Source organism: Sphingomonas aestuarii (assembly GCF_054457155.1).
Genome location: NZ_JBTKVV010000004.1, coordinates 224,236 through 279,900, shown reverse-complemented (window position 1 = coordinate 279,900; position 55,665 = coordinate 224,236). Strand labels below are relative to the sequence as shown.

The 55,665-nt window shown below is 61.9% G+C and carries 55 protein-coding genes and 2 pseudogenes (2 of these 57 cut by a window edge); 29 read left to right on the top strand and 28 right to left on the bottom strand.

What is annotated here, in order from left to right:
* The 3 genes from ACX0GZ_RS09665 to ACX0GZ_RS09655 all read left to right on the top strand — a co-directional run.
* On the top strand, positions 1-1,013 hold the 3' portion of the coding sequence (locus tag ACX0GZ_RS09665) for a PfkB family carbohydrate kinase (RefSeq protein ID WP_458815815.1). The gene continues 178 nt to the left of window position 1, outside the view; only the last 1,013 of its 1,191 coding nucleotides appear in the window; its start codon lies beyond the left edge, outside the window; its stop codon occupies positions 1,011-1,013.
* Complete coding sequence (locus ACX0GZ_RS09660; RefSeq protein WP_458815813.1) at positions 1,010-1,603, top strand: 7-cyano-7-deazaguanine synthase; 594 nt, start codon at positions 1,010-1,012, stop codon at positions 1,601-1,603. The genes ACX0GZ_RS09665 and ACX0GZ_RS09660 overlap by 4 nt, the downstream gene beginning before the upstream one ends.
* Positions 1,604-2,273: 670 nt before the next feature.
* Complete coding sequence (locus ACX0GZ_RS09655) at positions 2,274-3,467, top strand: DUF3644 domain-containing protein (protein WP_458815811.1); 1,194 nt, start codon at positions 2,274-2,276, stop codon at positions 3,465-3,467.
* Between the two features lie 68 nt (positions 3,468-3,535).
* On the opposite strand, the pseudogene ACX0GZ_RS09650 reads toward ACX0GZ_RS09655, so the two are convergent.
* From ACX0GZ_RS09650 to ACX0GZ_RS09620, 7 genes and pseudogenes are all read right to left on the bottom strand, one after another.
* A pseudogene (locus tag ACX0GZ_RS09650) lies at positions 3,536-3,846 on the bottom strand (heavy metal translocating P-type ATPase); the annotation flags it as partial.
* The gene (locus ACX0GZ_RS09645) at positions 3,842-4,447 is read right to left on the bottom strand and encodes a cation transporter (RefSeq protein WP_458815809.1); all 606 of its coding nucleotides are present in this window, start codon (positions 4,445-4,447) and stop codon (positions 3,842-3,844) included. The pseudogene ACX0GZ_RS09650 and the gene ACX0GZ_RS09645, both read right to left, overlap by 5 nt.
* Positions 4,448-4,518: 71 nt before the next feature.
* Positions 4,519-7,752, bottom strand: a complete 3,234-nt coding sequence (locus ACX0GZ_RS09640; protein ID WP_458815807.1) for an efflux RND transporter permease subunit — start codon at positions 7,750-7,752, stop codon at positions 4,519-4,521.
* Between the two features lie 4 nt (positions 7,753-7,756).
* Positions 7,757-8,917 carry an efflux RND transporter periplasmic adaptor subunit gene (locus ACX0GZ_RS09635; protein WP_458815805.1) on the bottom strand — a complete coding sequence of 387 codons (1,161 nt, stop codon included), beginning with the start codon at positions 8,915-8,917 and terminating at the stop codon, positions 7,757-7,759.
* On the bottom strand, positions 8,914-10,191 hold the full coding sequence (locus ACX0GZ_RS09630) for a TolC family protein (RefSeq protein ID WP_458815803.1): 1,278 nt from the start codon (positions 10,189-10,191) through the stop codon (positions 8,914-8,916). The genes ACX0GZ_RS09635 and ACX0GZ_RS09630 overlap by 4 nt, the downstream gene beginning before the upstream one ends.
* A gap of 60 nt (positions 10,192-10,251) precedes the next feature.
* Positions 10,252-10,608 (bottom strand): hypothetical protein, encoded by a 357-nt coding sequence (locus ACX0GZ_RS09625; RefSeq protein ID WP_458815801.1) that lies wholly within the window; start codon positions 10,606-10,608, stop codon positions 10,252-10,254.
* Between the two features lie 32 nt (positions 10,609-10,640).
* Positions 10,641-11,291 carry a cation transporter gene (locus ACX0GZ_RS09620; protein ID WP_458815799.1) on the bottom strand — a complete coding sequence of 217 codons (651 nt, stop codon included), beginning with the start codon at positions 11,289-11,291 and terminating at the stop codon, positions 10,641-10,643.
* Positions 11,292-11,384: 93 nt separating this feature from the next.
* Between ACX0GZ_RS09620 and ACX0GZ_RS09615 the strand changes: the two genes are divergently transcribed.
* From ACX0GZ_RS09615 to ACX0GZ_RS09605, 3 genes are all read left to right on the top strand, one after another.
* Complete coding sequence (locus tag ACX0GZ_RS09615; RefSeq protein ID WP_458815797.1) at positions 11,385-11,795, top strand: MerR family transcriptional regulator; 411 nt, start codon at positions 11,385-11,387, stop codon at positions 11,793-11,795.
* Between the two features lie 570 nt (positions 11,796-12,365).
* Positions 12,366-12,812, top strand: coding sequence for a YqaA family protein (locus ACX0GZ_RS09610; RefSeq protein WP_458815795.1), 447 nt, complete (start codon positions 12,366-12,368; stop codon positions 12,810-12,812).
* A 90-nt stretch (positions 12,813-12,902) separates the two neighbouring features.
* Positions 12,903-13,391, top strand: a complete 489-nt coding sequence (locus tag ACX0GZ_RS09605) for a nuclear transport factor 2 family protein (protein ID WP_458815793.1) — start codon at positions 12,903-12,905, stop codon at positions 13,389-13,391.
* 29 nt (positions 13,392-13,420) lie between these two features.
* On the opposite strand, the gene cueR is transcribed toward ACX0GZ_RS09605, so the two are convergent.
* From cueR to copC, 5 genes are read right to left on the bottom strand one after another with little or no spacing between them, the layout of a single operon-like run.
* Positions 13,421-13,810 (bottom strand): Cu(I)-responsive transcriptional regulator, encoded by a 390-nt coding sequence (cueR, locus tag ACX0GZ_RS09600; protein WP_458815791.1) that lies wholly within the window; start codon positions 13,808-13,810, stop codon positions 13,421-13,423.
* Positions 13,807-16,167, bottom strand: a complete 2,361-nt coding sequence (locus ACX0GZ_RS09595) for a heavy metal translocating P-type ATPase (RefSeq protein ID WP_458815789.1) — start codon at positions 16,165-16,167, stop codon at positions 13,807-13,809. The genes cueR and ACX0GZ_RS09595 overlap by 4 nt, the downstream gene beginning before the upstream one ends.
* Positions 16,168-16,216: 49 nt before the next feature.
* Entirely contained in the window at positions 16,217-16,630 is a 414-nt protein-coding gene (locus ACX0GZ_RS09590; RefSeq protein WP_458815787.1) for a DUF305 domain-containing protein, read from the bottom strand.
* A 58-nt stretch (positions 16,631-16,688) separates the two neighbouring features.
* Entirely contained in the window at positions 16,689-17,576 is an 888-nt protein-coding gene (copD, locus tag ACX0GZ_RS09585) for a copper homeostasis membrane protein CopD (RefSeq protein WP_458816191.1), read from the bottom strand.
* Entirely contained in the window at positions 17,576-18,367 is a 792-nt protein-coding gene (gene copC, locus ACX0GZ_RS09580) for a copper homeostasis periplasmic binding protein CopC (protein ID WP_458815785.1), read from the bottom strand. The genes copD and copC overlap by 1 nt, the downstream gene beginning before the upstream one ends.
* Here copC and ACX0GZ_RS09575 point away from each other — a divergent pair.
* Positions 18,358-18,795: a periplasmic heavy metal sensor gene (locus ACX0GZ_RS09575; RefSeq protein WP_458815783.1), complete on the top strand. Its 438-nt coding sequence runs from the start codon at positions 18,358-18,360 to the stop codon at positions 18,793-18,795. The genes copC and ACX0GZ_RS09575 overlap by 10 nt on opposite strands.
* A complete protein-coding gene (locus ACX0GZ_RS09570) occupies positions 18,792-19,352 on the top strand; it encodes an RNA polymerase sigma factor (RefSeq protein WP_458815781.1) in 561 nt (186 codons plus the stop codon). The genes ACX0GZ_RS09575 and ACX0GZ_RS09570 overlap by 4 nt, the downstream gene beginning before the upstream one ends.
* A 153-nt stretch (positions 19,353-19,505) precedes the next feature.
* Here the strand turns inward: ACX0GZ_RS09570 and ACX0GZ_RS09565 are convergent, their stop codons facing one another.
* Both ACX0GZ_RS09565 and ACX0GZ_RS09560 read right to left on the bottom strand, forming a co-directional pair.
* Positions 19,506-19,976, bottom strand: coding sequence for a YybH family protein (locus ACX0GZ_RS09565; RefSeq protein WP_458815779.1), 471 nt, complete (start codon positions 19,974-19,976; stop codon positions 19,506-19,508).
* Positions 19,977-20,190: 214 nt separating this feature from the next.
* Complete coding sequence (locus ACX0GZ_RS09560) at positions 20,191-20,850, bottom strand: DUF2231 domain-containing protein (protein ID WP_458815777.1); 660 nt, start codon at positions 20,848-20,850, stop codon at positions 20,191-20,193.
* A gap of 290 nt (positions 20,851-21,140) precedes the next feature.
* Between ACX0GZ_RS09560 and ACX0GZ_RS09555 the strand changes: the two genes are divergently transcribed.
* From ACX0GZ_RS09555 to ACX0GZ_RS09535, 5 genes are all read left to right on the top strand, one after another.
* Complete coding sequence (locus ACX0GZ_RS09555; protein ID WP_458815775.1) at positions 21,141-22,376, top strand: acyltransferase family protein; 1,236 nt, start codon at positions 21,141-21,143, stop codon at positions 22,374-22,376.
* 93 nt (positions 22,377-22,469) lie between these two features.
* Positions 22,470-24,338, top strand: a complete 1,869-nt coding sequence (locus ACX0GZ_RS09550) for a copper resistance system multicopper oxidase (RefSeq protein WP_458816189.1) — start codon at positions 22,470-22,472, stop codon at positions 24,336-24,338.
* Positions 24,335-25,567, top strand: a complete 1,233-nt coding sequence (locus tag ACX0GZ_RS09545; protein ID WP_458815773.1) for a copper resistance protein B — start codon at positions 24,335-24,337, stop codon at positions 25,565-25,567. The genes ACX0GZ_RS09550 and ACX0GZ_RS09545 overlap by 4 nt, the downstream gene beginning before the upstream one ends.
* Before the next feature lie 31 nt (positions 25,568-25,598).
* On the top strand, positions 25,599-26,039 hold the full coding sequence (locus ACX0GZ_RS09540) for a DUF305 domain-containing protein (protein ID WP_458815771.1): 441 nt from the start codon (positions 25,599-25,601) through the stop codon (positions 26,037-26,039).
* A gap of 21 nt (positions 26,040-26,060) precedes the next feature.
* Entirely contained in the window at positions 26,061-26,501 is a 441-nt protein-coding gene (locus ACX0GZ_RS09535) for a DUF411 domain-containing protein (RefSeq protein ID WP_458815769.1), read from the top strand.
* Positions 26,502-26,556: 55 nt separating this feature from the next.
* On the opposite strand, the gene ACX0GZ_RS09530 is transcribed toward ACX0GZ_RS09535, so the two are convergent.
* Positions 26,557-26,769 (bottom strand): hypothetical protein, encoded by a 213-nt coding sequence (locus ACX0GZ_RS09530; RefSeq protein ID WP_458815767.1) that lies wholly within the window; start codon positions 26,767-26,769, stop codon positions 26,557-26,559.
* Positions 26,770-27,451: 682 nt separating this feature from the next.
* On the opposite strand from ACX0GZ_RS09530, the gene ACX0GZ_RS09525 reads away from it, so the two are divergent.
* The 5 genes and pseudogenes from ACX0GZ_RS09525 to ACX0GZ_RS09505 all read left to right on the top strand — a co-directional run bounded on the left by ACX0GZ_RS09525 (position 27,452) and on the right by ACX0GZ_RS09505 (position 33,884).
* On the top strand, positions 27,452-28,291 hold the full coding sequence (locus ACX0GZ_RS09525) for a TnsA endonuclease N-terminal domain-containing protein (protein WP_458815765.1): 840 nt from the start codon (positions 27,452-27,454) through the stop codon (positions 28,289-28,291).
* A gap of 92 nt (positions 28,292-28,383) precedes the next feature.
* Positions 28,384-30,465, top strand: a complete 2,082-nt coding sequence (locus ACX0GZ_RS09520) for a Mu transposase C-terminal domain-containing protein (protein WP_458815763.1) — start codon at positions 28,384-28,386, stop codon at positions 30,463-30,465.
* Positions 30,462-32,132 (top strand): ATP-binding protein, encoded by a 1,671-nt coding sequence (locus ACX0GZ_RS09515; RefSeq protein WP_458815761.1) that lies wholly within the window; start codon positions 30,462-30,464, stop codon positions 32,130-32,132. The genes ACX0GZ_RS09520 and ACX0GZ_RS09515 overlap by 4 nt, the downstream gene beginning before the upstream one ends.
* Before the next feature lie 6 nt (positions 32,133-32,138).
* Positions 32,139-32,615: pseudogene (locus ACX0GZ_RS09510) on the top strand (TniQ family protein); the annotation flags it as partial.
* Between the two features lie 15 nt (positions 32,616-32,630).
* Complete coding sequence (locus ACX0GZ_RS09505) at positions 32,631-33,884, top strand: TnsD family Tn7-like transposition protein (protein WP_458816187.1); 1,254 nt, start codon at positions 32,631-32,633, stop codon at positions 33,882-33,884.
* 102 nt (positions 33,885-33,986) lie between these two features.
* Here ACX0GZ_RS09505 and glmS read toward each other — a convergent pair whose 3' ends face one another.
* The 7 genes from glmS to ACX0GZ_RS09470 all read right to left on the bottom strand — a co-directional run bounded on the left by glmS (position 33,987) and on the right by ACX0GZ_RS09470 (position 40,113).
* A complete protein-coding gene (gene glmS / locus ACX0GZ_RS09500; protein ID WP_458815759.1) occupies positions 33,987-35,810 on the bottom strand; it encodes a glutamine--fructose-6-phosphate transaminase (isomerizing) in 1,824 nt (607 codons plus the stop codon).
* Positions 35,811-35,813: 3 nt separating this feature from the next.
* Positions 35,814-37,220: a bifunctional UDP-N-acetylglucosamine diphosphorylase/glucosamine-1-phosphate N-acetyltransferase GlmU gene (gene glmU, locus ACX0GZ_RS09495; RefSeq protein ID WP_458815757.1), complete on the bottom strand. Its 1,407-nt coding sequence runs from the start codon at positions 37,218-37,220 to the stop codon at positions 35,814-35,816.
* 10 nt (positions 37,221-37,230) lie between these two features.
* Complete coding sequence (locus tag ACX0GZ_RS09490; RefSeq protein ID WP_458815755.1) at positions 37,231-38,241, bottom strand: nucleotidyltransferase domain-containing protein; 1,011 nt, start codon at positions 38,239-38,241, stop codon at positions 37,231-37,233.
* Positions 38,238-39,101, bottom strand: coding sequence for an HprK-related kinase A (locus ACX0GZ_RS09485; RefSeq protein WP_458815753.1), 864 nt, complete (start codon positions 39,099-39,101; stop codon positions 38,238-38,240). The genes ACX0GZ_RS09490 and ACX0GZ_RS09485 overlap by 4 nt, the downstream gene beginning before the upstream one ends.
* Complete coding sequence (locus ACX0GZ_RS09480) at positions 39,098-39,382, bottom strand: HPr-rel-A system PqqD family peptide chaperone (protein WP_458815751.1); 285 nt, start codon at positions 39,380-39,382, stop codon at positions 39,098-39,100. Before ACX0GZ_RS09480 ends, ACX0GZ_RS09485 begins: the two co-directional genes overlap by 4 nt.
* Before the next feature lie 234 nt (positions 39,383-39,616).
* A complete protein-coding gene (locus tag ACX0GZ_RS09475; RefSeq protein ID WP_458815750.1) occupies positions 39,617-39,889 on the bottom strand; it encodes a hypothetical protein in 273 nt (90 codons plus the stop codon).
* On the bottom strand, positions 39,886-40,113 hold the full coding sequence (locus tag ACX0GZ_RS09470) for a hypothetical protein (RefSeq protein ID WP_458815748.1): 228 nt from the start codon (positions 40,111-40,113) through the stop codon (positions 39,886-39,888). Before ACX0GZ_RS09470 ends, ACX0GZ_RS09475 begins: the two co-directional genes overlap by 4 nt.
* 263 nt (positions 40,114-40,376) lie before the next feature.
* Here ACX0GZ_RS09470 and ACX0GZ_RS09465 point away from each other — a divergent pair, with 263 nt between their 5' ends.
* Positions 40,377-40,730, top strand: coding sequence for a hypothetical protein (locus tag ACX0GZ_RS09465; RefSeq protein WP_458815746.1), 354 nt, complete (start codon positions 40,377-40,379; stop codon positions 40,728-40,730).
* Here ACX0GZ_RS09465 and ACX0GZ_RS09460 read toward each other — a convergent pair.
* On the bottom strand, positions 40,727-41,137 hold the full coding sequence (locus tag ACX0GZ_RS09460) for a hypothetical protein (RefSeq protein WP_458815744.1): 411 nt from the start codon (positions 41,135-41,137) through the stop codon (positions 40,727-40,729). The genes ACX0GZ_RS09465 and ACX0GZ_RS09460 overlap by 4 nt on opposite strands.
* 107 nt (positions 41,138-41,244) lie before the next feature.
* Between ACX0GZ_RS09460 and ACX0GZ_RS09455 the strand changes: the two genes are divergently transcribed.
* From ACX0GZ_RS09455 to ACX0GZ_RS09410, 10 genes are all read left to right on the top strand, one after another.
* Positions 41,245-42,465, top strand: coding sequence for an ATP-binding protein (locus ACX0GZ_RS09455; RefSeq protein WP_458815742.1), 1,221 nt, complete (start codon positions 41,245-41,247; stop codon positions 42,463-42,465).
* A gap of 266 nt (positions 42,466-42,731) precedes the next feature.
* Positions 42,732-43,775, top strand: a complete 1,044-nt coding sequence (locus ACX0GZ_RS09450) for a substrate-binding domain-containing protein (RefSeq protein ID WP_458815740.1) — start codon at positions 42,732-42,734, stop codon at positions 43,773-43,775.
* Between the two features lie 78 nt (positions 43,776-43,853).
* Complete coding sequence (gene pstC / locus ACX0GZ_RS09445; RefSeq protein ID WP_458815738.1) at positions 43,854-45,209, top strand: phosphate ABC transporter permease subunit PstC; 1,356 nt, start codon at positions 43,854-43,856, stop codon at positions 45,207-45,209.
* Positions 45,202-46,503 carry a phosphate ABC transporter permease PstA gene (gene pstA, locus ACX0GZ_RS09440; protein WP_458815736.1) on the top strand — a complete coding sequence of 434 codons (1,302 nt, stop codon included), beginning with the start codon at positions 45,202-45,204 and terminating at the stop codon, positions 46,501-46,503. Before pstC ends, pstA begins: the two co-directional genes overlap by 8 nt.
* Positions 46,503-47,312: a phosphate ABC transporter ATP-binding protein PstB gene (pstB, locus tag ACX0GZ_RS09435; protein ID WP_458815734.1), complete on the top strand. Its 810-nt coding sequence runs from the start codon at positions 46,503-46,505 to the stop codon at positions 47,310-47,312. Before pstA ends, pstB begins: the two co-directional genes overlap by 1 nt.
* 10 nt (positions 47,313-47,322) lie before the next feature.
* Positions 47,323-48,018, top strand: coding sequence for a phosphate signaling complex protein PhoU (phoU, locus tag ACX0GZ_RS09430; RefSeq protein WP_458815732.1), 696 nt, complete (start codon positions 47,323-47,325; stop codon positions 48,016-48,018).
* Between the two features lie 6 nt (positions 48,019-48,024).
* Positions 48,025-48,714, top strand: a complete 690-nt coding sequence (gene phoB, locus ACX0GZ_RS09425) for a phosphate regulon transcriptional regulator PhoB (RefSeq protein WP_458815730.1) — start codon at positions 48,025-48,027, stop codon at positions 48,712-48,714.
* Between the two features lie 111 nt (positions 48,715-48,825).
* A complete protein-coding gene (locus ACX0GZ_RS09420) occupies positions 48,826-49,266 on the top strand; it encodes a hypothetical protein (RefSeq protein ID WP_458815728.1) in 441 nt (146 codons plus the stop codon).
* A gap of 173 nt (positions 49,267-49,439) precedes the next feature.
* Positions 49,440-50,336: an SDR family NAD(P)-dependent oxidoreductase gene (locus ACX0GZ_RS09415; RefSeq protein WP_458815726.1), complete on the top strand. Its 897-nt coding sequence runs from the start codon at positions 49,440-49,442 to the stop codon at positions 50,334-50,336.
* A 176-nt stretch (positions 50,337-50,512) separates the two neighbouring features.
* A complete protein-coding gene (locus tag ACX0GZ_RS09410; protein WP_458815724.1) occupies positions 50,513-51,538 on the top strand; it encodes a hypothetical protein in 1,026 nt (341 codons plus the stop codon).
* A 57-nt stretch (positions 51,539-51,595) separates the two neighbouring features.
* Here the strand turns inward: ACX0GZ_RS09410 and gmk are convergent, their stop codons facing one another.
* From gmk to fumC, 5 genes are all read right to left on the bottom strand, one after another.
* Positions 51,596-52,249, bottom strand: coding sequence for a guanylate kinase (gmk, locus tag ACX0GZ_RS09405; RefSeq protein ID WP_458815722.1), 654 nt, complete (start codon positions 52,247-52,249; stop codon positions 51,596-51,598).
* Positions 52,250-52,333: 84 nt separating this feature from the next.
* Positions 52,334-52,540 (bottom strand): hypothetical protein, encoded by a 207-nt coding sequence (locus ACX0GZ_RS09400; RefSeq protein WP_458815720.1) that lies wholly within the window; start codon positions 52,538-52,540, stop codon positions 52,334-52,336.
* 94 nt (positions 52,541-52,634) lie between these two features.
* On the bottom strand, positions 52,635-54,461 hold the full coding sequence (locus tag ACX0GZ_RS09395) for a DUF885 domain-containing protein (protein ID WP_458815718.1): 1,827 nt from the start codon (positions 54,459-54,461) through the stop codon (positions 52,635-52,637).
* Between the two features lie 61 nt (positions 54,462-54,522).
* Positions 54,523-54,765: a hypothetical protein gene (locus ACX0GZ_RS09390; RefSeq protein ID WP_458815716.1), complete on the bottom strand. Its 243-nt coding sequence runs from the start codon at positions 54,763-54,765 to the stop codon at positions 54,523-54,525.
* A gap of 127 nt (positions 54,766-54,892) precedes the next feature.
* Positions 54,893-55,665, bottom strand: the 3' portion of a protein-coding gene (gene fumC, locus ACX0GZ_RS09385; protein WP_458815714.1) for a class II fumarate hydratase. Its footprint extends 616 nt past the window's final position; only the last 773 of its 1,389 coding nucleotides appear in the window; its start codon lies off the right edge, out of view; the stop codon is at positions 54,893-54,895.

The following is a 55,665-nucleotide window of genomic DNA, read 5'->3' as shown; positions in this document are numbered from 1 at the left end:
ATGGAATGGCAATTGAGGGCCCTGAGGTCGAGTTTGCCATCGGGTTCGACTATACTCACACGCTAGCGGTGCCCCGCATCACGCCGCGACCCGATGCCATTGTTCAGCAAGAAGCGGTCGTGGTCGACGACGATATCGTGCTGAGATTTGGAATGCTGGAGGGCACCGCGCGGATCAAAGCGAGACGCGCGGTCTACGATCCTCAATCGGCGTTCGATCCAAGACCATTTGGTGAGAACGGGTCTCAGGCCGACGAACTTGCGCTAATATTGAACCAGCGAGAGGCGACTTGCCTGACTGGGGAAGTCGATGCCGAGCGGGCAGCATCCGTTCTCCTATCGCGCGGCGATGCCCAAATCGTACTTGTGAAAATGGGCGGTCGCGGTGCGCTAGTGGCATCCTCTGCTGGCGCGACCCTTATCCCAGCGTATCGCAGCGCCAGCGTTTTCAAGCTGGGCTCGGGAGATGTGTTTTCAGCTGCGTTTACTAAGTTTTGGGCAGTTGAAGGGCTCGATATTGTGGAAGCCGGAGACTTTGCGTCGCGAGCGACCGCGCGCTACTGTGAAACGATGTCGCTGCCGATCTCGGCCGCAGCGGACCTTCATGAGTTAGTGCCAGCACGGGTAAGGTCGGGGCCCGGCCGTATTTACATTGCCGCGCCGTTCTTCAACCTCGCCGAACTCTGGCTCGTCGAAGAATTGCGCGATCAACTAATGGCGATGGGCGTCGAGGTCTTCTCGCCATTTCACGATGTGGGGCCAGGCAGTGCCGAACTCGTCGCGCCACAGGATCTCGCCGGCCTGGACGATTGCGACGCCGTCCTAGCGGTGCTCAACGGTGCCGATGCGGGAACGATCTTCGAGATTGGATATGCCACTGCCAAAACGATACCGGTTGTCGCCCTCGCGCAAAACATGCGTCCCGAAGATCTGAAAATGCCGGTTGGGTCCGGTTGCATCGTTGTTACCGACGTTGTGTCGGCGATTTATCAAGCAGTTTGGCAACTTCGGTGAGGTCACTGTTGCTGTCGGGCGGCGTGGACTCCGTCGCCCTAGCGTTCTGGAAGCGGCCGCAAGTCGCGATGACAATAGACTACGGGCAACGCGCGGCACTGGCTGAGGTCAACGTGTCACGACATATATGCAGCTTGCTTGAGATTGATCACGTCATCATTCGAGTGGATTGCTCATCGCTTGGATCGGGTGACATGGCTGGTCTGTCCCCTCTCCGCGACGCGCCAGTGTCCGAGTGGTGGCCCTATCGTAACCAGCTGCTGGCAACCTTGGCGGGTATGAAAGCCATAGCGATTGGCGCAACCGAGATTATGCTAGGGTCGGTGGCAACTGACGCGTCCCACATAGATGGCACCCTCCGCTTCTACGATGCGCTAAACACTTTAATGGCGATGCAGGAGGGCGCACTGACCGTCTCGGCGCCAGCGCTTGGAATGACCACCTCGGAGCTCGTGCGGACCTCCGGGATTGACCGAGGCCTACTATCGTGGGCCCATAGCTGCCATACCTCGATCCTCGCCTGCGGCAACTGTCGGGGATGTTACAAGCATCAGCAGGTGATGGGGGAGCTTTATCAAGACCCCTACTGATATAGAGCCGCAGCCTCGTCGATCGGGCGCACGCCCTGCTTACGAAGTCGAGCTTTCCGATCCGGTTGCGCTACCGACCACCGTCCACACGCCGTCCGTCAAATTCTTCGACGTGATTGCTCGGCGACGATCCGGGGCTGGCGCATCTATTACCGGCGACCAATTGAGTTCGGTTCTTTGGCATGCCAGCCAATTGCGGGAAAGGCGGTTCGATGGGCGCTTTGGCCAATGGGAAAGCCGCACAGCTCCATCCTCGGGCGGGATTCAATCTATCCACTTACTCGTTCTACCATGCGATGCATCGCAGATCGCTGGCATTTACGACAATAAAGGTCACGTTCTGGGCGGGTGCGGATGCGATCCATCCGAGGCGCTTAACCTAAATGCAAACAGCGTAACGACACTCACGCGGGCCACTGCTGGGACAACAATACAGCTCTTTGCCGACCCGACCCGTTTGGCCGCCTGCTATAAAAACTATGAGACGCTGATGTGGCGTGATGCCGGAGCCATGATAGCGACCCTTTGCTGGATCGCGGAGGCACTCGAACTCAAAGCCATACCACTAGGACGGCATGGAACAGACATAGTGAGGTCGTTTGGCCTAAAGGCCCCGGTCGTCGGAACAGGCGCGGTCCATATCGGTGCTGCGCAGGAGGACAGTTAATCTATGGCGGGGCGTAATCGTGAAGGCGCTTTGACTGCCGAGGAAAAGCCAATCGTTAAAGCGCTGCTCGGCAAGGGATGGCGGAATCAGGACATTCAAGCGCTCATCAATACGGGGCGCGAGGCGACGATCAACAGTGGCCGGATAACCGAAACCAAAAACGACCACTTGATCACCGCCGCCTCGGACGACGAGGTGGAGTTCTTTAAGATAAAAAAGAACTCATACGACCAGAAAACTGGTTTGAACCTGTATGATCATGAGCGCCTCATTCGCGCTCGTGAGGCGATGATCCTCGCCGTTCAGGTGTTCAATAGTCCAGCTATGCGCTTTAAGACCGAAGTGTTTACCATGCTGGCGAACGTTGCCTGGACGTATCTTCTACACGAACATTACGAAAGAAAGGGCGTCAAAGTCGTCGGCCGTGACGGGCGCTCGCTGCTATTAAGTCAGATCCTCGAACGACATGATTGCCCGATTTCAAAGGGGATGAAAGACAACCTGCGATCGCTCAAAATTCTTCGAGATGATGTCGAGCACAAACTGCTTGGAAGAGGCGATTCCAAATGGCTGGGCCTGTTTCAGGCTTGCTGCTTAAATTTCGATAAGGCCATGTGCGATCTATTTGGCGCAGCGCTGACCCTGTCGCACGATCTTTCATTCGCGTTGCAATTTGCGAAGCTCAATTTCGACCAGGTCACCACGCTGAACCGATATGAGATCCCTGCCGCGATCGACGCCATCGATGCTCGGTTGCGAGAAGGCATGACCGAAGCCCAAATTGCGGATCTGGAGTTCCAATTTCGCGTTGTGTACACGCTTGATGCTGTCACCAAAACGCGCGCCCACTTTCAATTCGTTCAGCCTCATTCCGCCGAAGGCAAGGACATCAGAAATGTCCTAGTCCAGCACAAACTGGCGGACCATCTTTATCCCCATCGACCGGGAGATGTGGTGAAAAAGGTAGCGGAGCGGACGGGCAAGAAGTTTACCCAGCACAACCACACACAAGCGTGGCGGAAATTCGAAGCACGTCCACGAAACGGCGCCGCCCAGCCTGAAAACACTAACCGGGACTATTGCATCTACCACGCTACCCATGGCGACTATACATTTTCGGATCAGTGGCTTCTGCTGCTGGAGGCGGAGGTACGCGATGACCAGAAGTTTGAAACCCTGAAAGCGTTCAAGCTTTAGTTGTTCAGGATACTGAAATCTCATTCCGAGCTGGGTCATCGAGTTTGCTGCAATCCGAACAGTGGAATTTATTGTGTCCGGTACCCCAACAGGCTGAGCACGTTGAACACTACCAGCAGGGTCGAGCCTTCGTGCATCGCGACCGTCGGTCCGATGCCGAGCCGCAGGATCGTCGCGGAAACCAGAAAGGCGACGCCCCCAAACTCACGATCACGTTCTGACGAATGATCGCTCTCGAGCGTCTGCTTAAGTCCACCGCGAGAGACAGGTGCGATAGATTGTCAGCTATCAGGGCGACAGCCGACCGACACCGGCACCGGATTCGTCGAGCACCTTTGGCAGAACCAACGGTATGTCGAGCTGAAGTTTCTCCGTCATGCTGGCTCCTCCTTGTTTTCGCGCGGTTCCCGTCGGGCGTCGCGCAGGATCTCGATGCCGCCTTTGGTGGCGATCACGGCCGTGGCGAAGCCCACCACCAGGTCGGGCCAGTTGGTGCCGAGCCACAGAACCAGCATGCCGGCGATCAGGATCCCGCCGTTGGAGATGAAATCGTTGAAGCTGAACGTCGTCGCGGCGCGCAGATTGACGTCGGGTTTGCGGACGCGCTGAAGCAGTCGGAGACAGATGTAGTTCACGACCGCCGCTACCGCCGACATTGCCATCATGGTGACGCCGACCGGTTCGCTTCCCTGAAGGTAGCGACGTCCGACATCGATCAGGATGCCCACCGCAAATAGCAGCAGCATCACGCCCGACGCGGTTGCCGCACGCGTTTTCCAAACAATTCCGTGGCTGAGCGCCAGCAGGCTAAGCGCATAAACGGCGGCGTCGGAAAGGTTGTCGACGCCATTTGCGATCAGCGCGCTCGAATCGCCCATAACGCCTGCGCTGAGGAAGCCTGCCCCGATCGCCAGATTGAGCAGCAGCACGATCCACAGGGTTTTGCGTTCGTCGGGCTTTGCGGTTCTATCTTGGGTCATCGGCACCCTTCTCTTAAATTGCGAGACCCGCCACGTCGGTTGGATGGCCGTCGTGGCGGGTCTGTGCGCGGTCAGGCCAACCGCGGTTCCAGGGGCGCCCTGGCCGGCTCTTCCGCTTCGATTTCGGCCATGTCCATTTCGTGCCTGCCGTACCGGGCATAGAGTGTCGGCAGCAGGAACAAGGTCAGCAACGTCGCCGAGATCAGGCCGCCGATCACCACCGTCGCCAGCGGTTTCTGCACCTCGGCCCCCGCACCGGTCGCGATCGCCATCGGCACGAAGCCCAGGCTTGCCACCAGCGCGGTCATCACCACCGGTCTCAGCCGCATCATCGCGCCCTGATACGCAGCCTCGGCACGGTGCATACCGTCGGCCATCAGCGCCTGGATCGAACTGACCATCACCAGACCGTTGAGCACCGCGATGCCGGACAAGGCGATGAAGCCCACCGCCGCCGATATCGAGAACGGCATACCGCGCAGGACCAGCGCGAGCACGCCGCCCACCAGCGCAAGTGGTACGCCGGTGAACACGATCGCCGCATCGCGCACGCTACCAAGCGCCCCGTAGAGCAACAGGATGATGAGCGCGAAGCAGGCGGGCACGACCAGCATCAGCCGCTGGGTTGCGGACTCCAGATTTTCGAACTGGCCACCCCAGTCGAGATACTGCCCCGCAGGCAGGCGAACCTGCCCGGCGATGGCGGCATCCGCATCCGCCACCACGCCCGCCACGTCGCGACCGCGGACGTTCGCCTGGACGACGACGCGCCGCTTGCCGTTCTCTCGACTGATCTGGTTCGGCCCATCGGTGACGTTGATGTCCGCAACCGATTCGAGCGGCACGAACCCGCCCTGGGGAAGCGGCACGGGCACCTGACCCAGCGTCTGGAAGTCGGCACGCTGTGCGTCCGACATCCGGATCGTGACGGCAAAGCGCCGGTCGCCTTCGAAGATCATGCCGGCATCGCGCCCGCCGATCGCGGCGGCGATGGTGTCCTGCACCGTCTGCGCGCTGACGCCCAGCCGCGACATCGCGTCGCGACGGGGTTGGATATCGAGCATGGGCAACCCTTCGGTCTGTTCGACCCGGACATCGACCGCACCTTCGGTTTCACGAAGAATTGCTGCGATCTGGTTGGCGGTGGCGTTCATCTGGTCGAAATCGTCGCCGAACACCTTGACCGCAATGTCGCCCCGAACGCCCGCGATCAGTTCGTTGAACCGCATCTGGATCGGCTGGCTGATTTCGTAGGCGGCACCGGGTATCTGTTCGATCGCTTCCTCGACCTTGGCGACCAGTTCGGCCTTGGCAAGGCTGGGGTTTTCCCACTCCGCCCTTGGCCTCATGATGATGAACGTGTCGGAGATGTTGGGCGGCATCGGGTCAGACGCGAGTTCGGCAGTACCCGTCTTGGAGAAGACGAACCGCACTTCCGGAATCTTCGCGATCACCTGCTCGATTTGGCTTTGCATCGCCTGGCTCTGATCGACGGAGGTTCCCGGAACGCGCAGCACCTGAACGGTCATGTCGCCTTCGTCGAGCTGCGGCAGAAACTCCTGCCCCAGCGTCGTGAACGCCAAAATCGCCGCCAGGAATGCGCCTATCCCCATGCCCATCGTCAGTGTGGGACGCTTCATGGCATTGCCGAGGCTCGGCTCGTACTTGCGCTTGAGCCAGGACATGATGCGTCCTTCCTTCTCCTCCACCGGCTTCGAAAGCCAGATGGCGAGCATCGCTGGCACAAAGGTCAGCGACAGGACGAACGCAAAGGCCAGCGCGAGAATAACGGTCAGGGCCATCGGCTGGAAGGTTTTGCCCTCCACGCCGGTCAGTGTGAGCATCGGCACATAGACTAGGATGATGATCGCCTGGCCGAACACGGTCGGACGGATCATCTCGCGCGACGCGCGAGCGACCGATTCAAGCCGTTCGTGCACCGTCAGGTTGCGTCCGAGATGATGTTGCCGCTCGGCGATGCGTCTCAACGTATTCTCGACGATGATGACCGCACCGTCGACGATCAGACCGAAGTCGAGCGCGCCGAGGCTCATCAGGTTTGCGGAAACCCCGCCTTGCAACATGCCGAAACTGGTCATCAGCATGGTGACCGGGATCACCAAAGCCGCGATCAGCGCCGCGCGGAAATTGCCCAGCAGCAGGAACAGAACGACGATGACGAGCAGCGCGCCTTCGGACAGGTTCTTGGCGACGGTCTTGATCGTCGAATTGACGAGCGCCGTCCGGTCGAGCACCGGTTGAACGGTGACGTCTTGCGGCAGTGATGCGTTGATCTCCACCAATCGGTCGGCGACCGCGGAGGCCACCGTGCGGCTGTTTTCGCCGATCCGCATGATCGCGGTGCCGACGACGACTTCCTTACCGTTCTCCGACGCCGAGCCATAGCGGATCGCCTGACCTAACTGGACTTGAGCCACCTGATCGAGCCGGATCGGTACGCCTTCGCGCGTCGCGATCACGGTTCCCGCCAGCTCGCCCGCGTTGCGAATGCGCGAATCCGAGCGCACCGCCAGCCCCTCGCCACCGCGATCCACGACGCCAGCGCCGACGCCGACATTGTTCGCCTCCAATGCGGTGGCGAGATCGGTCAGGTTCATGCCGATTGCCGACAATTGCTGGACGTTGGGAATGACCTGGAACTGTTTGACGTAGCCGCCGATCGAATCGACGCCCGCCAGCCCTTCGGTGTTGCGAAGCAGCGGCGAGACGATCCAGTCCTGGACCGTGCGGAGATAGGTCGCCTGATCGGCTTCTCCGACCAGCCGATCGCCTTCGGGCGTGATGTAGCTGCCATCGGGTTGCAGGCCGGGCTCGCCGGGCTTGTGGGTATCCTCCTCGCGATGTTCGAAATGGACGGTCCACATATAGACTTCGCCCAGGCCGGTCGCGATTGGCCCCATTGTGGGCGTCACGCCTTCGGGCAGGTTTTCCTCGGCGGTGCGCAACCGCTCCGCCACCTGCTGGCGGGCAAAATAGATATCGGTGGAATCGTCGAAGACCGCAGTGATCTGGGAAAACCCGTTGCGGCTGAGCGAACGGGTGTATTCGAGGCCTTGGATGCCCGAAAGCGCCGTTTCGATCGGGAAGGCAACCTGGGTTTCGACCAGTTCGGGCGACAGCGCGGGAGCGCTGATATTCACTTGAACCTGATTGTTGGTGATGTCGGGCACCGCGTCGATCGGCAGCCGACTCAAAGAGACGGCACCGATGACGGCGGCGATGAGCGTGATCAGCAGGATGAACCAGCGACGCTCGACGGAAAATGTGACGATGCGATCGATCATGGTCTTAGTGCCCGTGCTCCGCTTCGCCCTTTCCGAGCTCAGCCTTGAGGATGAAGCTGTTGGTGCCGGCGATCTGCTCGCCGCCCTTCAGTCCGGAAGTGACGACGACATTGTCGCCGCTCGGCTGACCAAGCGTGACGGACACGACCTGAAACCCTTCTTCGTTGCGCACGAAGACGCTGGGGCGACCCTCGACCGTCTGGATGGCGCGCTGTGGCACCAGCACGCTGCCGCCGCCGGTCGTCCCCGGCAGGCGGATCGAGGCGGTGACCGCCTCTCCGACCCGCCATTGGCCACTGCGATTGTCGATGACCGCGATGACGTTCACGAGCCGCGTCGTCTCGTCGAGCACCGGCGAGACGAAATCGATACGGCCAACCGAGCGACGATCGCCCGACACCACTTCGATTGTTGCGCCCGGCTGCACGCGTCCTGCATCGTTCGGCGACAGCGACAGCGTGACCGCAACCTGCGACAGGTTTGCGACGCGGAACAGCTCCGCGTCCGCGGCGACCGTCTGACCCAGTGTGACGCTGCGGGCGACGACCTGGCCGCCCAGCGGCGAGGCGACGGCGACGCGGTTGAGCGCACCGCCCCCCGCACCGGCTGCCGACAATTGCTGCTGTGCGAGACGCAGCGCGATGCGAGCCTCCTGCGCCGCCGTGCGCGCCGCAATTAGATCCTGTTCGGGCGACACTCGCTCCGCAAATAGCCGCTGTTCGCGCCCGAGATTGCTCTGCGCCAAGTTCAGCCGCGCTCGAGCGGCTTCGATTTCGGCATTGAGCTGCGCGGCCTCACGACTCTCGATCACGGCCAGCGTCTGGCCGCGCCCGATCGACTGACCGAGATTGCGAGTGAGCGATACGACACGCCCCCCGATCGCGGCCGACACGACTTGCGTGGCCTGCGGATCGCCTTCGATCGTTGCCGGAAGCGTGATCGCACCGCCGCCGCTTTGCAGCGTGCGAACAACCTCTACCCCTGCGGTCTGGATCTGTTGGGCCGTCAGGTGGATCGCGCCTTCCTCGTCGCTGTGACCGGCTTCTTCGCCGGCTTCGGCATTCTCGGCCTCGGTCGCGGCGTTTTCATCCGCCCCAGTAGAGCCACACCCCGCGAGCATCGCGGCAAGCGTCAGCGGCAGCGCCGCTTTCCAGATCGTATTCATCGAATATCCCCCAAGGTCGGCGCGGGCGTGGTGAGCCGCCGCAATCGCGCCTGTGCATTGTGATAGGCAGCCAGCGCATCGATCGCATCGGCGCGCGTATCGGCGAGCGTGCGTTCGGCATCGAGCAGATCGAGCTGGCCGAATTTGCCTTCGCGATAACCGATACGGGCGATGCGAGCGGCTTCCTGTGCCGCCGCCAATGCGGGGCCATTCGCCGCTGCGGCGGTAGTGGCGGCATTGGCCGTCTCCGCCTGCGCGCGAGCGATCGCGTCTTCGACTTCGATCACGGTCACCCGCCGTTGCGCCTCGGTACGGCTCCGCTCGGCACCTGCCTGTTGAATCGCCGCGCGTCCGTTGTTGAACACCGGCAGTGGCACCGACAGGCTGAACAGGAACGCCGCATCGCCATTCTCGAAACGCCGCGCGCCTGCGCTTACCGAAAGGTCCGGCAGCCGCTGTGAGCGTGCGAGCCGAACCCGCGCATCGGCGGTCGCCAGATCGGCGTCGGCAGCGGCAAGCGCGAGCGTGCCGCCACCACCAATCCGCGCCAGCGGCCCGATCCCGCCCGACACCCGGTCGAACCAGGCTTGGTCGAGCGGCGCCGTTACCGGCTGGCCGATGCGCTGCGCTAGGCGGAAGCGCGAAACCTCCACCTGACGCTCGGCACGTTCCAACTCGGCATCGGCGTTGACGCGCACCACGTCGGCGCGTTGCACCTCGATCGGCGATGCACGTCCCGCGCGGACCCGAACATCGGCACCACGCAACGCCTCGCCCGCGATACGCGCCTGATCGCGCGCGGTGACGAGCCGCCGTTCCGCGGCGATCGTCTCGACATAGGTTTCGGTAACCTCCAGCCGGAGATCGGCACGCAGAATCGCCGACTGAACCGCGGCGCGCGTGCTTTGCGCATCCGCGACCGCAATGCGAGCTGAACGCTTGCCCCCTAGTTCGATCGGCAACGACAAGCTGCCGGTCGTCTCCAGTGCCTGGACACCGGCATAGGGGCCAGTGCCGAACACATTCTCCGTCTCGACCGACACCGATGGGTTGGGACGGAGGCCAGCGATGGTCCGCCCAGCGGCTGCGATCCGGCTTTCCGATTCGGCCACGTCGATCGTGGGCGAAGCGCCTTCCGCAACCGCGATTGCGCGGTCGAGCGTCAGCATGGGGGCGGTGCTCGATACCCCAGGCGGCGTATCGGGTACCGTTTGCGCCTGTGCGATCGATGCGCAGGACGCGGCAGCCAGCAAGGCTGCGACGAATCTTTTCATTTTGCTTGATCCTGACGAGTCAAATCAGCCCGTCTTCAACAGACGAGCGGCTTCGATCTGTCAGGCGATAGGAGGCCGGATATCCAGGCGGATCAGGTCCAGCGGCAACCGGGTCGCGACACGCACCAGCCGGTCGCGCGTCGGCGCGACGAACAAAGGCGACGACGCCGTGAACTCTGGCAATGACGTTGCCGGGGCGTGGCAAGTGGCGTGCTGAGGGGGAGGTGATTTGCCTGCCGGCGCTTCGTCCGCGTCGCCTGCCATGTCGAGAGCCGCGCTCTCGTCGGCAGACTTGTCGGCAACGCCGCTGCACTCGATCGTCGCCATGCCAGGAAATTCGCGTGCGTGAACGGTCGACGTCGCTACCAGCGACACCGCCAGGATGCCCAACAGCAGCAAGAAGCTCCAACGCAGCATGGGACCGCCCTTACGCGAGTGCCGTGCGATTGTCATGGCGTTAATCCCGGTCCGGCCGCCTTCGCATCACGCCAGGCAGGAACCGCCTCACGCAATACGCCGATGGCGGAGCGCAGGAAGATGACGGCGATGACCATGGCAATCGCAATATCGGGCCAGACCGATCGGGTGACTCCGACCAGCGCTGCCGCCACCAATACCCCGACGTTCGACACCACGTCGTTGCGCGAACATTCGAAGGTACTCGACATGTTGATGTTGAGCGTGCGGAACCGCCATAGCAGGGCAAGGCAGAACAGGTTGGCGGCGAGCGCGAGCGCACCGACGCCCAGCATCAATCCGCTCGACGGCGGTACGCCGCTGACGATCTTGTCGGCGATCTGAGCGATGACGACCACGCCGAATGCGAGAATGATCGCGCCCTTGGCGATCGCCGCGCCCGCTTCCCAACGAGCACCGCGATGCAGCGCGTACAGGCTGAGCCCATAGATGAACGCATCGCCCAGCATGTCGATCGAGTCCGCCATCAATGCCGACGAACCCGCGATCACCCCGCCTGTGAACTCGACGAAGAACATCGCCAGATTCACGAACAATACGGTGACGAGAACGCGACGCTGATCGCCCTTCGCCGCCAGTGCGGTCAGGGTTTCGCCTTTCTTCGAACAGCAATCGTCAGCCATGGGTCCAGTCCGATTCGCATCGACAGGATTGGACCTGTGCACCCTCATGTCGCTATAGGGTCAAGCGGCAATTGTCGGAGATTGGATCGCGATATGAAGATCGGCGAATTGGCGCGCTCGACCGGGGTCAAGGTCGAGACGATCCGGTTTTACGAAGCCGAAGGCGTATTGCCGCGAGCGGCGCGGACCGACGCAAACTATCGCATCTACGATCAGACGCATCTCGACCGCCTGTCGTTCGTCAAGCGCTCGCGTGATCTAGGGTTCACGCTCGATCAGGTGCGCACGTTGCTCGGCCTGGCGGATGATGCGGCCGCGCCCTGTGCGGCGGTGGATGCGATCACCGCCACGCACATCACTGAAATCGACCGCAAGATCGCCGATTTGCAGGCGCTCCGCAGCGAATTGACGCGTCGGCTCGACCGCTGCGAAGGGGGGAGCATTTCCGACTGCCGGATCATCGAGGCGCTTGGTGACGGTTCGTCTGTGATGCGGGACGGTTGACGCGGGGACGGTTGAACGCCCGTCGCCCAACTGCGGACCTTATCGACCGCTAGAGATATCTGGCGATCCGCCGAAAATCTTCGACCACTGACACCGCGTCATTCTCGTTGCCTGGCGTCAAGCAATGGTCGATATGATCCTGGTCAAAGCGCGCTTTGCGCTACCGATCACCCCTTCGACGGCGTACATTTGTTGCGCAATTTCGGCGCATGGTCGTCCGGCTTTGCCGGAACCGCGGTTGGGTTCGTCTGCTCGGCATTACTGGTCGTGACGGTCGCGCTGCCGACGGTCAAGCGTGCAAGATATGCACGGATGGGCATTTATGAGAAAACCAGGTGCGAGCTCCGCATCTATCTGAAAACGAACCAGTTATTTCGTTTCACGGCTATGACAAGGGACGCGAGTCGATCGGCGAACAAGGCACGTTGGTCGCGACGTTCGACGACAGCCATGGCTGGTTCTGGCGGAATCGGTCGGGCGCACCGGTACCCATGACGCTCCGCACCGACGGTGCCTGCACCGCGATCAAGCGCGTAGTTTGATGGTCTGGCGGGGAGCTTCGCGATCGACATGATACTGATCGGCTATGCCGGACTGTTCGTCGCGGCATTTGTCGCCGCGAACCTGCTACCCGCCCAATCAGAACTGGTGCTCGCCGCGATGATCGCGGCTGGCCGTAACGACCTGGCGGTATTGCTGATCGTAGCGACGATCGGCAATGTTTTGGGATCGGCCGTCAACTGGGCGAGCGGTCGCTTCCTTTCGGCGCATCGCGATGCCAAGTGGTTTCCGGTGTCGGCACGCGCGCTCGACCGCGCCGAGCAATGGTTTGAAAAGTGGGGATCGTGGATCCTGTTTCTGTCGTGGGTTCCGATCGTCGCCGTGCGGGCGCTTCATCGCGATCGTCACCATTGCCAAAAGCGTGCGCTATGTCTTCGTCACGATGGCGGTACTCGGTTTCGTTTCATCCTTATCGCGCGATGCGCGACCGATGATCGATCCCGCTCCCATACCTAGCAATATCGCGATCGTCGTGAGGGGATGGCGGCTCGCTTGCGTAATGTACGCTGAAGAGCCGAAACACGGCTTGGCATGAGGGGATATTCGATGCGCTTTGGTCTCATTATTTCGGCGGCGGCTGTCGTCGCGATTTCCACGGCCCCCGCGGCGGCCCAGCTTCATCCCCCGGCATCGGCAGCTTCCGCCCAACTCGAACCCGAAGTGCGCGAGGCAGCGACGGTCGTCGATGCCTTCCACCAGGCTTTGCAGTCGGGTGACAAGGCGGCGGCGCTGGCATCGCTTGCCCCCGACGCGCTGGTCTATGAAGGCGGGCGAGCCGAGCGCGACAAGGCCGAATACGCCTCGCATCATCTGTCCGCGGACGCTGCGTTCGCCAAGGCCACAAAACGCTCGGTGACGCGCCGGGCGGGTCATGCCGCCGGCAACATGGCGTGGATCGCCTCCGAAGCGAAGACGAGTGGCACGTACAGGGATCGAGCGATCAATAGCATGTCGACCGAAACGATGGTGCTCCGTCGGACGGGCGATGCGTGGCAGATCGTTCATATCCACTGGTCTTCCGCGGATGTGAAGTAACTCGGCACAAACCGGCCCGCTCGCCCGGCTTAGCGATCAGCAAGCCCATCCAGTATCGGGCAGTCGGGTCGAATGTCTCCAGTGCAGCGTTCAGCGAGGTGGAGCAGCGTGGCCTGCATCGCGCAGAGCGCCCGTGCCTTGCGTCCGAGCTCGTCAGCGCGGGCAAGTGCCAACGCCTTCACCTCGGCGCTTTCTCGGCGGTCGTTGGCCCACAAGTCGAGCAGACTGGCGATCTCGCCGATCGGGAAGCCAAGATTGCGGGCATTGGCGATGAATCGCAATCGGTGAAGGTCAGCCCTGGAATAATCGCGATAACCACTGTCGCGCCTTTGCGGTGCGGGGATCAGGCCTATTGCCTCATAGTGTCGTATCATCCGTTGCGACACGCCGCTTGCGCGTGAGGCCTCGCCGATGTTCACAGCTTGACCCGGTTGAGACGCAGCGCGTTGGCGACGACGGTGAACGACGAGAGCGCCATCGCTGCCCCTGCGAACATCGGTGACATCAGGATGCCGAACGGCGGATAGAGCACACCCGCTGCGATCGGCACGCCGATCCCGTTGAACAGAAAAGAGAAAAACAGGTTCTGGCGCACGTTGCCCATTGTCGCGACAGCAAGCTTGCGTGCCCGCACAATGGCCGAGAGGTCACCGCTCGTGAGGGTCATGCCGGCGCTTTCGATGGCGACGTCAGTTCCCGTGCCCATGGCAAGCCCGACGTCCGCGGCAGCGAGCGCGGGCGCGTCGTTGATCCCGTCGCCAGCCATCGCCACGCGGGCACCGGCGGTCTTGAGCTCGCCCACGATCTTGGCCTTGTCTTCGGGTCGCAGGTCGGCACGAACCTCATCAAGGCCGCCGACTGCGCGAGCCACCGCTTCGGCGGTCGCCTGGTTATCGCCGGTGAGCATCACGATCTTCAAGCCTTCGGCGCGCAACGCCTCCAGCGCCTCGCGTGCATTGTCCCGGATCGGATCGGCAACAGCGAGCAGACCGGCGGGCGCGCCATCGACAGCAATGAACATCACGCCCGCGCCCGCTTCACGATGCGGAGAAGCCGCGGCTTCGAGCGCCGTCGGATCGGCGCCAACACGCCGAAGCTGGGCGGCATTACCAATGACCACCATTCTGCCATCTACCGCAGCACTGACGCCAAGACCCGTCTGGGACTCGAAATTCTCCACCCGACCGATCGCCAGTTCGCGTTCCTCCGCCGCGGTGACGATCGCGTGCGCAAGTGGATGCTCGGACTGTCCCTCGACCGCGGCGGCAAGCGCCAGGAGCGTGTCCACATCAAATTCCCCGAGCGGTTCGATGGCGACGAGTTTCGGTTTGCCCTGAGTGATCGTGCCGGTCTTGTCGATTACGAGCGTATCGACTTTTTCGAACGCTTGAAGCGCTTCGGCATTCTTGATGAGCACGCCGGCGTGCGCACCACGACCGGTCCCGACCATGATCGACATGGGTGTAGCCAGGCCAAGCGCGCACGGACAGGCGATGATTAAAACCGCGATCGCGTTCAGCAACGCATGGCCGAAGCGTGGTTCGGGACCGACGAAGTTCCAGACGATGAATGCGCCAAGCGCAATCGCCACGACCAGCGGCACGAACCAGCCAGAAATGCGATCTGCCACCGCCTGGATCGGCGCGCGGCTGCGTTGCGCTTCGGCGACCATCCGCACGATCCGGGCCAGCATCGTGTCTGACCCGACGGCGCGTGCCTCCATGATCATGCTACCCGTTCCATTGACGGTGCCGCCGGTGAGCGCATCGTCCACGGTCTTGCCTACCGGCACAGGTTCGCCGGTTAGCATCGATTCATCAACCGTTGAGCGACCTTCGACCACAACGCCGTCGACGGGGATCGCGTCGCCCGGCCGGATACGCAGCCGGTCGCCGCCAACCACTTCCCCCAGCGGCACTTCTTCGTCCGATCCATCGGCACCGACCCGCCGCGCGGTCTTGGGTGCGAGGTCCATCAGAGCACGGATGGCTCGACCGGTTGCGGCGCGCGCACGCAATTCCAGCACTTGCCCAAGCAGCACGAGCGTCACGACCACGCCCGCCGCCTCGTAATAGACCGGCACCATCCCACCGTGCATTCGGAAGGTCGGCGGAAAGAGGCCCGGCGCAAACGTCGCGACAAGACTGTAAAGGAAGGCGGCACCGACGCCGATCGCGATCAGCGTAAACATGTTGAGATGGCGCGTCCGGATCGAAGCCCAGCCGCGTTCGAAGAAGGGCTTGCCCGCCCACAGCACGATCGGCGCGGTCAGCGCTAGTTGAACCCAAGGCGATGCGGTCGAGCTAACAATTTGAAGTCCCAGCATCTCGGCGATCATCGACACGATCAACAGCGGCACCGCGAGGACCGCCGACACCCAGAAGCGCCGGGTGAAATCGACCAGTTCGGGGTTGGGTGCGTCGTCGAGCGATGGCTCCTCCGGCTCGAGCGCCATTCCACAGATTGGACAAGTGCCCGCACCCTCCTGCCGGATTTCGGGGTGCATCGGGCACGTCCAGATTGCGCCGGGCGTGGCCTTGGGTTCGGGACGCGGCGCATCGCCGAGGTAAGTCTCGGGATCGGCGACGAATTTGGTGCGGCATCCGGCGCTGCAGAAATGATAATCACTGCCATCATGCGCCGCATGATGGACCGTTTTAGTGGGATCGACGGTCATCCCGCATACGGGATCGGTTACCAACGGCGTGGAGGTAGCGGCATCCTCCATCTTGCAGCAATCGTGTCCCGAATGGCCGTTGTGGTCGGAATGGGTCATCGAGTCGTCCTCCATGACGCCTCAGATACGGTCTGACATCATGTCAGGGTCAAGGCGTCTCACTCCGAGCGGCCAACCATGCGTCGATCTGGGCGATTTCGGCACGTTGCTCACCGATTATCTTTTCCGCCAATTCGCGCGCTTCAGGATCGGTGCCGTGTTCAAGCTCGGTTTGCGCCATCGCGATGGCGGAGCCGTGATGCACCTTCATTTGGCGCATAAAGTCTTCGTCCGGTTCGCCGGTGAACGCGGGCATATTCGCCATCATGTCGTTCATCGACTGCTTATATCCTTGGGTGGCGGGCGAATCGCCTGGAGCGGGAGTCATTCCCATCGTCATCATCCCGTTTTCCGGCATCGCCATCGCAGAATTGCCTGCGCTCGCGTCACCACGCTCGCCCGAACAGGCCGTCACGAATAGCGCTGCGATAAGCGATAGCAGGATTGAGGGTCGAGCCGTCATAGTTTCCTTCTTTAAGGGTCGAACACAGAACGCACGCGACGAACGTTCGGGTGCGTTTTCAGCCAACCGGAGACATTGTGCCAAGGATCGCGACCGCCGCGAGGACGAGCACGCCAAGCAGGGTTTCCGTCAGGACGGCTACCCGCAGAAGCCGCACGGCGACTTCCTGCGTTTTTGCCCCGACCATCGCTCGGGCACCGGGGACAAATCGCCAGCGATTGAGCGCCGCCAGCCCCACCATCCCGCCGAAAAGAGCGATTTTCAGTAACAACAATTGGCCGTAATCGGTGCCGAATGATGCAAAAAATCCCTCAAATCCGACAATCGCCAGCAGATTGACTATGCCCGTGACCACGATCGCGCCCACCACGATTCCGCCGATGCCCGAAAATCGATCGAGTGTGGCAAGCGCCGACGCGAGCCCTTCGGGCGTTCGGCAATTCAACAGCAGGATGCGTGCGAACATTACCAGCGCTGCGATCCACAGCGATGCCGCCACGAGGTGAACGACATCGCTGGCGCGATGCGCGAGACCGAGGGTGGATTCCGATGCCCCCGCATGCCCGTTCCATGCTAGCGACGCGAGCGCGATGACCGCGAGCAGACCGCTCAAGGCTCGTGGCATCCGAACGATGGCCGAAATCATCAACAGGCCCAACACTGCGACCCGCACGAGATGTGACACGCCCATCGGCGTTTCCAGCGCGAGAAACCTGACCATATCGCGGTCGAGCGCGGCCATGTCGTTGCCCGTCATTGCCAGCGCGGTCGCCCCAAATTGGGCGATGGTGATGATTGCGCCAAGCGCAGCCAACCAAGCCATGATGCGCCGATCGACGACCGGTGCATATCGACCCAGTCCTCCGCCCAGCGCTAACCCCGCCAGCAGCAAAAGATCGGCATAGGCGGCGAAGCGCAGACCGATCGCCGCCCACTCGCCCATCATCAACGGATGCTGAAATTATGTTTGCCGGTGATCCGGTGCGTGTCGGCACCGACGACGACCCAGTCAGCGCGGTAAGCCCCGGCTGGCAATGGCTTGGCCGATGTCAGCACGATCGACTTGCCATCGGCAGAGATCGCGCTGGTTATGCCCGTCATCTTCATGTCGGGATGATTGGCCATCCCCGGCATACCCGTCATTGTGAGCGTAGCGTTTGAAAGCTTGGGCATCAGTCGTTCGCTGAAGTTTAGTCGAACGACGTTGGTGCGTGCCACGGTGGCATTGGCCGCGGGGGTGGCGCTGACCAGCTTGGGATGCGCGAAAGCGGCGGTTGGGGTCAGCAGCGTCGCCAAGGTGGCGATGACAGCGGCGGTCGGATTGAATTTCATCTCGATCTCCTGTGGGATGTCGCATTCTATACGCATCCCGCGCACACATCCCTCATTTGGAAATTGAGGGGCAACCTCGCGCGATGCGTAAAGGGAGTAAGGCAACAAGTGAGACCTGCCATGCATACTGATATCGACGAAGCGCTTGCCGCAATGAGGCGGCAACCATCGCATAACGGCCTTGTCGGACTGGAGGATCGCGTTCTGCGCGCAATCGAGAACCAGCCGGCGACGACGGTCGGGACTGGCATGACCCTGACGGCGGTCACGCTCGCGCTTGCGCTTGGCGTGTTCAGCAATGTCGTTCCTTCCACTAAAGCCAACGCCGCACCAAGTCTGGCACCCTTCGGTACGCCAAGCGCACTGGCACCGTCGACGCTGTTGGGCGAAGCGCGATGAGGTCACGTCGGTTCCTGCTTGTCGCGTTGCTTGCTTTTTTGGCAGCGATGGCTGGTGTGATCGTCGGTCGACAATTGGTTGAACCCGAGCCTCATCCCGGAACCGAGCTTCACGCCGTTCTACATGAACAGATGAACCTCGACGCCGATCAGGAGCGCCGCTTGCACGAACTCGAAGAAGCGTTCGCGGTTCGCCGGCGGGCACTCGAAGCCGAAATGCGCGCCGAGAACGCCATGCTTGCCGAAGCGATCGCGGCTGAACACGGCAATGGTCCGCGCGTTGCGGCAGCGATCGACGCTTCGCACCGGACCATGGGCGAGCTGCAAAAAGAAACGCTCGTCCATGTCTTTGCAATGCGCGCACTTCTCCGGCCCGATCAGGCGGCAAAGTTCGACGCTGCCGTCACGAAGGCGCTGACCGAAGACGTTCGGTGACCGAAGTTCTTGCCGACCAACCGGACGGCCAGCTTGTCGCCCTTTCGCTGGCAGGGCGACAAGTCGCCTTTGCTGAACTCGTGCGGCGCTACAAGGGCGGACTTCACCGGCTGGTTGCCCGGATCGTCGGCGACGAGGATGAGGCACTGGATGTGGTCCAGGAAACCTTCGTGGCCGCACATCAGGCATTGGCAAATTACGACGCTGCACGCCCCCTGAGCGCCTGGCTTTCGCGCATTGCCATCAATAAGGCACGGGACTGGCGCCGCCGCAAGGCTGCGCGGCGATTCATCTCGATGTTTCTACCGCTTGAGCATGTGCTTGATGCCGTCGATGAGACCCCATCTGCCGAGACCCAGACGTCAGACCGACAGGAATTGACCAACCTTTCGAGGGCTCTTGCGAAACTGCCTGCCAATCTGCGAGAAACGCTGATCTTGCGCACGGTTGAGGGATTGACCCAAGCCGAAACGGCCCAAATATTGGGCGTGAGCGAGAAGGCGGTCGAGACGCGCCTCTATCGCGCACGGCAGAAGCTGACGGCAATCCTGGCCTGAGGTTCCGGCGCTAGGTAACGGCTTGGGGTATTTAGTTCGTGATTATGGTGAATCATGGGACCGCCTTAACGCTGGACTAACAATTTCCTTCGCCGTTGCGCAGGTTGCCAATGAATTTGACGGAACCCTATCATTGGAGTCAGGCGTAATCCGTTAGCTGCCTTTCGGCCGTCGCGCGGAGTTGTGCATGCTGATAATTCGCCAGCGGCCGTCAAATTTTTTCAGAACGCTGGTCGCGACGCCAAGCCGCTCGGCGGCTTCGCCAGATTTCGGTTCGATCCGATAGCGATAGGTTTCAGTGGCGAGCGCGACCGGGCCTTCGAAGCGCACATCGACCTTGTAATCGGAGAATTTAAACGACCTGAAATGACCCAGTTCCGGACCCAAGTGATGGGAAAGGTAATTGGTGTAGCTTCCTTCGGAACCACCGGTCTCGAATATCTGCGAGTCTGTCGTGAAGAGTTCCTCCGTGCCGTTCGCATCCAGCCTCTCGATCGCCGTCTTATACTGACTGAGCACAGCTTCGACGGCCTGCCGCTCACTTGCGGGGCTCGCTTCCTGGCCGAGCGCTGCGGTAGGTATGACCGCCATGGCAGCGACCATCATCGTGTTGAGCTTAATCATTCGCTTCCCCCCTCTAGTGGCCATTATCAATTCTGGTAGATCGACGTTACGTCGGCCGTATGCAGCGCAACCACTCGAAACTGCTGCTTGGCTCCGCCCGGCAACTCCAGCATCTTTCAGGTTCGAAGCTCGCTTGCGACGAAGGCGATCGACCTGATCCAAGCGGGCACCGATCAAATCCCTTGGCACGACAATTCTAAGTAAAGCCATAACGCTAAAAAGCCAGGTGATTGATGCCGCCATGCATGAAGGTTCCACCAAGCCATCCTTGAATGGCGATGGCAAATGTCATCACTCCAAGTAAGATCCAGTACAGCCTCCGCGGCGCGTCAGTCGCCCGTTGCGCCGTAATCGATAAATAGAGCAGCACTAAACCCACGATCGCGATCGCAGTGCCGAGCCAACGATGTGCGGTTAAAATCGGGTTGCGGTCGCTAAGGTAAAGGCCACCGGCAAACCATCCCAGAGACGCGGCCGCCACCGCTCCGACCGCGCCGACAATGAGCATCACATGCGCAATCCGTCGATAATCGCGGCGACCTTTCCACAAGCCGAATAGCTCAACGCCGACGGCCCCAAGGAACATTGCGATCGGGAAATGGACAAGGAGCGAGTGCATCCGGCCCAGCCAACTGATCAAACGCTGTCCGAAACTCCCGTTCGCGGCGGCATGATCGTCCATCGCCGCGCCATGTGCGGCCGTCATATTGTCGTGAATCCCGACCGCTTCCGCCGGGACCGTAGTGGCCAAACCTTGCTGGGTGACCGGACCAGGTCCCGCGCCGAGTGCTTCATGGTTTTCGTGCGCCGCAATGGGCGCTGCGAGCATGAGGAAAGCTAAGGCTGCCCCAAATATTACAACTCGTTCCGACATAGCTCAGCTGCCTCCCTCCATCCCATACGCAGCTCGCTTGTTTTCCCCTCGCTCACGATGCCACGTGGGGATGATGTAGACGCAGTTCCACGGATGATTTGTTGTGGCGACAATTCGCGCGACCGAAGCTTGAGCGCCTCTTTCACTCGGCGATCACCCGGGGATTGACGCCGTGGCGCTAAGCCAGCGTGCTCACGCTCGCTTCGCTATCGTGTACCACCTCACGGACCCGTCTGTGTTCGGGTGCTCCCGTTTAGAGCCCGGCCCATAGCGATCCGTGAAACTCAGCCGTGCACGATTCACCATCAGCCACCGGGACGAAACACTTAAAGTTTATCCTTCATGAGGGATATGCGCCGGGGCTGCGTATCGGTCACATGGGGGACGAAGATCGCAGAGGCGGCCAGCCATCGCGAACAGGCGCATATGTCGTCATGGACGCGATGCGGTGCATACTCGCGGTCGCTGTGGCATTCGCCCATGGCTGGTATCTCCTGATCGAGGATTACGGTGAGCGCGTCTCGCTGTTTGCGTCCGCAGGCTATTTCCTCGCCGGATTTGCTCATGCCAGCGTCATCCTGTTTTTCGTTCTCAGCGGCTATTGGATCGCGAGCAGCGTCAACCGCCGGTTGGAGCAGGGCTGGCGATGGTCGAACTATCTTGTCGATCGGCTTTCGCGACTGTTGATCGTTTTGGTGCCGACATTGGTGATCGGCGGTACGCTCGATGCATTGGGATTGTATGTGCTCGAATCGACCACCCATGCCGGTGCGACCGACACCTATGTTTTGCGTACCGACGTCGACACGGCCCTCGGCTGGCAGACGCTGATTGGCAACCTCCTGTTTCTACAGGACATTATCGTTCGGCCCTACGGCACGAATGGACCGCTGTGGAGCCTTGCCTATGAATTCTGGTTCTACATTTGGTTTCCGGCGCTGCTGGTAAGCGTGCGCGCCCGGCGTCCGTCACTTTTTCTACTCACATTGGGCCTTGCCTTCGCCGCACCGGGTTTGCTTGTCGGTTTCGCATGTTGGCTGTCCGGTGCCCTTCTATTCTGGGTGACGAGCACAAATGGATGTGGCGCCTCATCGCGTCTGAGGGGTCGCGCATGGTTAGCCGCCACTGGCGCGGCGCTCGCCGCAATGCTGGTTTTTGTTCGTATGACCGGTTTAGTGGGGAAAGAGGTGCCTCTCGCCGTGACGTTCGCGGGATTTCTTTTCGTCTTGCTGAACACAGAGATATCAGTCCCCCGCTCGCTGAAGCTGCTCGCATCTTATGGCGCAAAAGCGAGCTTCTCGCTTTATGCGCTCCATTTTCCGTTGCTCGCGATGGCCGCCGCCCTGATGATCGATGGTCAGCGCCTCGTGCCTTCTGCCGCGAATATCGGGTTATTGGTGGCGACCTTAGTAGGAGTGATCGCAATCTGCGGTGTTTTCGCTAGGCATACGGAACGCCACACCGGTCGCGTACGTGCCTTCTTTGCGAACGCTTTCCATATCAGGCGCGCGCGCCGGACCGAGTGAGTGTCATTGGCTATCGACGTCCGTCGCCAGAAAAGTGGTGAGGGTAATCGCGCTGGCGTGCGTAGTAGATTGAAACCATCCGGAGCTTTTTGCATGTCCCTTTCACTTGACCGTCGCAACCTACTGCGCGGCGCTGCCCTGGGCGGAGGCTCGGTCGCCCTCGCTAGCTGGTTTCCCGCTTGGGCTCAGCCGGTTTCCGCAGGCATCGTGCGGCCGCTTCCTACCGTCTCCGGCGAGGATATCCGCCTGAAGATCGCACATCAGATGATGACGATCGACGGTCGCGAAAGCCATGCGATCGGCATCAACGGAACCGTTCCCGCCCCGCTGGTCCGCCTGCGCGAAGGGCAGAATGTCCGGTTGCACGTTGAAAACGCGCTCGATGAGGACAGTTCGATCCACTGGCACGGGCTGATCCTGCCGTTTCACATGGACGGTGTGCCCGGCATCAGCTTTCCCGGCATCAAGCCACGTACAACCTTCACTTACGAATTCCCGATTCTGCAAGCTGGCACGTACTGGTATCACAGTCACTCAGGTTTGCAGGAGCAGCTCGGCCATTATGGTCCGATCGTCATCGATCCAAAGGGTGAAGACCCGATCCGCTCGGACCGCGAACATGTCATCGTATTGTCCGATCACAGCGAAATGCATCCGCATATCATCTTTAAAAAACTCAAACAGCAGGGCGGATATTTCAACTTTCAGAAGCAGACGCTTCTCGACCAGCTTCGCGGCGAGGGTCAAACCGCGAAGGAGCGCCTCGATTGGGGCAAGATGCGGATGGACCCGACCGACGTGTCAGACGTGACCGGCTCCGTCTATAGTTTCCTGGTCAACGGTCATGGCCCGCGCGACAACTGGACTGGCTTGTTCACTCCCGGGGAGCGCGTCCGGCTGCGTTTCATCAACGCCTCGGCGATGACCACCTTCAACGTTCGCATTCCGGGCCTGAAACTGACGGTTGTTCAGGCCGATGGCCTGAACGTGCGACCGGTCGCCGTCGATGAGTTTCAGATCGGTGTTGCCGAGACATATGATGTCATCGTCGAGCCGACCGACGATCGCGCCTATACGCTTGTCGGCGAGAGTGTCGATCGTTCGGGCATGGCGCGCGCGACGCTTGCCCCGCGTGAGGGCATGGCGGCGGAGGTTCCGCCCTTACGAAAGCGACCTCTCGCCGACATGAAGGACATGGGGATGGGCGACATGGCCGGCATGGATCATGGCGCAATGGGCGGTGCAGCCACCGGTGCCGCGGCAGCAAATGGCGGTTGTGCGCCCGAACATGCCGCGATGGGGCATTGCACCCCTACGCCCGCTGGCGATGCCGGATCGATGGCCGGGATGGACCATAGTGGCGCGGCCCAGGGTGCGACGGGCGGTGCGATGGCGGGCATGGATCATTCGATGCGCGATTTTTCTGTTGCGCCCGAGGTCAAGAAGACCCCGACCGTGCAGACGATCTCGCCGATGCCGATGGATCGAACCGGGGAGCCGGGCCAGGGCCTGGAAGATGTCGGTCACAAAGTGCTGGTTTACCGCGACCTGATGGCCGTCGATCGCAATCCAGACGTACGTGCGCCCGAGCGGGAAATGCGCATCCACCTCACCGGTAATATGGAGCGTTACATGTGGGCCTTCGACGGCGAAAAGCTTAACGAGGTCAAGGAGCCCATCGCGTTCCTGCAGGACGAGCGCGTGCGCGTTACCCTCGTGAACGACACGATGATGGGGCACCCCATCCATCTGCACGGCCATTTCTTCGAACTGGTCACCGGCCACGGCGAATATGCGCCCCGCAAACATACCGTGCAGGTCCAGCCGGGCGGCACGGTCACGTTCGACGTGACGACCGACGCGGTTGGCGACTGGGCGTTCCACTGCCACATGCTCTATCACATGCACGCGGGCATGATGCAGGTCGTCACCGTTCGTCCGCGCGGGGGAGAAGCAGCATGAAGACGCTCTTGCTCCTCACCGCCGCCTCTGTGATCGCACTCGCGACGCCCGCCATCGCGCAGACGATGGATCATTCGAACATGCCTGGCATGAAGATGCCTGCCAAACCGGCACCAGCCGCAAAGCCGAAACCGGCCGCTAAACCACGAGCAGCGGCGCCCCAGCGACCTGCACCCCGCGCGGCACAAAACAAGCCGAAGGCTGCCCCGGCTGCGGAAGCCTGTCCGGCAGAGCATGCAGCGATGGGCCATTGTAAACCCGAAGCCGCAGCCCCGCCGCAAACCAGCGAGCCTGGCGCTGATCCCGAGCAGCGGGTGGGGGGTGCACAGGATCCGGCACCCAGCCCCGCAGACCCCAACTGTCCGCCCGAGCACGCCGAGATGGGGCATTGCGTCCCACAAGCCGCAGGCGCTCCAAAGCCCGGCGGCGCGATGCAGGACATGGCAATGCCAACCGAAGATGCGATGGGTAGCCTTGGCACCGCGCTCCCAGCGGGCGACGCACCCGCACCGGCAGCCCCCGAGCCTAATTATGCGGATCGTGTCTGGGGACGTGATGCCATGTCGGTGGCGCGCTCCGAGTTGCGACGCGAACATGGCGGCGGCACGTTCAGCCAAGTGATGATCGACATCGCCGAACTCCAGATCCGCGACGGCAAGGAAGGCTATCGCTGGGAGGGCGAAGGCTGGTTCGGTGGTGACATCAACCGACTGGTCGTGAAGACCGAAGGCGAAGGGACTTTCGGCGAACCGATTGAAGGCGCCGAGGTACAGGCGCTCTACAGCAGGGCAATCGGACCCTACTTTAATTTGCAGGGCGGTGTTCGCCACGATTTCGAACCAAAGGCCCGATCCTATGCCGTTTTTGGCGTGGAGGGTTTGGCACCGTACTGGTTCGAGGTCGAGGCCCATGGCTTTGTATCGACGCAAGGCGACGTGCTCGGAACCGTGGCGGCCAGCTACGATCAGCGCATTACCCAACGGCTGATCCTCCAGCCACGCGCCGAGTTTAATCTGGCGGCCCAGGACGTACCGGAGAGCGGCATCGGCGCGGGCTTTTCGGACGCCGAGCTCGATCTGCGCCTGCGGTATGAGATCGCGCGTGAGTTTGCGCCCTATGTCGGGATTTCGTACTCAGCCAAATTCGGTCGCACGGCCGACTTCGCCCGCGCCGCCGGAGAGGGTGCATCGAGTACGAGCCTAGTCTTCGGGATCAGGGCTTGGTTCTGATCTCGAATTTGACCGTCAAGGGAGAAGCCGAATGAAGGGATCTTATCGGAGCTTGGTTCTGCAAACCGTCATCAGCGGCGTGATCATGTACCTTGTGATGTTTGTGATGATCGACGGCTTGTCGAGCTTCTATAACAATCTCAACATGCTCTACATGACGTTGATGATGGTCGCGCCAATGGTGGTGCTCATGATCATCGCGATGCGCGACATGTTTCCCTCCAAGCGGCTCAACGCGCTTCTGCTCATTGGCTCAGCGGTTGCATTCTTCGGCAGTTTCGCGCTGATTCGCACCCAGGAAACCATCGGCGACACGCAATTTTTGCGGTCGATGATCCCTCACCATTCCGGCGCCATTTTGATGTGCGAACAAGCATCGTTATCCGACCCCGAACTCGTCACACTATGTCAGGACATCATTAAATCGCAGCGCGAAGAGATCGCGCAAATGAAAGCGATGTTGGCGCGCTAGTCGCCCTGAAGGAGTAAATTTATGAAGATCGTACGTACATTGGCCATCGCGTTTGCAATTGCAACCCCAGCGACAGCGATGGCCGCCGACCCGATCATCATGCATCGCGATCCCGGATGCGGTTGCTGCGAGCAATGGGCGCGCCAAGCGGAAGTCGCATTTAAGCGCGACGTGCGAACCGTCGATAATCCCCGCCGCGATGCACTAAAGGCGCGGATCGGCATTCCCGCTTCGCTCGCCTCCTGCCACACGGCGATCGTCGATGGCATGGCGTTCGAAGGCCATGTACCCGTCGCCGATATGAAGCGCGCGCTCGCGTCGCGTCCAAAGGGCATCAAGGGTCTTGCGGTGGCAGGGATGCCATTGGGGTCGCCCGGTATGGAAATGCCGGGAATGCAGGCCCAGCGTTATACTGTCATCGCCTTCGGACCTTCGGGACAGAAGGTGTTCGCGCGGCACTGAGCGAAACCGGTCGAACGAAGCGGGAGAGGCGCGAACGCCTCTCCCGCGGTAGCGCTTAGTTCTTTGGCTCGGGTGACATGTCGTGATCAGCATGCCCATCGCCCGGTACATCCTGTTTCTCCTGCTTCATTTTCTCGCAGCAGCCCGGTTTCTCCCCGTCCTTCTTGCAGCAGCAGGACTTCATTTCCTTGCAGCAGTCCATGCCCTGCGCTGCAAACGCAGCGGTCGAAAGGGTAAGGGCGAAGCCGGCCCCGATCAGCTTGATCATATTCATCATAATCTCCGAAATTTTTGATTTATGCCATCAGTGGAGTGATGCACGGGTGCGCGGCGGCGGCGGTATTGGCTCATCGACGACGCTGACCAACTTCGAAACGGTGGCCCGTCGAACGGGTGCCGGAACGACGGCTTGTTCGGTGATGCCAAGTCGGATGTCAGGCAGACTGACTACGCATTTCGAAATGCAGGTAGTCCGGAGCGGTTTCGACGGATCCTGCGTCGAATGGTCTTGGCATGCGACGCTAGTTGCGACTGAAAGGTCAGGGCAGTTTGGCGACAGGCTCAAGGTTACAAACGACATCGTCAGCGTCATAATGAACAGCCAAAGCCCGGAAGGCGCGAGTCGTAGACGGTCCATAATTGACAGGCTTTATCCCGCAAACGCGTATCGAGATAGCGCAAAGGTCTGCACCGTTCCTGTGCGCACTTTTGAACCACGGGTCAAACTGCTCTCGGCTGGTTCGCGGCTTCTAGCGGTATGTCGGCGAGAACCCAAATGGGCAAAGGTATCCTGATAACGCAGCTCGTTATCTGTCAGCTGCGCATTTACTGGTGAAGCACTGACAAATTTCGGCCCGATCCAGGCATTTAACGATATCTCCACCTACCCAGCCATACTCTCTCGCTAAAATCGCGGTTCCGTAGCGAGGTTGCGATCATTCGAGGAGCAAATGGCAAAACATAAGTACGATATTTCCGCTGACCGAATTTCAAAATGGTGGTCGGAAGGTCGCGGAAGTGGTCGTGGTAAAGACTATCGCCCTTGGCTGCGCATCCAGGACCTATCGTCGCGCGGTCGGTCTTCTCGAATGCCAGGGAAAACCACAGGACGGACACATGAATTGCTGTCCGACCTCGAGCGCGCGGTGCTGCTTGAGCTCGATGGGATCGATAGTGTCGTTGATATTCGGGAGCAGTATCCGCTTCCTCAGTCCTCAACGCTGCGCTTAGCCAGCCAAGCAGGCATTCGACACCCTCAATTTCGCGGTATCGACACCGTGATGACGACCGATTTCGTTGTCGATTGGAAAGCCGGTCGACGAAACGAGATGCTCGCCATTTCAGTTAAGTATGCCGATGGTCTGGATAATCATCGTACCGTCGAGAAACTCGAGATTGAGCGACGGTACTGGGTTGAAGAGGGCGTGCGGTGGATACTCGTTACCGAGCTCGACCTCTGCTCCGATCAAACTGCCCTCTCGCTTTGGGGGCATGGCTGGCACAATTTCGAACATTTGGACGGAGACGAAAGTTATTGGGCCGTGCGGTGCGACGAGTTTTTGGCAGCGCTGGCCAAGAACGAGCAAAGCTCACCGCTCCTCGACGTTATTCGACAGCTTGAAGACGGCCGAGACTTTTTGCCCGGCGATGGAATGACTGTGGTGCGACATCTCATAGCGTCTGGAAAACTGGAACTGACAGTTCCGGGTAAATTCGATCCGCGCGCGCCGGTGTCTCAATTTAAGCCACTGCTGCGCCAAGCTATTAATGAGCGGAGAGACGCCGCGTGAACACTTCGCTTGTCGATCTGCACGATATTCTCCGTTTGGCTGGAGAACCACCACTCCGTAGTCGAGTTCTATGGGCGTCCGTTGGCAACGACATGGTCGCGACGATCGACTTGGACAACGAGTCTGCCTGGCCGGTGCTTCAGAAACTATCGCACATCCTTGATGATTTAGAGGATGGCGGATTGACCGTGGAACCATTTGCTGAATACCGAAATTTCGAACTTGATAGTGACATAGATGAAAGCCGGCGTTTTCGTCGTGATCAGCGGTTCGAAATCATCCAAGAGTTTGTTCAGAACACCCCCTTTTGTTTTGAGAAGAAAGCACGAACAAACTTCATCGCTAGAGCGATTTTGGACCACGATGTATCCCGACCGACCGTCGTAAAATTGCTTCAAGATTATTGGCGCTGTGGAATGACGCCTAACGCGTTGTTGCCCCGTTGGGACTTGCGTGGGGGCAAAGGCAGGCCAAGGAAACTGTCTGGCGCCAAGTTGGGACGGCCGCGTCTGCCAGTTCCCGAGGGGATGACACCTCCCCCCTCGGGCATCAATATCACAGCGGATATTAGACGTTTTTTCGCAATTTCGATTGACCGTGAATATGCGATCAATCGACGGCTATCGTTGAGCGACGCATACAATCGGTGCATCTCGACATTCTTCGCAGAGCCAACTGAGAGGTCTCGCCCCGGTCAGATCGAGTTTCGCCCACGCGAAGAATATGCCGAGACCGGCTGGCCAACATTAGAACAATTCAAATATTGGGTAAGAAAGGATAAAAATCTTACCGCAATCGCCCGACAACGTGAGACACCGCGAGTCTTTGATCTTAAAAATCGTGGCTTGAGCGGAAGCGCGTCCGCTGAAGCGTGGGGACCAGGTTCAAGATTTGAGATCGACGCTACGATTGCAGATGTTTATCTCCTCTCGCGCCTTGACCGTAATCAGATCATTGGTCGCCCGGTCATTTATGTCGTAATCGATGTATTCTCTCGATTAATTGTCGGCGTTTATGTTGGTCTAGAAGGCCCATCCTGGGCTGCGGCAATGATGGCGTTGGCCAATGCTGTTGAAGACAAGCAGGCGTTTTGCGCATCGCGCGGGATAACAATCGAGCCAGAAGAGTGGCCCGCTCACCATCTACCATCAATATTGCTCGGCGACAGGGGCGAATTGGAAGGCAATGGCATCGCTCAGACACTGAAGCTTTTTCATGTGACGTGCGAAAATGCCGCAGCTTACCGAGCTGATTGGAAGGGCACTGTCGAATCTCGTTTTCGTATCTTACAGCACGCGTTCAAGCCTTACACGCCTGGGTATGTCGATACAGACTTCCGGGCGCGTGGCGCACGCGACTATCGTCTTGATGCAGTCCTAACGCTGGATGATTTCGAACAGATCATCCTGAATCTGGTGTTGTATTTCAACAATCATCATGAACTTACGTCCTTTGACCGACATAAAGGAATGGTCGAAGACCGTGTTCGGTCAATTCCGATAGAGATGTGGAACTGGGGCATTTCGTCAGTAGGCGGCCTGCCACGTAGGCCAGCGCCGGAACGGGTGCGCTTCGCGCTTCTCCCTCGCGACGTGGCATCGGTCACCGACCGGGGGATTCGGTTTCAAGGTAGATACTATGAATCAGCGATGAGCCGACGGGAGGACTGGTTTGGGAAGGCTCGGACCACCGGAAAACGATGGAAGGTCGAGGTCGGCTTCGACAAGCGTGACGTGAACCGAATTTACATAGCCGATAGCTCAACCGAATTTGGCTTTGACGTCGCAGAGCTTACGTCAAGGAGTCGGGAAGTTGAGGGCGGCAGTGGATGGGAGGCCGAAGCCATCACGCGTGTTTCCCAAGCTATGTCTCGAGAAAGCAAGCAGCGGGATGACTTGCGTCGGGCAGAAATGGTGGCTGAAAACGAGGCCGTGGTCAAAGCTGCCGCTGAAAAGTCTGGATCGGCCGCGTCCAAAAGCTCAGATGCATCGAAAGTTCGAAACATTCGCGGTAATCGCGCCCAGGAAAAGGGAGTTCGGCGAGAGGAAGAGGCCAGCGAATTCCGCCCGAAGGCGCTGCCGACCCAGACGACTGCGGAAGTTCATGTTCTCAGACCGTCAGGCGCAGCCGCCCGACCATCGTATGACACGCTTCGGGAGCAAAGCGACAAATGAGTGCTGTAGATCCGGAAGACAACAACCCTTTCGTTCGGCGTTTACCCGCCCGCATTGGCAAAGCCGCGCAATTTCAATTGCTGCGGCGTCTTCCCTATCATTCCGACGACGAACGGACCTTGTCGCATGTTGATCGGCGCTACCGAGTGCTTCGACTGTTAGACTATATGGATCCGCTCAACGAGCAGCTAGATTTGGTCGAGCGGTTCGACATGGCGATGCGGCAGGGATACCGGGGTCGAAATCCCGACACATTATCCTTCCGCAAATCGCTGCTGCAGTCAGCCGATGACATGGAGGCAGGCCGCGATCCGCTGAGCAACCCAGAATTCAATGAGATTCGCGGGGACGGCTTTATTGCCACCTATGCCAACGGCGAGCCTCGCGCGCCCAGAATGCCAGGGTTTTCGATCTTGGGTTGCCCAGGCATGGGAAAGTCGGCGACAATCGAACGTATCCTGCACAGCTATCCGCTAACGATCCGTCACACCGATACGCGGGACATGATCGTGCAGGTTCCGGCGCTGAAGATTGAATGTCCATCGACGGGATCACGCAAAAGCTTTTGCATCGAATTTTTTCGCCTGTTGGACGAACGCCTCGAACAAGATGGCAGGCTTGTACAACGGTATGGTAGCGCACGACGGACGGTCGATGCGATGCTTGCCGATGTACAACATTTAGTGCGGCTCCATGCCATCGGCGTCCTTGTTGTAGATGAAATTCAGAACCTCAATTCCAGTAAGGAGGGCATCGAGCCGCTAATCAATTTCCTCGTAACGATGGCAAACAAGATTGGCGTGGGCATCGTTACCATCGGAACGATGGCAGCAAAGGAAATCCCGCAGGCTGCATTTCACTCAGCTCGGCGCGCATCAGGGCTTGGTGCATCAATTTGGGAGCCGCTACGCCCCAGCCACGAATGGGATACCTTTGTAAAGAGCATGTGGAAGTTTCAGTGGACCAGCTGCGCAACGTCGTTTGATCCAGATATTGATGCAACGCTTTTTCATCACAGCCAGGGCGTGGTCGATATTCTGATCAAGCTGTTCATACTAGCCCAGCTTCGCGTGATCAGCAATTCCGAACTCACCGGAACGCCGGAAATGATCACCTGTGAGGTAATTGAAGCGGTCGCCAAGGAAGACATGGCGATGGTTTTACCCATGATCGACGCCCTAAGAACCGGAAATATCGGAATGCTCGACCGCTTTGAGGATCTTAAGCCGTTCCATGACTATTTTCACTCTGTTGTCCGTAGCGCCGTTGGATCTGATATCACCGAAATCCAGTCACGCTTGGCGGCTGAAGAGGCTGCTGTAAGGGCTCGTGCTGGTGATGGCGGTACCGAAAAAGAGCGTTTCTACGTTGAGATGCTGAAGTTGCAGGGTGTTCCGGATCAACACGTACATCGCGTCTTAGCCGAGATCTTAGCTCGGGTGGGACCGGACGATGTATCGGCGATCGCTCGTGCGATTGGAGAAGCCGCTCTTGCAGTTGAAAAGCTGGTCGTTCCCAAAACAAAGGTCCGGCCTGTGGCTGAACGGGTAAAAATGCCGAACGATTTGCGCGACATTTTTTCCGGTCTGCCGGAGGGCAAAACGATGCATGAGGCGCTAGTGGCGGCAGGGATCGCTTGCTCGCCCCGCGACGCGATCGCTGCGTAGCAGCTCGTGGCAACGGTTACTCTCGATTATTTCCCCGAAAGATATCCGGACGAGCTTCTGTACAGTGTTTTGGGTCGCTGGACCCGCCATACAGGTGTCTCGAGCCCGAAAGCCGCAGCAGATGCGTTGTTCGGAGACCGATTTGCCCCTGCAACCTGGGATTTGCCGTGTCGGCTTGGAGCTCTAGCTTCCAGACTGAACCCCGCTCTGAAGCTTGATGCCGCAACTTTGATTTCCGACCTGACGCTGGAGCCATACTACACAGCGTTTGCTTCCGATTCGGTGCGGCGATCAATCCGAACCTCTATGACTGGAAACGCAGCTGCCCTTCATATTCGATTGGGACTAGTCGCTTCCCCGGTGATCCGCCCCCCGACGGCACGGTATTGCGTGGATTGCAACCAGGAAGCCTTCTCGCAATACGGGGAGTATTATTGGCATCGAGTCCATCAACTACCCGGCGTTCTCGTGTGTCCGACGCATCGACGTCCGCTATGCATGTCTGACCTGGGATTGGACAGGCTACGCTGCGCGTATCATCCCGCTGACCAAATGACCTGCCCTGTCGATGGTTTGGCTGCCTATGAAGCCTCAACCAATACCACGCTCCACGATACACTGACGACCATCGCGCAGATCAGCAGTGAGACGCTGTCGAATCCACCTGCTGGAAAAAGTCTCGAGGATTTACGGGAAGGCTATTGTGACCTGGCGCGCCGAGCAGGTTTGTTCAGGTCCCAGGCGAAGGTTGATGTTATGCGATTGACCGAAGGTTTTCGCACCCGATTTCGCGCTGTTCTGCCACACTTGGAAGGGGCAGATCTCACAGGTGAGGAGTCGAACTGGCTCTGCTCGATGCTTAGGAAGCAGCGAAATGCTGAACAACCGTTACGTCATCTTTTGACAACGCTGTACTTGGAAGGACTGCCGAGGCCAACAATCACAGCAAAGTTGGAAGATCAACCCTACGGCCATGGACCATGGCAATGCCGAAATCCCCTCGCCGCTCATTTCGGCAAGGATGTCGTAACCGATCTGAAAACCTATCGAAACAAATCATCAATCGTTGGAATTTTTTCTTGCCGCTGCGGCTATGAATATACGCGCGGCGTAATGCCGAATGGCTCTCTAGGAAAACCCAGGTATCGCCACTTCGGCCCTCTTTTACGGCCCGTCCTTGTATCGGCGATATCGAACGGGAAGAGTTTGCGAGATATTGCCAGATCAACCCGCCTTGATCCAAAAACTGTCGCTACGGAAACAGCGGCATTAGGGATTGCGACGCCATGGTCATGCGGTCGAACGAGACGGGCGCGCGGGACGCGAAGGCAGCCGCGGAGTCGGCAAGTAATGCGGCGGCCGAACCGGCCTCGTAGGGATTGGCAAACCATTGATCGCGAGATGACAAAAACCGTTCAGGAAATTGCCAAAGATATTAGTTCTGAAGCCCCGCCGGTTCGCGTAAGTATTGCAGAGATTGAACGCCGACTTGATCGACACGGGGCGGTGCGTCGGCGAAAGCGAGTTCTATTTGAAACCAACAAGGTAATCTCGACGCTGGCGGAATCTACGGAAGCATTCCAGCGTCGCCGGCTCCAATGGGCAGTCTCTCGATTGGAGGCGGAGTACGTCTACCCACCAGCTTGGCGAGTTTTGAAGTTGGCGGGTTTGCAATCGGCTTGGCGAGACGAAGCATGTCGCCTTTTGACCAAGCCAAACTGCAGCCCCAGCCGAACGCAAAATGAAGGTTAACTATTTTCACCAAAAGTGAAAGCTAACTGAAAAACAAAGCTAACTATTCCTCTGAAAGCTAACTATTTTCGTTACACATCGGTTCCGTGACGATCAGTCCGGCTATTCCACCGTCACGCTTTTCGCCAGATTCCGCGGTTGGTCGACGTCCGTGCCCTTGGCGACCGCGACGTGATAGGCGAGCAATTGCACCGGCACCGCATAGACGATCGGCGCGATCAGCGGGTGGACCTTGGGCATCTCGATCGTCGCGACCGCGTCGTCGCCGGCCTGCGCCAGCCCTTCCGCGTCGGAGATCAGCACGACCTGCGCACCGCGTGCCTGCGCTTCCTGCATGTTCGACACGGTCTTGTCGAACAGCGGGCCGGATGGCGCGATGACGATCAGCGGCACATGCTCGTCGATCAGCGCGATCGGACCATGCTTCATTTCACCCGACGCGTAACCTTCCGCGTGGATATAGCTGATTTCCTTCAGTTTTAATGCGCCTTCCAGCGCCAGCGGATAGTCGGGACCGCGCCCCAGATAGAGCACGTCGCGCGCCGCGGCGATGGTGTGCGCCATCGCCTCGATATCGGCGTCATGGCCAAGTGCTGCGTTGATCGCGGCGGGCACCTCGGTCAGATGCTCGACGATGTCGCGTTCGTCCTCGGCGGACAATTTGCCCTTGGCGCGGGCGAGATTGACCGCAAGTGCCGCCATCACCGCGAGCTGGCAGGTGAACGCCTTGGTCGATGCGACGCCGATCTCGGGGCCGGCATGGGTCGGCATCAGCAGATCGACTTCGCGCGCCATCGAACTGGTCGGCACGTTGATGATCCCCGCCGTAGTCACGCCGCCATTCTTCATGTGGCGCAGCGCCGCGAGTGTGTCCGCCGTCTCGCCCGACTGGCTGACGACGACGCCCAGCGTGTTGGGCAGCAATACGGGGTCGCGGTAGCGATATTCGGACGCGACATCGACCTCGACCGGCAGCCGCGCGAATTGTTCGATCCAGTATTTGCCGATCATCCCGACATAGCTCGCCGTTCCGCACGCAACGATCACCACGCGCTCGACCGTGGACAGGTCGAATTCCATGTCGGGGAGCGCGACCTGCGCCTCCAGCGGACGGAGATACGAACGCAGCGTCTGGGCGACGACGACCGGCTGTTCGTAGATTTCCTTCTGCATGAAATGGCGATGATTGCCCTTGTCGATCAGCGCCCCCGTGATGCCCGACAGCGTGATCGGGCGATCGACGGGATTGTTCTCGACGTCATAGACCTGCGTCTCGCCGGGACGGATCACGACCCAGTCGCCCTCGTCGAGATAGGCGATCTTCTGGGTGAGCGGCGCAAGCGCCAGCGCGTCGGAGCCGAGATAGGTCTCGCCCTCGCCCTGCCCCACCACCAAAGGCGATCCCAGCCGCGCGCCGATCAACAATTCGGGGTGATCCTCGAACAGGATCGCCAGCGCGAACGCCCCGTACAAGCGCGGCAGCACGTCGCGCACCGCTGCGACCGGATCGCCGGTTTCGCCATAGGCGCGGTCGATCAGATGGGCGACGACTTCGGTATCGGTCTGGCTGTGAAACTGCCGACCATCGGCGACAAGTTCGTCGCGCAAGGGTTTGAAATTCTCGATAATTCCGTTGTGGACGACGGTGACGCGACCCGCTTGATGCGGATGGGCATTGTCCTCGGTCGGCGCGCCATGCGTCGCCCAACGGGTATGCGCGATGCCGATCGTGCCGGGCAGCGGCTCCTCGATGAGCTTCTTCGCGAGATTCACGAGCTTGCCCTGCGCGCGGCGGCGCTCGATCCGGCCGTCATGGATCGTCGCGATCCCGGCCGAATCATAGCCGCGATATTCGAGCCGCTTCAGCCCGTCGAGCAGACGATCGGCAACGTCCTCGCGCCCCAAAATACCAACGATTCCGCACATGGATCAGCTACCCTTTTTCTTCGCGGTCATCGCGTCGCGGAACCGCCTTGCCCAGCCGGGCTTCGATTTCTGTTCGGGACGGACGAGCGCGAGCGCGTCGGCCTCCACATCTTTGGTCAGCACCGATCCGGCGGCAACAATCGCGCCTGCGCCGATATTGACCGGCGCAACCAGTGCCGAGTTCGATCCGATGAACGCACCCTCGCCGATCACGGTCTTGTATTTGAAAAAGCCGTCATAATTGCAGGTGATCGTGCCCGCGCCGATATTCGCGCCCGCCCCGACCTCGGCATCGCCGATATAGCTCAGGTGATTGGCCTTGGCGCCCTTGCCCAGCACCGCCTTCTTCACCTCGACGAAATTGCCGACCTTGGAGCGCTCGCCCAGCAGCGCGCCGGGACGCAGCCGGGCATAGGGACCGACCTCGGCATTCGCGCCAACGGTCGCACCTTCGAGATGGGAGAAAGCACGAATGGTCGCGCCATCGGCGATGGTCACGCCGTGGCCGAACACGACATTGGGTTCGATCACCACGTCGCGGCCCACGACCGTATCGTGCGCGAACCAGACGGTATCGGGCGCGACCAGCGTTGCGCCCTCGGCCATCGCCCTGGCGCGGCGGGCCGCCTGCCATTCACCCTCCAGCGCGGCAAGTTCGCCGCGGCTGTTGACGCCGGTGACTTCGGTCGCGTCCGTTTCGATGACCGCAGCATGGCGACCCGCTTCGCCCGCAAGCATGACGATGTCGGGCAGATAATATTCACCCGCGGCATTGTCGTTGCCGACTTTCCCAAGCAGCGCGAACAAATCTCGCGAAGCGACTGCCATCAAACCCGAATTGCACAGCGTCTCCGCGCGTTCGGCGTCCGATGCGTCCTTATATTCGACCATCCGCGCGATGCGGTCCGAACCGGAATCGACGATCACCCGGCCATAGGCACCGGGCTCCGCCGGACGGAAGCCCAGCACCACCGCGGCGGGTGCGTCGTCGCCGTGCAACCGGTCGAGCATCCGCCGCATCGTGTCGGCCGACACCAACGGCACATCGCCGTACAGGATCAGCACATCGCCTTCGAACCCGGCCAGCGCGGCCTCTGCCTGTGCGACGGCGTGACCGGTGCCGAGCTGCTCCGCCTGATGCGCGGTCAGCGCGCCGTGCGAGGCGACCGCTGCCTCCACCTGCTCGCGCCGGGCACCCACCACCACCACGGTGCGTTCGGGAGACAGAGACGCCACGCTATCCACCAGATGCAGCAGCATCGGCCGCCCGGCAACCGGGTGCAGCACCTTGTGCAAATCGGATTTCATCCGCGTGCCCATGCCGGCGGCAAGGATGATGGCGGCAACTGGACGCGTGGACACGATTTCCTCCCGGACGTTCGCCGCGCCCTGCCATGTTTGACGAGGCATTTCCAGAACTTCAACCGGGCGGACGATGGCCCTTGCGCCATTTGGTCCACAGGTGCTGTACAAGCATCGCAGGCGGCATCCGCAACCCGTGCGAGCGGAGATAGAAGACCAGTTCGGTCAGCTTGCGGGTCTGGCGGCCCCAACCGTCGCGCGCAGTCAGGCGACCTAGGAAGAGTCGATCCAGCCCGCCCAAATCCGTCCGTGCTGATTGGGTGTAGAGCGCGTTACGCAACCGCAGAGCACGGGCGACCTCCCGCTCCAGCCCGTGCAACCGCGCCCGCTCCGCCAATCTCACCTCGAACCCCTCGACTGCAAACTCGTCGATCAGGCAGTGAATGTCCCACAAATTGCGCAATCCCCCCGCCAGATCGCCATCGGCGAACAGATGCGCGACCGAATGGCAGATCATGTCCTCCGGGTTCAGCATCCGCAGCCCATTCCCCAGCGCCACGCTGTCCGCGATCAGCGCCCCCGCATCGGGCGTGATCCGCGCGGTCAGCGGCAGGATCGTGTGATGCACGTCGATCATCCGGTCCCGCTCGCGGTGAATCAGCGGCGGCAATTCGTGCATCCATTGCCGGTAATAGGCGTCGTCATAGGGATCAGGCTTCACCCATTCCCACCCCGCCGCGAGCAACGCCGCCTCGACCGCCTCGATCGCGTCGCGCGGCACCAGAATATCGAGATCGCCGATCGACCGCCCCTGCCCCGCCGTCAGTCCCGCGGCGACATAGGCGGTGCCCTTGAGCAGCACCACCGGCACGCCAAGCGGCGCCAGCGCGCGGCGGGCCATTTCGGCTTCCCACAAGGCGGCGGTGCGGCCTTGCGCGGCGGAGGCGCGATGATCGGCGAGAATGCGCGCGGCGCTGGCGGGCATCGCCAAGCCGTCGAGCCGATGCGCGAGCGTGCCCACGATCTGCTCGGCGCGCGCGGCGGCGATCAGCGCGGCCCAGCCTTCGGAATCGAGATCCTCGGCGAACGACGGGTCGCGCAGGACTTGGGTGAGGAGGAGGCCGCTCATGCAAGCTCCCCCCACAACCGCTCGACCAGCGCCACTGCCGCATCGGTATCGGGATAGTCGATCGCCCGCGCCGGCACGCGTTGTACCAGCGCCGTCAGCGCATCGAACCCGCGCTCTGCCATCGCGACGTAATTGGTCGACGCCTGGGTCAGCCGCACGAAAATCTCGCTCGGCAGCACCGGGCGATCCTCTGCGGCAAAGCCAAATCGCGGGAACAGGATCAACGCCGGTTTCGCTGGCGCGTCCATCGTTGCGATCGCCCGCGCATCGGGCACAACGTGGCGAATGTCGCCCTTGGGCGTGGCCGTTAGCAGCGGCCCGAACCGCGCGTCGGGCATCAACCGCTCGACGACGCCGACGCTCTCGTTCTTCAGGCTGACCAGCCGGGGGAAGGCGTGAAGCAGCCCGGTTTCGGGATCGAGCAGCGCGAATTCATCGCCCATGAACCGCCAGCCCCGCGCCATCAGCAAGGTCGCCAGCGTCGATTTTCCCGCCCCCGACACGCCGGTCATCACCAGCGCCTTGCCGTCGCGCTCGACCGCCGAGGCATGGAGCAGCAGGTAACGCCGCTGGGCCAGCGCCATCTGGAGATTCATCCCCATTTCCGCCGCCAGCAGCCCCAGCCGAAGCGGCAGCGGCAACGCATCGGGAATGGTATAATCGCCGCCGATCATTACCGCAGGCCGCACGAACCGTCGCCACGGCCGGGCCGCGAACAGCCGCACGTTGAAATCGGCGATGCCGTCCTCGGGCCTGGGATAATCGCGGTACAGCTGGTCGAGTTGCTCGATCGGCGCGCGCCAGTCCGATCCGACGCGAAACCCGACGGGTCCGATCCGCAGTCGCGTCGAATATCTCATGCCCGCACGACCAGGCCGATATCGGCCAGCTCGTCGAGCCGCGCCGCCAACGCTGCCGCATCGGGATCACCGAGATCGAACTGCTCGCTCAGCCGCGCGAGCAACGTCGCGACATCGCAGGGCGTTTCGTCCAGCACCTCGATCAATTCGGGTACCGGCGACGCCACGACATGCGTCTGCCCCGATGCCCGGTGATAGATCAGCGTCATGGCATCGAGCGGCACGATCCGCAGCGTCGGCAAGGGCACGCGCGCGTATCGCTTTTGCTTGCCCTCCGACATTTCGCCACTCCCTTGCTGACGCGTAGACGAACCGTTTAACGTCAATGCGTGTGCAAGTGGTTTAGGCGGACCGAGCAGCAGGGAAATGCCGCCGGTCAAATCTTTGCGCCTTGGCTCACCAACGCGGCAGCCGCGCGATAGCGATAGCGGCGTATCGAAATGCTGCCCCGCCTGAAACGAACGAACGGCAATTCGGCAAGCTCAGAACGAAGGGATTTGCCCGAGACCTGACGGTCAGGTGCGCGCCGCGATCGCCGCCTCCACCGCGGCAAATCCCTCGACGCTCGCAGTCGCCAGGTCGATCGGGCGTCCGCCCAGCGCATCGTCGTGTGCGTTGAGCCAGGCAATCGCTCCGCCCGGTTCGCGCATCTTTTCCCATGCGATTGTGGTGATCTTGCCCTGACGCGCGACGGCGTCGGCGGGCATCAGATTCTTGGTATAGGGTTTGCGGAACGGCCGCCTGAACGGTTTGCTCAGGTCGGCCTTCTGAACGTCGGGCCCGCTCAACGGCCCGACACGCTGCGCGGGCGCAGGCTGGTACGGACGACTTCGCCGGTCAGGACCCGCTTGCCGAACGCCTTGGTCAGCGTCGCGGCATCGTCGCCGTTCATATAGACGACGCGCGTGCCGCTGGGATGTAGCGGCTCGATCGCGCTGATTGCGGCATTGTGCTTGGCAGACAGAACTTCGACTTCTTCGCGGGTAGCGGTGACGTTGACGGCGCGCGACATGAAAGATTTCCTCCTGACGGGATCGAAAAGCGAAAAACGACATGCCGAAACAGGTCGGATTTCTCGGATTTCGGAGCGGGAGCGCAAATCATCTCTCAGTCGCGCCAGCTCATCGGGGTCAGGGTGCGATGCTTTCAATGTGGGGGCGAACCCATCGTTTCGCAAGCGCTTCGAACCGCCAACCCGGCGCTGAGCAAGGAAGTAACCGTAACGACCGGGCCCAAATGTTTGAGATTGCACTGCGGTTCGGCTAGCGGAGCGCGATGCGCGCAACCTATCAGGAATGGAGCCACTGGATCGGCGACGGCACCGGCCTGCCCGACACCATCCTGCATCTGCATGCCGGGATGGCCATTTTCCTGATCGTGCGGGTCATCAGCGGACGTTCGCTGGGCAGTTGGCTGCCGATCACGATGGTGTTGATCGCCGCACTCTGCAAGGAAGTCGCTGACCGGATCGTTTATGGGTCATGGCGCTGGCACGACACGCCCTATGACGTGCTGGCCACGATGTTCTGGCCGACGATGCTGTGGCTGGGCATCCGCATCCGCCCGCTGATCGCCCGCGCGCACGAGCGGATTCACCCGCACCCGCACGAAGATACCGACGAAAACTAACCGCGCGGCATCTGGAGCGAGGCGTAGCAGGTGAAGCCGCTCGTCCCCGACTGAAGCCGCCGGATATAGTTGGTATAGGCGCGGCTGCGTTCGTAATCGGTGCCCGGCAGCGTACCGCCGTTCAGCGCCGCACGCACTTCCTCGCCCTTGAACACGCGGCCGGCCGGCGGCACCGCGCCGGGCGTGCCGGGGGCGACCAGCGTGCCGTCGGCGGCGATGTAATTGCCCGCACGCCCCGGATCGGGAACCGGAATCTCGCAGGTCGACACCGATGCGGCGGTCTGCGCCAGCGCCGGTCGGATCGACACCACCGCCGACGCGCTGACCGCGCCCAGCATCAATGCGCGGCGGCCCATCTGCGGGGCGACGCCGTTCGGCTCGGTTCGATCGGACTGGATTTCGCTCATGGTGCCTATGTTCATCGCCGATCATGGTTGAGCAACCGTAAATCGTGGTTACCGCAACGCCGCATCCCCCCTACCGCCGCGCCGCTCCGCACGATAACGAAGGGCGCATGAAGCAATTGTTCGGCCTGCGCGCGGTCATCGCGCTGCTGCTTGTGGGGGTAAGTTCGGCGGCGGGGCTGTTGCTCGGCGCGCATGTCGATTCGGTGCTGATCGCGCTGGTCGGCGGCGCGGCGGCGGTGCTGATGGCGGCGGGCACCCGTGGCGACGAAGAGGAAGCCGCCCCGCCCCCCGCGCCGCCGCAGTCCGCCCGTACCGCCGACGAACCGCGCATCGCCGACGCGATCGAGGCGATCGGCGAACCCGTGCTGATCGTCGGCGACAACCGCGTGCTGGCCGCCAACGCGCCGGCCCGCACATTGCTGGGTGGCCACGTCATCGGTGAGGACGTGCGGCTGGCCATCCGCCACCCGGCGGCCGCCGAACGGCTGATCACCGCGCTCGACGGTCAGGATGACATCTCGGTCCATCTAGTCGGACTCGGCACCCGCGACCAGCGCTGGGAAATGCGGATGCGCGCGCTGCCCGGCGGTCGGCGGATCGTGCATCTGTCGGACAAGACCGGCGCCCACGCGACCGACAAGATCCGCATCGATTTCGTCGCCAATGCCAGCCACGAACTGCGCACCCCGCTCGCGTCGCTGCTCGGCTTTATCGAGACGTTGGGCGACGAAGCGGGCGACGATCCCGAAACCCGCGCGCGCTTCCTGAAGGTGATGCACGACGAAGCCGTCCGCATGCAGCGGCTGGTCGACGATCTGATGAGCCTGTCGCGGATCGAGGCAGAGAAATATCGCGAGCCCGATCAGGCGGTCGATCTGGGCGCGATGATCGCCGCGCTTGCCACCGAATATGCGTCGACTCAGGGCGCGCGCGGCGGAGAGGTCGTCACCCGGCTCGATCCGCTGGCGCCGGTCAAGGGCGATTATCCGCGCCTGTCGCAGTTGCTCCACAACATCGTCGGCAATGCGCTGAAATACGGCCGCCCCGGAACCCCGGTGACGATTCGCCTGAGCCGGGACGGCCAGATGGCGCGCCTGTCGGTCAGCGACGAAGGCGAAGGAATCGCGCCCGAACATCTCCCCCGCCTGACCGAGCGGTTCTATCGCGTCGATTCGGGGCGCAGCCGCGCGCTGGGCGGCACCGGCCTCGGCCTGTCGATCGTCAAGCACATCGTCGAACGGCACCGCGGGCGGATGGATATCCATTCGATTCCGGGCAAGGGAACCACGGTGACGGTCCTGCTGCCGCTGGACCCGACCGCGCGTTAAGACGGGGCACCGTCGTCCTCCTTCCGTCATTGCGATCGTAGCGAAGCAATCCACGGCGGCAAACGCGTCACTGGATTGCATCGCTACGCGCGCAATGACGATGCCAATCTTGGGTACTTTGGCACTCAAAGGTCCGTCCATTGGCCCCGCCCGGACCCACTGTCATCAAGGCGTAACCTGATTGAAACAGAGGAGCGCCGGGTCGGATGCCACAACGCATTCCGACGCTTCGACTCCCACCGCTCCCCGATCAGGAGATCGCTTCGATGTTCCGACCGCTGGCATTTGCCGCTCTCGCCACGCTGACCCTCACCGCTTGCGGCGGCGGCGGCGGCAGCCAGGCATCGCGCGATCAATTGAAGATTGTCGGCTCCTCGACCGTCTATCCCTTCACTACCGCAGTCGCGGAACAGTTCGTCAATTCCCGCGGGCTGAAGGCGCCGGTGATCGAATCGACCGGCACCGGCGGCGGCTTCCGCTTCTTTTGTGCCGGCGTCGGCCCCCAGCATCCCGACATGACCAACGCATCGCGCCGCATGACGCCGAGCGAGTTCGACCTGTGCGCCCAGAACGGCGTGAACGAGATCATGGAAGTCCAGGTCGGGCTGGACGGCATCGCGCTCGCCAATGCGACCGGCGGCCCGGCATTCAGACTGACCCGCGCCGAAGTCTATCGCGCGCTCGCCGCGCAGCCGATGGGCCAGCCCAACACGGCAAAGCTGTGGTCGGACATCAACCCGTCGCTTCCGGCCATCCCGATTTCGGTGATGGGCCCGCCCTCGACCAGCGGCACGCGCGATTCGCTCGCCGAACTCATCATGCATCCGGGTTGCGAAGCGGCGTATCCGGAAGTGCTGGAAATCGAAAAGACCGACAAGGACCGCGCCGAGGAACTCTGCACCCGCGTCCGCGACGACGGCGTCTATGTCGATTCGGGCGAGAACGACAATCTGATCGTCCAGAAACTGGTCGCCAACCCGAACGCGGTTGGCGTGTTCGGTTTCTCCTATCTCGAGGAAAATGCCAGCCGCCTGAAAGGCGTCGTCATCGACGGGGTCGAGCCGACCTATCAGACCATCGCCGGCGGCCAGTATCCCGGCGCGCGTCCAATGTTCCTCTATGTCAAGAAACAGCACATGAAGGCGGTCCCCGGCATCCCTGAATTCCTGGCCGATTATGCCAGCGCGTGGGGCGATGACGGCCCGCTGACGCGCCGCGGCATGATCGCCAGCGGTGCGGAGGCGCGCCAGCGTTCGCAAGCCATCATCGATGCGCAGACCGTAATTACAAAGGCCGATCTGGAACAGTAACGCGCTCCTGCGCACCTGCCCCGACGCATCGTTCAAAGGCACCGGTCCGAACCCGTGAACATCTTCGCCCTTCTTTTCATGATCCTGGGCCTGGGCCTGATCGCCTGGCTGACCGCGCGGGCGCGCGCCGCGCGGTTCACGCGGGCCGGCAATGCCAAGCGGCTGCATTCGCTGCCCGGCCAGCATGGCTGGTATGTCGCGACCTGGGCGGTGATCCCGGCGCTGATCTTCCTTGTCCTGTGGGGATCGCTCAGCCCGTCACTGATCACCGAACAGGTGCTTCAGTCGCCCGCCGCCGCCCAGCTGCCCGCGTTCGGCTTCGAACGCGACACGATCCTGGCGGAAGCGCGCAGCATCGCCGAAGGGCGCAGCTTCGGTGCCTTCTATCCCGAATCCGAAGCCCTGGCGCCTGCCTATGACGCGGCGATCTCCCGCTACAACTGGATGGGCACGGGGATCGCCCTGATCCTGTCCTTTGCGTTCGGCCTGTTCGCCTTCACCCGCGTCAAGCCCGATTTCCGCGCCCGCACCCGGTTCGAACGCGCGGTGATGATACTGCTGCTGGTCGCCTCGCTGATCGCGATCCTGACCACGCTCGGCATCTTTCTGAGCCTGGTGTTCGAGAGCTTCCGCTTTTTCCAGATGGTGCCGATCACCGATTTCCTGTTCGGCACCAACTGGAGCCCCCAGGTGATCCGCGCCGACGATCCGGGCGAGACGTTGGGCGCGGTGCCGCTGTTCTGGGGCACCTTCTTCATCGGCGCGGTGATCGCCATGCTGGTCGCGATACCGTTCGGACTAATGAGCGCCATCTATCTGACGCAATATGCGCCCCCCGCCGTCCGCACCTGGATGAAGCCGATCCTTGAAATTCTCGCAGGGGTGCCCACCGTCGTGTACGGCTATTTCGCCGCGCTGACCGTCGCGCCGTTCATCCGAGATCTCGCGGTGTCGATGGGCTATACCTATGCGTCGAGCGAAAGCGCGCTCGCCGCAGGCGTCGTCATGGGGATCATGATCATTCCGTTCGTGTCGTCGATGGCCGACGATTCGATCGCCGCCGTCCCCACCGCGATGCGCGACGGTAGCCTGGCGATGGGCGCCACCACGTCGGAGACGATCAAGAAGGTGCTGCTCCCCGCTGCCCTTCCCGGCGTCGTCGCGGGCGTCCTGCTTGCGGTCAGCCGCGCGATCGGCGAGACGATGATCGTCGTCATGGCGGCATCGGGCGCGGCGACCATCTCGCTCAACCCGATGGAAAGCGCGACCACCGTCACCAAACAGATCGTCGATCTGCTGACCGGCGAAACCGCGTTCGACAGCCCCAAGACGCTGGCGGCCTTCGCGCTGGGCCTGACCCTGTTCATCATTACCTTCGTCCTCAACATCGTCGCGCTGCGCGTCGTCAAAAAATATCGTGAAGCCTATGAGTGAGAGCCTGGTCCCCGAGCTTCCCACCGGTCCGCAGGAACCGGCGGCGCGCGCGCCCACCGACTGGAAGACCGACGTCATGCAGAAGCGCATTCGTGCGCGCTATGCGAAGGAACGGCGTTTTCGCTTCTGGGGTCTGGCCGCGGTCGTCGGATCGGCCGGCTTCCTGGCCTTCCTGCTCGTCACCATGCTCTGGCAGGGGATTGGTGGGTTCCAGCGTGCCGAAATCGCGCTGCCGATCGATTTCCCGACGCTCGCGCTCGAAGTCACCCCCGACCAGCTCGACGATGCGGGCGCCGATCTGGCGCTGGCGAGCGCGGGGTTGCAGGAACAGGTGACGGTCGCCGCCATCGCCGCGTTTGGCGAGGACGGCGCGGGCTACATCTCCGACAGCGCGTGGACCTCGGTGCGCTCGGCGATCAAGTCCGACCCGTCGATCCTGCAAAAACGCGTGTCGATCGACGTCCCCGCCTCGCCTGCCATCGCGCTCGCGGTCAAGGGCGACGGCAACAACCCGGACGCCACTCAGGCTGCCGCCCGGTTGAAGGCGGACGGCGTGCTGTCGAACGGGTTCAACGTGGATTTCCTGACCGGTTCGGACGCGACCGATCCGACCGCGGTCGGCATCTGGGGCGCGCTCAAGGGATCGTTGCTGACGATGCTCATCACGCTGATGATCGCGTTTCCGATCGGCGTGTTCTCGGCCATCTACCTGGAAGAATATGCGCCCAAGAACCGCTGGACCGATTTGATCGAGGTGTCGATCAACAACCTCGCCGCCGTCCCCTCGATCATCTTCGGCCTGCTCGGGCTTGCGGTGTTCCTGTCGTTCATGAACCTGCCGCGGTCCGCGCCGCTGGTCGGCGGCATGACGCTGGCGCTGATGATCATGCCGGTCATCGTCATTGCAGGACGCAACGCGATCAAGGCGGTGCCGCCATCGATCCGCGACGCCGCGCTCGGCATCGGCGCCAGCCGCATCCAGGTCGTGTTCCACCACGTCCTGCCGCTCGCGCTGCCTGGCATCCTGACCGGCACGATCATCGGCATGGCGCGCGCGCTGGGCGAAACCGCACCGTTGCTCATGATCGGCATGCGCGCCTTCATCGCGACCCCGCCGGGCGGGGTGTTCGACCCTGCGACCGTGCTGCCGGTCCAGATCTTCCTCTGGTCGGATCAGGTCAGCCGCGGCTTCGTTGAAAAGACCTCTGCCGCGATCATCGTGCTCTTGGTGTTCCTGCTCGCGATGAACGCCGTCGCCATCTACCTCCGCAACCGTTTCGAGACCCGCTGGTAATGAATGAAATGACTCACAACCCGCCGGCCGCAGAAGCGCCCCAGCCGGTGACGCATCCCAAGATGCAGGCGCGCGGCGTCAACGTGTTCTACGGCGACAAGCGCGCGATCAAGGACGTGTCGATCGACGTCGACATGGACAATGTCGTCGCATTCATCGGTCCGTCGGGCTGCGGAAAATCGACCTTTCTGCGCACGCTGAACCGGATGAACGACACCATCCCGATCGCGCGGGTGGAAGGCGATATCAGCCTGGATGGCGAAGACATCTATTCGTCCGACATGGACGTGGTCCAGTTGCGCGCCCGTGTCGGCATGGTGTTCCAGAAACCCAATCCGTTTCCGAAATCGATCTTCGAAAACGTCGCTTACGGCCCGCGAATCCACGGCCTGGCGGGATCGAAAGGCGACCTCGACCGCATCGTCGAACAGTCGCTGCGTCGCGCCGGTCTGTGGGAAGAAGTAAAGGACCGGCTAGAGGATTCCGGCACCGCGCTGTCCGGCGGCCAGCAGCAGCGGCTGTGCATCGCGCGCGCCATTGCGGTCGATCCAGAGGTTATCCTGATGGACGAACCCTGTTCGGCGCTCGATCCGATCGCAACCGCCAAGATCGAGGAACTGATCCACGAACTGCGCGGCAAATACGCCATCGTGATCGTGACCCACAACATGCAGCAGGCCGCGCGCGTCAGCCAGAAGACCGCGTTCTTCCATCTCGGCCATCTGGTCGAATATGGCGACACGTCAGAGATTTTCACCAATCCGCGTCAGGAGCGGACCAAAGATTACATTACGGGCCGTTACGGCTGAGGATCAATATATGAACGAGCATACGGTAAAGGCGTTCGACGAGGATATCGGCCAGTTGCGCGGCCTGCTTGCGCAGATGGGCGGACTTGCCGAGGAAGCCATCGACAACGCGATGGATGCGCTGAAACGCCACGATCTCGACGCGGCGGCAGCGATCGTCGCGGGGGACAAGCGCATCGATGCGCTTGAGGCCGAAGTCGAGCGCCTTGCGGTACGCCTGATCGCGCTGCGCGCGCCGATGGCCGACGATCTTCGCGAAGTGGTCGCCGCGCTCAAGATCGCCAGCGTCCTCGAACGCATCGGCGATTACGCCAAGAACATTGCCAAGCGGGTCAAGGCCATCGACGGCAGGAACGTCATCGAGCCGCTGTCGCTGCTGCCGTCGATGGCGACGATGGCCAACGACATGGTGCGCGACGTCCTCAACGCCTTCGCCGCGCGCGATGCCGATGCCGCGCGGCGGGTGTGCGAACAGGACCGCGCCGTCGATGATTTCTACAATTCGATCTTCCGCACGCTGGTCACCTTCATGATGGAGAACCCCGCCTCGATCAGCCAGGCGGCGCACATGCTGTTCATCGCCAAGAATCTCGAGCGCGTCGGCGACCATGCCACCAACGTCGCCGAGATGGTCTATTACACCGCGACCGGCGAACATCTGGGCGATCGCGACGGCGGCGATATCATCGCCCCCATGAAGGGATAAGCGAGTATGCAGGCGAGGATGTTGCTGGTCGAGGATGACGCGGCGCTCGCCGAACTCCTCACCTATCATTTTAAGCGCGAGGAATTCGCGGTCACCCACACCCCCGATGGCGAGGAAGCGCTGCTGCTCGCCAGGGAAGCCACCCCCGACATCGTTCTGCTCGACTGGATGGTCGAGGGGCTGTCGGGGATCGAGGTCTGCCGCCGCCTGCGGCGCGCGCCCGAGACGGCGAACGTGCCGATCATCATGCTGACCGCGCGCGGCGAAGAAGAGGACCGGGTTCGGGGTCTGGAGACCGGTGCCGACGATTACGTCACCAAGCCGTTCTCGCCGCGCGAACTGGTCGCGCGCGTTCAGGCCGTGCTTCGCCGCGTCCGCCCCGCACTGGCGGGCGAAGGGCTGAGCTATGCCGACATCGAAATGGACACCGTCGGGCACAAGGTGAAACGCGCCGGAAAGACGCTGCAACTTGGCCCCACCGAGTTCCGGCTGCTCAAGCATTTCCTCGAACATCCCGGCTGGGTCTTTTCGCGCGAACGGCTGCTCGATGCGGTCTGGGGGCATGGCTCGGACATCGAGTTGCGCACCGTCGATGTGCATATCCGGCGGCTGCGAAAGGGCATCAACATCGACGGCACGCGCGACATCATCCGCACCGTGCGGTCCGCCGGATACGCCCTCGACGCGGGGGATTGAGCGCTCGCGGCGACCAGTCGTTACGGGAATGAGGGATAGATTCGCGGCTCCGCTCGTTGAGAAGGCCAGCGCATATGCGTTGACCCCGTAACGAAATCCAGGAGTTACGCCATGAAACTGATCGCTTTGGCCGCCGTGCTGGCGATGGGCGCCCCCGCAATCGCCCAGGATATGCCCGAACAAGATACGATGACCGAACAACCGGCAGGGACCACCGCAAATCCCGTCCCCGGTCAGGCCGCACCGCCGCCGCCCATGTCGCAGCAGGCGCCCACCGACGCGCCGATGCCCGCGCAGACGACACCACCCGCGTCGCAGCCGATGCAGCAGCCCGCGCAACAGCCGATGGCGAATGCGCCCGCAGGCGAGCCCACCGGCGGCTATCAGCCTTCCGCCCCGCCGCTGTCGGGCAGCCCGATGGCCGGACAGCAGGTAATCTTCCAGCCCGGCCCCTCGCCCGACCAGGCCTATCCCGCCCCCGCCCCGCTCGCCGAATATCCGGTGTGCAAGCGCGGCCAGACCGACAAGTGCCGCAACCCCGGCGGGCGTTGATCGGGCATTCCCACACCTGAAGGAGCGGGCTGTCCCGATGGGCGGCCCGTTTCATTAGAACCTCTCCGTTCGTGCTGAGCCTTCGACACGCTCAGCACGAACGGTTTTGGTTTTTACATCCCACCCTTTCGCATTAAGTAACCCCGCAAACATCCACCGGGGAGCGCACATCCATGTCCATCCGTTTCGACAACCGCGTCGCGATCGTCACCGGCGCAGGCGGCGGGCTGGGCCGCGGTTATGCGCTCGAACTCGCGCGGCGCGGGGCGAAGGTCGTGGTCAACGATCTGGGCGGATCGCGCGACGGCACCGGCCAGTCGGACGCTGCGCTCAAGGTCGTCGAGGAAATCGAGGCGATGGGCGGCGAAGCGATGGCGAACGGCGGCAGCGTCACCGACTATGCCCAGATGGTCGAAATGGTCGCAAAGGCCAAGGAACGCTTCGGCAGTGTCCATATCCTCATCAACAATGCCGGCGTCTTGCGCGACAAGAGCTTCGCCAAGATGGAGCCAGAGGATTTCACATTCGTCGTCGACGTCCACCTCAACGGATCGGCGAACTGCACCAAGGCGGTGTGGGACACGATGCGCGACCAGAATTACGGCCGCATCCTGATGACCGCATCCTCGACCGGCCTGTTCGGCAATTTCGGCCAGGCGAATTACGGCGCGGCCAAGCTCGGCCTCGCCGGGCTGACCAAGACCCTCTATCTCGAAGGCGCGAAATACAATGTCCGCGTCAACACCATCGCCCCGGTCGCGGGGACGCGGATGACCGAGGATATCTTTCCCGAAGCCGCCTTCGCGCTGTTCAAACCCGAAGCCGTCGCCCCCGCCGCGCTCTATCTGGTGTCGGAGGACGCGCCCTCGAACGCGATCGTCGGCGCGGGCGCCGGCGTGTTCCACGCCAGCTATGTGACGATGACCAAAGGCGTGCGGCTTCAGGGCGACGATCTGACACCCGAGGGCATCGCCGCGCATTGGGAACAGATCACCGACCGTTCGGGTGAGATCGTGCCCCAATCGGGCGGCGAACAGGCACAGGTGATCTTCGGGCATTTGCAGGGTTAAGCAGCACCACCCGCCGTCATTGCGAGCGCAGCGAAGCAATCCAGGGGTTTCCGTGCCGCGCTGGATTGCGTCGCTCCGCTCGCAATGACGCGATGCGCTGGCAACGCTGCTCAACGCCCTGGTGTATTGCCCATATAAACCACCCCTGCTATACCACCCTCCACAGGGAGGACATCATGTATAGCGAAAGCGATCTGAATGCGGCGGTGAAGGCCGGGGTGATCCCAGCTTCCGCCGCCGATGCGTTCCGCAACCATGTTGCCGCATCGCGCAGCACGCCTGCGGTCGATGAGGAACATTTCAAGCTGCTGACCGGGTTCAACGACATTTTCGTCGCGGTGGCACTCGCGCTCGTCCTATTCGCGATCGCGCAGGTCGGCGGATCGATCACCGAAGCGCTGGCGGGGGCGGGCGTTGCGGGGGCGAGCTGGTTCCTGGCCGAATATTTCACCCGGCGTCGCCGGATGGCGCTGCCGTCGATCCTGCTGCTGCTCGGTTTCGTCGGCGGGGTCGCGGCGACGCTCGTCGGCGCGGTGGTGGCGATCAATCCGCAATTTTCGGACCGGGTGGACGCGATCATCGTCGCGGGCATCGCGCTCGTCACCGCAGGCGCGGCCTGGCTGCACTGGACGCGGTTCATGGTCCCGATCACCGTCGCCGCCGGCGCCGCAGCGCTTGTCGGCGTGCTCGTCGGGCTGGTCAATTTCGCGGTGCCAGGACTGGACGAGGGCAATTGGCCGATCGTGCTGCTTGGCGGGCTGGGCGTGTTCGCGCTGGCGATGCGCTGGGACCTTTCGGATCGCGAACGCCGCACCCGGCGGTCGGACGTCGCCTTCTGGCTGCACCTCGCCGCCGCACCGATGATCGCGCATCCGATCTTTCAGATGCTGGGCGTGTTCGACGGGACGATCGGCGGCGGGATCGCGGTGCTCGTGCTCGCGCTCTACGTCTTCTTCGCGTTCGTCGCGCTGGCGATCGACCGCCGCGCGCTGCTCGTCTCCAGCCTCGCCTATGTCCTCTACGCGATGTACGCGCTGTTCCAGCAGGCGGGCGCGCTTGAACTGGGCGCGGCGTTTACCGGGCTCGTCATCGGCTCGGCGCTGCTGATGCTGTCGGCGCTGTGGCAGACGATCCGGCGCGCGGTCGTCGGGATGCTGGGGGATATGGGCAATCGCCTGCCCCCGGTTGCGCAAACGGTCTAACGAAACCCTCCCCCGTTCGCGCTCGTCGAGGCGCGAACGGGGTTTGAGATCGAATGCTTAGCTCTTGAGCATCGTCCGAATGAACCCGATCAGCCCGGTCTGGCGCGACCGCTTCAGCCGTTCCGCCGCCAGAATCGTCTTCACCTTTTCGAAGCACTGCTCGACATCGTCGTTGACGAGCACATAATCATAGCCGTCCCAGTGGCTGACCTCGTTCGCCGCGCGCGCCATCCGCGCCTCGATCACGGCCTGCGAATCGGTCGCGCGCTTTTCGAGTCGCTCGCGCAGGATCGGCATCGACGGCGGCAGGATGAACACGCGGACGACGTCGCCGCCTTTCAACTGGAACAATTGCTGCGCGCCCTGCCAGTCGATGTCGAACAGCACGTCCTGCCCCGCCGACAGCATTTCCTCCACCTGCGCGCGCGGCGTGCCGTAGCGGTGGTCGAAGACGTGCGCCCATTCGAGGAATTCGTTGTTGGCGACCGATTCGCGAAAGGTTTCCAGATCGACGAACTGGTAATCCTTGCCGTCGACTTCGCCAGGCCGCATCGGCCGCGTCGTCGCCGATACCGACATGCCGAGCGTCGGGTCCGACGCCAGCAGCTTGCGCGCGATGGTCGATTTTCCCGCGCCCGAGGGCGAGGAAAGGATGAACAGCACCCCACGGCGCTTGAATCCGTGCGGGTCGGTCTCGGGGATGGCGGCCATGCGCGCTAGTGGCGCGACCAAGCCCCCCGCGTCAAGCGCGAGGGGGGATGTCCGACATTATCGCATTGGAGTGTTGCGCGGCGATCAGGCGCGCGGCGGAACGCCCTTGCCCTTGCGGCGGTCATAGGCCTTCTTGGCGACATAGCCGCCACCCAGGATCAGGCCGAGCGGACCCATACGGCGCATCGCGCTCCCGGCGAGCCAGCCCAGTGCGGCACCCTTGGTCCCGCCCGATCCGCTGCGTCGATCCATTTCACGCCCGACCAATGCGCCGATGATCCGTCCGAACATGCTCGTTTCCCTTTGAGAATGACTTGGGTCCGATAGCGCATGATCGAAATGAAAGTTCCCGGTTGATCCTTGGCCCCAACCAAACTCCTGCGGATCAGGCTTCCCCCGCCGCCCAGCCCTTAACCCGACTTTCCACCACCGCCAGCGGCGCGGAGCCCCCCAGCAACACCGCATCGTGGAAATCCTTGAGCGCGAACCGCGCACCCATCGCCGCCTTCGCCTGCTCGCGCATCCGCGCGATCTCGGTATGACCCAATTTGTAGCTGGTCGCCTGGCCGGGCCAGACGATGTAGCGGTCGATTTCCCGCTCGGTCTCGCCCAGCGCCTGGCCGGTGACGTCGATCATGTAATCGATCGCCCGTTGCCGCCCCCAGCCCTTGGCATGGAGGCCGGTGTCGACGACGATCCGCGCGGCGCGCCACAGGAATGCCTGGAGATAGCCGATCCTGCCCAGCGGATCGTCGGCATATTCGCCGATCTCGTCACCCAGTTGCTCGGCATAGAGCGCCCAGCCCTCATTATAGGCGGAAAAACCCATCAACGTGAACAGCAGCGGCGTCGCCCCGCCCGACTGTTCCTGAACGGTCGCGCCCGCGAGCAGATGCCCCGGCACCCCTTCGTGATGGGTCAGCGTCGGCAGGCTCCATTTCGGCCAGTTGTTCATGTCCGCCAGGTTGATGAAATAGGTGCCGGGCGTGGACCCGTCGATCCGCCCAGCGCGCGCATAGGCGCCCGGTGCGCCCAGTTCGATCTCCACCGGCACGCGCTCGACGGTCATCGCGCCCGAGGGTGGGCGGTTGAACACTTCCCTCATGCGACCGCGCAGATGCGTCATCCGCGCACGAATATCGGTCAGGCATTGCTGCCGCCCCGCATCGGTGTTGGGATAGAGGTGCTGCGGGTCTTTGCCGAGCGCCATCAGCCGCGCGCCGACGCTGCCACGGGTCAGACCCTGCACCTTCAACAGCGCATCGGCCTGCGCGCTGAGTTCGGCGACCTGTTCGAGGCCGACCGCGTGTGCCGCCTCCGCGTTGAGCGAGGTCGTGGTGTGCCACGCCAGGCAATCGTCATAGAAGCGCGCGCCATCGGGTAGCGTCGAGACGCCCGTTCCGCCGGGCTTTGCCTTCAGCGCGACAAGCATTTCGCCTTGCCGGGCCAGCGCGCGCATCAGCCGACCGTCGACGATCGACGCGGCGCGGCTGCCCCAGTCGCCCGCCAGCCCGGCGGCGGCGGACTTTTCGACCAGCGCTTGCACCAGCCGCGACCGGTCGCCGCGCTGTTCGCCAAGGCTGCGGGTCTGTGCAATCGTCTTGTCGAGGATGAAATCGGGCGGCGCGACGCCCATCCCGGCATCGCCCGCGATGCGATCGCATTCCTGTTCGACGAGCCGCGCAAACCCATCGAGCCGCGCGAGATAGGCCTCCGCATCGGCAGCGGTCGCGACGGTATGCGAATCGATCAGCGTATTGGGGACCGATTGGTATGCGCCGGTCAGCTGGCTGACGACATAAGGAACCGGATAGCCGAAGCCGCCATAACCGCCGTAACGGTTGCGCACGAGACGCGCGGCAACGTCGGTGGTCCATTGCACGGTCTGCAACTGCTCGCTTACTGCCGGATCGAGCCCGTCGGCATCGAACCCGGCAAAGGTCGGCTGCGCCCTGGTGAAAACGCTCAGCACGTTGAACCGCCCGGCAGGCGACCCGTCCGCGACCTGCGATTTGAGCGCCGCGCGTGCGCCTGTATCGAGTCCACGTCCGGTCGCGCTCGTCGGGTTCACTCGCAAAATCTGTTCGGCCAGCACCGCGAACTGCGCCTCGAGCGACCCTTGCGCGCCCCGAAAGGCGAAAGCGCGCGCGGGAAGCGCGGTCAGCGCCGCGCTGCCAAGTGCGGATGCAATGAACTGCCGGCGGTCGAACAAGAAAAAACCTCCCGAAATGCGATGATTGCGGGAGGGTAGAAGGCTTGACGTCAGGGCGCAATCACGCGTCGCGCGCAGGCCTCGGTTCGTCGCCGCCCGTTACCGCATCGCCCAGCCGGTCCGCGCCCTCGCTGATTCCTTTCAGCACCAGCCAGCCCACCGCATAGGTAAAGGCGATCGGCGCCACGACCTTGACCAGCCCGCCGATGACAGCGCCCTTGATCGCGCCGTCCAATGGCGAATCGTCGCCGCTCGATGCATCCAGCGCGCCGCCGATCAGCGCACCCCATTTGATTCCGACCATTTTGACCGTTCCTGTTCCGTTGACTTGCGACTTCACCAACCAACCCCAGCCCCGTTCGTTTCTCGACTACGCTCGAAGCGGACGGAGATAAGGTGGATTCAGGCCAACAAAGCGATGGGAAGCGCGGTCAGTTCCCGACCATATGTGCCGGGCGCACCAGCCGGTCGAACGTCGCCTCGTCGACCAGCCCCAACTCCAGTCCCGCTTGCTTGAGGGTCAGGCCATTCTCGTGCGCGTGTTTGGCGATCTTTGCGGCATTGTCATAGCCGATTTCGGGCGCGAGCGCGGTGACCAGCATCAGCGATCGATCGACCAGTTCGGCGATGCGGGCGCGGTTCGGTTCGATCCCCTCCACGCAACGCTGCGCAAAGCTCTCCATCCCGATCGTGAGCAGTTCGATCGAGCGCAGCACGTTCGCGCCGATCAGCGGTTTGAACACATTGAGTTCGAGATGGCCCTGCAACCCGCCGATAGTGACTGCCTGATGGTTGCCCATCACCTGGGCGGCAACCATCGTCAGCATCTCGCACTGGGTCGGATTGACCTTGCCCGGCATGATCGAGCTGCCGGGTTCGTTGGCGGGCAGATCGATCTCGCCCAGCCCCGACCGCGGGCCGGAACCAAGCAGACGGATATCGTTGGCGATCTTGGTCAGCGCGACCGCCAGCGTGTTGAGCGTGCCCGACAGGTGAACCAGCGGATCGTTCGACGCCAGCGCCTCGAAGCTGTTTTCCGCGGACATGAAGCCGATGCCGGTAATCTCGCGCAGTTCGGAGCAGAAGTCCCGCGCAAAGCCGGCGGGCGCGTTCAGTCCGGTGCCGACTGCCGTCCCGCCCTGTGCCAGCCGGTTGGTGCCATGTTCGATGCCCGGTTCGATCCGCCGCTTCGCTCTGTAGAGCT

What these genes read in the sequence shown, in the direction of transcription:
- ACX0GZ_RS09620 (WP_458815799.1), bottom strand. Translation starts at nt 11,291, where the DNA reads ATGGCTGACGATTGCTGTTCGAAGAAAGGCGAAACCCTGACCGCACTG.
- ACX0GZ_RS09605 (WP_458815793.1), top strand. Translation starts at nt 12,903, where the DNA reads ATGCGCTTTGGTCTCATTATTTCGGCGGCGGCTGTCGTCGCGATTTCC.
- ACX0GZ_RS09490 (WP_458815755.1), bottom strand. Translation starts at nt 38,241, where the DNA reads ATGAGCGGCCTCCTCCTCACCCAAGTCCTGCGCGACCCGTCGTTCGCC.
- ACX0GZ_RS09625 (WP_458815801.1), bottom strand. Translation starts at nt 10,608, where the DNA reads ATGCTGCGTTGGAGCTTCTTGCTGCTGTTGGGCATCCTGGCGGTGTCG.
- ACX0GZ_RS09655 (WP_458815811.1), top strand. Translation starts at nt 2,274, where the DNA reads ATGGCGGGGCGTAATCGTGAAGGCGCTTTGACTGCCGAGGAAAAGCCA.
- ACX0GZ_RS09505 (WP_458816187.1), top strand. Translation starts at nt 32,631, where the DNA reads ATGTCTGACCTGGGATTGGACAGGCTACGCTGCGCGTATCATCCCGCT.
- ACX0GZ_RS09540 (WP_458815771.1), top strand. Translation starts at nt 25,599, where the DNA reads ATGAAGGGATCTTATCGGAGCTTGGTTCTGCAAACCGTCATCAGCGGC.
- ACX0GZ_RS09400 (WP_458815720.1), bottom strand. Translation starts at nt 52,540, where the DNA reads ATGTTCGGACGGATCATCGGCGCATTGGTCGGGCGTGAAATGGATCGA.
- ACX0GZ_RS09390 (WP_458815716.1), bottom strand. Translation starts at nt 54,765, where the DNA reads ATGGTCGGAATCAAATGGGGTGCGCTGATCGGCGGCGCGCTGGATGCA.
- ACX0GZ_RS09575 (WP_458815783.1), top strand. Translation starts at nt 18,358, where the DNA reads ATGAGGTCACGTCGGTTCCTGCTTGTCGCGTTGCTTGCTTTTTTGGCA.
- ACX0GZ_RS09610 (WP_458815795.1), top strand. Translation starts at nt 12,366, where the DNA reads ATGATACTGATCGGCTATGCCGGACTGTTCGTCGCGGCATTTGTCGCC.
- ACX0GZ_RS09470 (WP_458815748.1), bottom strand. Translation starts at nt 40,113, where the DNA reads ATGTCGCGCGCCGTCAACGTCACCGCTACCCGCGAAGAAGTCGAAGTT.
- ACX0GZ_RS09465 (WP_458815746.1), top strand. Translation starts at nt 40,377, where the DNA reads ATGCGCGCAACCTATCAGGAATGGAGCCACTGGATCGGCGACGGCACC.
- copD (WP_458816191.1), bottom strand. Translation starts at nt 17,576, where the DNA reads ATGATGGGCGAGTGGGCGGCGATCGGTCTGCGCTTCGCCGCCTATGCC.
- ACX0GZ_RS09560 (WP_458815777.1), bottom strand. Translation starts at nt 20,850, where the DNA reads ATGTCGGAACGAGTTGTAATATTTGGGGCAGCCTTAGCTTTCCTCATG.
- ACX0GZ_RS09415 (WP_458815726.1), top strand. Translation starts at nt 49,440, where the DNA reads ATGTCCATCCGTTTCGACAACCGCGTCGCGATCGTCACCGGCGCAGGC.
- ACX0GZ_RS09590 (WP_458815787.1), bottom strand. Translation starts at nt 16,630, where the DNA reads ATGACGGCTCGACCCTCAATCCTGCTATCGCTTATCGCAGCGCTATTC.
- ACX0GZ_RS09630 (WP_458815803.1), bottom strand. Translation starts at nt 10,191, where the DNA reads ATGAAAAGATTCGTCGCAGCCTTGCTGGCTGCCGCGTCCTGCGCATCG.
- pstA (WP_458815736.1), top strand. Translation starts at nt 45,202, where the DNA reads ATGAGTGAGAGCCTGGTCCCCGAGCTTCCCACCGGTCCGCAGGAACCG.
- glmS (WP_458815759.1), bottom strand. Translation starts at nt 35,810, where the DNA reads ATGTGCGGAATCGTTGGTATTTTGGGGCGCGAGGACGTTGCCGATCGT.
- ACX0GZ_RS09420 (WP_458815728.1), top strand. Translation starts at nt 48,826, where the DNA reads ATGAAACTGATCGCTTTGGCCGCCGTGCTGGCGATGGGCGCCCCCGCA.
- phoU (WP_458815732.1), top strand. Translation starts at nt 47,323, where the DNA reads ATGAACGAGCATACGGTAAAGGCGTTCGACGAGGATATCGGCCAGTTG.
- ACX0GZ_RS09455 (WP_458815742.1), top strand. Translation starts at nt 41,245, where the DNA reads ATGAAGCAATTGTTCGGCCTGCGCGCGGTCATCGCGCTGCTGCTTGTG.
- ACX0GZ_RS09410 (WP_458815724.1), top strand. Translation starts at nt 50,513, where the DNA reads ATGTATAGCGAAAGCGATCTGAATGCGGCGGTGAAGGCCGGGGTGATC.
- ACX0GZ_RS09645 (WP_458815809.1), bottom strand. Translation starts at nt 4,447, where the DNA reads ATGACCCAAGATAGAACCGCAAAGCCCGACGAACGCAAAACCCTGTGG.
- ACX0GZ_RS09450 (WP_458815740.1), top strand. Translation starts at nt 42,732, where the DNA reads ATGTTCCGACCGCTGGCATTTGCCGCTCTCGCCACGCTGACCCTCACC.
- ACX0GZ_RS09565 (WP_458815779.1), bottom strand. Translation starts at nt 19,976, where the DNA reads ATGATTAAGCTCAACACGATGATGGTCGCTGCCATGGCGGTCATACCT.
- ACX0GZ_RS09530 (WP_458815767.1), bottom strand. Translation starts at nt 26,769, where the DNA reads ATGATCAAGCTGATCGGGGCCGGCTTCGCCCTTACCCTTTCGACCGCT.
- ACX0GZ_RS09535 (WP_458815769.1), top strand. Translation starts at nt 26,061, where the DNA reads ATGAAGATCGTACGTACATTGGCCATCGCGTTTGCAATTGCAACCCCA.
- ACX0GZ_RS09550 (WP_458816189.1), top strand. Translation starts at nt 22,470, where the DNA reads ATGTCCCTTTCACTTGACCGTCGCAACCTACTGCGCGGCGCTGCCCTG.
- ACX0GZ_RS09595 (WP_458815789.1), bottom strand. Translation starts at nt 16,167, where the DNA reads ATGACCCATTCCGACCACAACGGCCATTCGGGACACGATTGCTGCAAG.
- ACX0GZ_RS09520 (WP_458815763.1), top strand. Translation starts at nt 28,384, where the DNA reads ATGGTCGCGACGATCGACTTGGACAACGAGTCTGCCTGGCCGGTGCTT.
- ACX0GZ_RS09480 (WP_458815751.1), bottom strand. Translation starts at nt 39,382, where the DNA reads ATGTCGGAGGGCAAGCAAAAGCGATACGCGCGCGTGCCCTTGCCGACG.
- glmU (WP_458815757.1), bottom strand. Translation starts at nt 37,220, where the DNA reads ATGCCTCGTCAAACATGGCAGGGCGCGGCGAACGTCCGGGAGGAAATC.
- ACX0GZ_RS09640 (WP_458815807.1), bottom strand. Translation starts at nt 7,752, where the DNA reads ATGATCGATCGCATCGTCACATTTTCCGTCGAGCGTCGCTGGTTCATC.
- ACX0GZ_RS09525 (WP_458815765.1), top strand. Translation starts at nt 27,452, where the DNA reads ATGGCAAAACATAAGTACGATATTTCCGCTGACCGAATTTCAAAATGG.
- ACX0GZ_RS09460 (WP_458815744.1), bottom strand. Translation starts at nt 41,137, where the DNA reads ATGAGCGAAATCCAGTCCGATCGAACCGAGCCGAACGGCGTCGCCCCG.
- ACX0GZ_RS09635 (WP_458815805.1), bottom strand. Translation starts at nt 8,917, where the DNA reads ATGAATACGATCTGGAAAGCGGCGCTGCCGCTGACGCTTGCCGCGATG.
- ACX0GZ_RS09615 (WP_458815797.1), top strand. Translation starts at nt 11,385, where the DNA reads ATGAAGATCGGCGAATTGGCGCGCTCGACCGGGGTCAAGGTCGAGACG.
- ACX0GZ_RS09545 (WP_458815773.1), top strand. Translation starts at nt 24,335, where the DNA reads ATGAAGACGCTCTTGCTCCTCACCGCCGCCTCTGTGATCGCACTCGCG.
- pstC (WP_458815738.1), top strand. Translation starts at nt 43,854, where the DNA reads ATGATCCTGGGCCTGGGCCTGATCGCCTGGCTGACCGCGCGGGCGCGC.
- ACX0GZ_RS09485 (WP_458815753.1), bottom strand. Translation starts at nt 39,101, where the DNA reads ATGAGATATTCGACGCGACTGCGGATCGGACCCGTCGGGTTTCGCGTC.
- pstB (WP_458815734.1), top strand. Translation starts at nt 46,503, where the DNA reads ATGAATGAAATGACTCACAACCCGCCGGCCGCAGAAGCGCCCCAGCCG.
- gmk (WP_458815722.1), bottom strand. Translation starts at nt 52,249, where the DNA reads ATGGCCGCCATCCCCGAGACCGACCCGCACGGATTCAAGCGCCGTGGG.
- ACX0GZ_RS09515 (WP_458815761.1), top strand. Translation starts at nt 30,462, where the DNA reads ATGAGTGCTGTAGATCCGGAAGACAACAACCCTTTCGTTCGGCGTTTA.
- phoB (WP_458815730.1), top strand. Translation starts at nt 48,025, where the DNA reads ATGCAGGCGAGGATGTTGCTGGTCGAGGATGACGCGGCGCTCGCCGAA.